General features: G+C 72.6%; 44 protein-coding genes (2 of these 44 cut by a window edge). 15 read left to right on the top strand and 29 right to left on the bottom strand.

Annotated elements, in window-relative coordinates; all coding sequences use genetic code 11:
* On the top strand, window positions 1–589 hold the 3' portion of the coding sequence (locus RT054_RS10340; protein ID WP_313023445.1) for a DUF2332 domain-containing protein. It extends 428 nt beyond the left edge of the window; only the last 589 of its 1017 coding nucleotides appear in the window; the start codon falls outside the window, past its left edge; the stop codon is at window positions 587–589.
* A 180-nt stretch (window positions 590–769) separates the two neighbouring features.
* Here RT054_RS10340 and RT054_RS10335 read toward each other — a convergent pair whose 3' ends face one another.
* Entirely contained in the window at window positions 770–1402 is a 633-nt protein-coding gene (locus RT054_RS10335) for a cation transporter (RefSeq protein ID WP_313023474.1), read from the bottom strand.
* A gap of 214 nt (window positions 1403–1616) precedes the next feature.
* On the opposite strand from RT054_RS10335, the gene RT054_RS10330 reads away from it, so the two are divergent.
* Window positions 1617–2162 (top strand): YceI family protein, encoded by a 546-nt coding sequence (locus tag RT054_RS10330; RefSeq protein WP_313023444.1) that lies wholly within the window; start codon window positions 1617–1619, stop codon window positions 2160–2162.
* A 101-nt stretch (window positions 2163–2263) separates the two neighbouring features.
* On the opposite strand, the gene RT054_RS10325 is transcribed toward RT054_RS10330, so the two are convergent.
* A complete protein-coding gene (locus tag RT054_RS10325) occupies window positions 2264–3235 on the bottom strand; it encodes an alpha/beta hydrolase (protein WP_313023442.1) in 972 nt (323 codons plus the stop codon).
* A 230-nt stretch (window positions 3236–3465) separates the two neighbouring features.
* Here RT054_RS10325 and RT054_RS10320 point away from each other — a divergent pair, with 230 nt between their 5' ends.
* Together RT054_RS10320 and RT054_RS10315 are read left to right on the top strand one after the other, a co-directional pair.
* A complete protein-coding gene (locus RT054_RS10320) occupies window positions 3466–6195 on the top strand; it encodes an AMP-binding protein (RefSeq protein ID WP_313023440.1) in 2730 nt (909 codons plus the stop codon).
* Window positions 6188–8041: a TIM barrel protein gene (locus RT054_RS10315; RefSeq protein ID WP_313023439.1), complete on the top strand. Its 1854-nt coding sequence runs from the start codon at window positions 6188–6190 to the stop codon at window positions 8039–8041. Before RT054_RS10320 ends, RT054_RS10315 begins: the two co-directional genes overlap by 8 nt.
* A gap of 29 nt (window positions 8042–8070) precedes the next feature.
* Here RT054_RS10315 and RT054_RS10310 read toward each other — a convergent pair whose 3' ends face one another.
* The 6 genes from RT054_RS10310 to RT054_RS10285 all read right to left on the bottom strand — a co-directional run bounded on the left by RT054_RS10310 (window position 8071) and on the right by RT054_RS10285 (window position 16879).
* A complete protein-coding gene (locus RT054_RS10310) occupies window positions 8071–9081 on the bottom strand; it encodes an alpha/beta hydrolase (protein WP_313023437.1) in 1011 nt (336 codons plus the stop codon).
* Between the two features lie 4 nt (window positions 9082–9085).
* A complete protein-coding gene (locus RT054_RS10305) occupies window positions 9086–11872 on the bottom strand; it encodes an AMP-binding protein (RefSeq protein WP_313023435.1) in 2787 nt (928 codons plus the stop codon).
* 101 nt (window positions 11873–11973) lie between these two features.
* Window positions 11974–14625, bottom strand: coding sequence for an ATP-dependent helicase HrpB (hrpB, locus tag RT054_RS10300; protein WP_313023433.1), 2652 nt, complete (start codon window positions 14623–14625; stop codon window positions 11974–11976).
* A gap of 596 nt (window positions 14626–15221) precedes the next feature.
* A complete protein-coding gene (locus RT054_RS10295; RefSeq protein WP_313023432.1) occupies window positions 15222–15386 on the bottom strand; it encodes a hypothetical protein in 165 nt (54 codons plus the stop codon).
* Window positions 15387–15563: 177 nt separating this feature from the next.
* The gene (locus RT054_RS10290; protein ID WP_396837267.1) at window positions 15564–16181 is read right to left on the bottom strand and encodes a DNA-3-methyladenine glycosylase I; all 618 of its coding nucleotides are present in this window, start codon (window positions 16179–16181) and stop codon (window positions 15564–15566) included.
* 83 nt (window positions 16182–16264) lie between these two features.
* A complete protein-coding gene (locus tag RT054_RS10285; protein ID WP_313023430.1) occupies window positions 16265–16879 on the bottom strand; it encodes an NlpC/P60 family protein in 615 nt (204 codons plus the stop codon).
* A gap of 543 nt (window positions 16880–17422) precedes the next feature.
* Here RT054_RS10285 and RT054_RS10280 point away from each other — a divergent pair.
* Window positions 17423–18679 (top strand): threonine/serine exporter family protein, encoded by a 1257-nt coding sequence (locus RT054_RS10280; RefSeq protein WP_313023429.1) that lies wholly within the window; start codon window positions 17423–17425, stop codon window positions 18677–18679.
* Window positions 18680–18739: 60 nt separating this feature from the next.
* Window positions 18740–19387: a CoA pyrophosphatase gene (locus RT054_RS10275; protein ID WP_313023428.1), complete on the top strand. Its 648-nt coding sequence runs from the start codon at window positions 18740–18742 to the stop codon at window positions 19385–19387.
* Here the strand turns inward: RT054_RS10275 and RT054_RS10270 are convergent.
* Window positions 19375–19980 (bottom strand): hypothetical protein, encoded by a 606-nt coding sequence (locus tag RT054_RS10270; protein WP_313023427.1) that lies wholly within the window; start codon window positions 19978–19980, stop codon window positions 19375–19377. The two genes, RT054_RS10275 and RT054_RS10270, sit on opposite strands and share 13 nt — an antisense overlap.
* 314 nt (window positions 19981–20294) lie before the next feature.
* Between RT054_RS10270 and ligD the strand changes: the two genes are divergently transcribed.
* Window positions 20295–21230, top strand: coding sequence for a non-homologous end-joining DNA ligase (gene ligD, locus RT054_RS10265; RefSeq protein WP_313023425.1), 936 nt, complete (start codon window positions 20295–20297; stop codon window positions 21228–21230).
* 52 nt (window positions 21231–21282) lie between these two features.
* On the opposite strand, the gene RT054_RS10260 is transcribed toward ligD, so the two are convergent.
* From RT054_RS10260 to RT054_RS10240, 5 genes are all read right to left on the bottom strand, one after another.
* Window positions 21283–22143 (bottom strand): TspO/MBR family protein, encoded by an 861-nt coding sequence (locus RT054_RS10260; RefSeq protein ID WP_313023424.1) that lies wholly within the window; start codon window positions 22141–22143, stop codon window positions 21283–21285.
* 157 nt (window positions 22144–22300) lie between these two features.
* Window positions 22301–23614, bottom strand: coding sequence for an anaerobic C4-dicarboxylate transporter (locus RT054_RS10255; RefSeq protein WP_312719131.1), 1314 nt, complete (start codon window positions 23612–23614; stop codon window positions 22301–22303).
* On the bottom strand, window positions 23611–25059 hold the full coding sequence (gene aspA, locus RT054_RS10250) for an aspartate ammonia-lyase (protein ID WP_313023423.1): 1449 nt from the start codon (window positions 25057–25059) through the stop codon (window positions 23611–23613). Before aspA ends, RT054_RS10255 begins: the two co-directional genes overlap by 4 nt.
* Window positions 25060–25562: 503 nt before the next feature.
* Window positions 25563–26600, bottom strand: a complete 1038-nt coding sequence (locus tag RT054_RS10245) for an NAD(P)-dependent alcohol dehydrogenase (RefSeq protein ID WP_313023421.1) — start codon at window positions 26598–26600, stop codon at window positions 25563–25565.
* Window positions 26601–26837: 237 nt separating this feature from the next.
* Window positions 26838–28445: a catalase gene (locus RT054_RS10240; RefSeq protein ID WP_396837266.1), complete on the bottom strand. Its 1608-nt coding sequence runs from the start codon at window positions 28443–28445 to the stop codon at window positions 26838–26840.
* A gap of 280 nt (window positions 28446–28725) precedes the next feature.
* Here RT054_RS10240 and RT054_RS10235 point away from each other — a divergent pair, with 280 nt between their 5' ends.
* Window positions 28726–29415: a maleylpyruvate isomerase family mycothiol-dependent enzyme gene (locus RT054_RS10235; RefSeq protein ID WP_313023471.1), complete on the top strand. Its 690-nt coding sequence runs from the start codon at window positions 28726–28728 to the stop codon at window positions 29413–29415.
* 96 nt (window positions 29416–29511) lie between these two features.
* Here the strand turns inward: RT054_RS10235 and RT054_RS10230 are convergent, their stop codons facing one another.
* The 7 genes from RT054_RS10230 to RT054_RS10200 all read right to left on the bottom strand — a co-directional run bounded on the left by RT054_RS10230 (window position 29512) and on the right by RT054_RS10200 (window position 38528).
* The gene (locus tag RT054_RS10230; RefSeq protein WP_312719136.1) at window positions 29512–30885 is read right to left on the bottom strand and encodes an MFS transporter; all 1374 of its coding nucleotides are present in this window, start codon (window positions 30883–30885) and stop codon (window positions 29512–29514) included.
* 197 nt (window positions 30886–31082) lie between these two features.
* Window positions 31083–31781: a GntR family transcriptional regulator gene (locus RT054_RS10225; RefSeq protein WP_313023418.1), complete on the bottom strand. Its 699-nt coding sequence runs from the start codon at window positions 31779–31781 to the stop codon at window positions 31083–31085.
* 25 nt (window positions 31782–31806) lie between these two features.
* Window positions 31807–33153 (bottom strand): M20/M25/M40 family metallo-hydrolase, encoded by a 1347-nt coding sequence (locus RT054_RS10220; RefSeq protein WP_313023417.1) that lies wholly within the window; start codon window positions 33151–33153, stop codon window positions 31807–31809.
* A gap of 11 nt (window positions 33154–33164) precedes the next feature.
* On the bottom strand, window positions 33165–34427 hold the full coding sequence (locus RT054_RS10215) for a PLP-dependent aminotransferase family protein (protein ID WP_313023470.1): 1263 nt from the start codon (window positions 34425–34427) through the stop codon (window positions 33165–33167).
* A 38-nt stretch (window positions 34428–34465) separates the two neighbouring features.
* Window positions 34466–35647 carry a M24 family metallopeptidase gene (locus RT054_RS10210; protein ID WP_313023416.1) on the bottom strand — a complete coding sequence of 394 codons (1182 nt, stop codon included), beginning with the start codon at window positions 35645–35647 and terminating at the stop codon, window positions 34466–34468.
* A gap of 76 nt (window positions 35648–35723) precedes the next feature.
* Entirely contained in the window at window positions 35724–37199 is a 1476-nt protein-coding gene (locus RT054_RS10205) for an NAD-dependent succinate-semialdehyde dehydrogenase (protein WP_313023415.1), read from the bottom strand.
* Window positions 37200–37268: 69 nt separating this feature from the next.
* Entirely contained in the window at window positions 37269–38528 is a 1260-nt protein-coding gene (locus RT054_RS10200; RefSeq protein WP_313023414.1) for an aminotransferase class III-fold pyridoxal phosphate-dependent enzyme, read from the bottom strand.
* A 146-nt stretch (window positions 38529–38674) separates the two neighbouring features.
* On the opposite strand from RT054_RS10200, the gene RT054_RS10195 reads away from it, so the two are divergent.
* Complete coding sequence (locus tag RT054_RS10195; protein ID WP_396837271.1) at window positions 38675–39625, top strand: D-2-hydroxyacid dehydrogenase; 951 nt, start codon at window positions 38675–38677, stop codon at window positions 39623–39625.
* A gap of 115 nt (window positions 39626–39740) precedes the next feature.
* On the opposite strand, the gene efeB is transcribed toward RT054_RS10195, so the two are convergent.
* Genes efeB through efeU form a run of 3 tightly spaced genes read right to left on the bottom strand, consistent with a single transcriptional unit; the run spans window position 39741 to window position 43206 of the window.
* On the bottom strand, window positions 39741–41048 hold the full coding sequence (gene efeB, locus RT054_RS10190; RefSeq protein WP_313023412.1) for an iron uptake transporter deferrochelatase/peroxidase subunit: 1308 nt from the start codon (window positions 41046–41048) through the stop codon (window positions 39741–39743).
* The gene (gene efeO / locus RT054_RS10185) at window positions 41048–42223 is read right to left on the bottom strand and encodes an iron uptake system protein EfeO (RefSeq protein WP_313023411.1); all 1176 of its coding nucleotides are present in this window, start codon (window positions 42221–42223) and stop codon (window positions 41048–41050) included. Before efeO ends, efeB begins: the two co-directional genes overlap by 1 nt.
* Window positions 42220–43206: an iron uptake transporter permease EfeU gene (gene efeU, locus RT054_RS10180; protein ID WP_312719151.1), complete on the bottom strand. Its 987-nt coding sequence runs from the start codon at window positions 43204–43206 to the stop codon at window positions 42220–42222. Before efeU ends, efeO begins: the two co-directional genes overlap by 4 nt.
* Window positions 43207–43465: 259 nt before the next feature.
* On the opposite strand from efeU, the gene RT054_RS10175 reads away from it, so the two are divergent.
* Window positions 43466–44056 carry a GtrA family protein gene (locus RT054_RS10175; RefSeq protein WP_312719152.1) on the top strand — a complete coding sequence of 197 codons (591 nt, stop codon included), beginning with the start codon at window positions 43466–43468 and terminating at the stop codon, window positions 44054–44056.
* A gap of 70 nt (window positions 44057–44126) precedes the next feature.
* Here RT054_RS10175 and RT054_RS10170 read toward each other — a convergent pair whose 3' ends face one another.
* The gene (locus tag RT054_RS10170) at window positions 44127–44714 is read right to left on the bottom strand and encodes a hemerythrin domain-containing protein (RefSeq protein ID WP_312719153.1); all 588 of its coding nucleotides are present in this window, start codon (window positions 44712–44714) and stop codon (window positions 44127–44129) included.
* Between the two features lie 103 nt (window positions 44715–44817).
* Here RT054_RS10170 and RT054_RS10165 point away from each other — a divergent pair, with 103 nt between their 5' ends.
* Complete coding sequence (locus tag RT054_RS10165) at window positions 44818–45798, top strand: DMT family transporter (RefSeq protein WP_313023410.1); 981 nt, start codon at window positions 44818–44820, stop codon at window positions 45796–45798.
* Here the strand turns inward: RT054_RS10165 and RT054_RS10160 are convergent.
* Window positions 45786–47075 carry an alpha-amylase family protein gene (locus tag RT054_RS10160; protein WP_313023409.1) on the bottom strand — a complete coding sequence of 430 codons (1290 nt, stop codon included), beginning with the start codon at window positions 47073–47075 and terminating at the stop codon, window positions 45786–45788. The genes RT054_RS10165 and RT054_RS10160 overlap by 13 nt on opposite strands.
* A 175-nt stretch (window positions 47076–47250) precedes the next feature.
* Here RT054_RS10160 and RT054_RS10155 point away from each other — a divergent pair, with 175 nt between their 5' ends.
* The 4 genes from RT054_RS10155 (at window position 47251) to RT054_RS10140 (ending at window position 52989) form a co-directional block, all read left to right on the top strand.
* Window positions 47251–48831, top strand: coding sequence for a DUF2254 domain-containing protein (locus tag RT054_RS10155; protein ID WP_313023408.1), 1581 nt, complete (start codon window positions 47251–47253; stop codon window positions 48829–48831).
* Window positions 48828–49739, top strand: coding sequence for a mechanosensitive ion channel domain-containing protein (locus tag RT054_RS10150; protein WP_313023407.1), 912 nt, complete (start codon window positions 48828–48830; stop codon window positions 49737–49739). The genes RT054_RS10155 and RT054_RS10150 overlap by 4 nt, the downstream gene beginning before the upstream one ends.
* 11 nt (window positions 49740–49750) lie before the next feature.
* Window positions 49751–50851, top strand: coding sequence for a hypothetical protein (locus RT054_RS10145; protein WP_313023406.1), 1101 nt, complete (start codon window positions 49751–49753; stop codon window positions 50849–50851).
* Between the two features lie 185 nt (window positions 50852–51036).
* Window positions 51037–52989 carry a PhoX family phosphatase gene (locus RT054_RS10140; protein ID WP_313023405.1) on the top strand — a complete coding sequence of 651 codons (1953 nt, stop codon included), beginning with the start codon at window positions 51037–51039 and terminating at the stop codon, window positions 52987–52989.
* Window positions 52990–53126: 137 nt separating this feature from the next.
* On the opposite strand, the gene RT054_RS10135 is transcribed toward RT054_RS10140, so the two are convergent.
* The 3 genes in view from RT054_RS10135 to RT054_RS10125 are tightly spaced (each overlapping or abutting the next) and all read right to left on the bottom strand, a layout consistent with a single transcriptional unit that may run on beyond the window.
* A complete protein-coding gene (locus tag RT054_RS10135) occupies window positions 53127–54131 on the bottom strand; it encodes an NAD-dependent epimerase/dehydratase family protein (RefSeq protein ID WP_313023404.1) in 1005 nt (334 codons plus the stop codon).
* Window positions 54128–56938, bottom strand: coding sequence for an alpha/beta fold hydrolase (locus tag RT054_RS10130; RefSeq protein ID WP_313023403.1), 2811 nt, complete (start codon window positions 56936–56938; stop codon window positions 54128–54130). The genes RT054_RS10135 and RT054_RS10130 overlap by 4 nt, the downstream gene beginning before the upstream one ends.
* A protein-coding gene (locus RT054_RS10125; RefSeq protein WP_312722361.1) for a 3-oxoacyl-ACP synthase III crosses the window boundary here: on the bottom strand, window positions 56935–57671 show its 3' portion. Its footprint extends 286 nt past the window's final position; 737 of the gene's 1023 nt are visible here — the last part of the coding sequence; its start codon lies off the right edge, out of view; it ends in the stop codon at window positions 56935–56937. The genes RT054_RS10130 and RT054_RS10125 overlap by 4 nt, the downstream gene beginning before the upstream one ends.

The following is a 57671-nucleotide window of genomic DNA, read 5'->3' as shown; positions in this document are numbered from 1 at the left end:
CTACCTGCAGGGACCCGACCGGCGGGCCGTCACATGGACACCCACCGACGCCCCCGTCCGCACCCTCACCTGCCGGGCCCGAGGCCCGTTCCGAGTGCCCCACAGCGACCTGCCCGTGGCGTGGCGTGGCGGTCTCGACCTCGCCCCCGTCGACCCCGCCGACGCGGACGCGAGCGCCTGGCTCGAGACCCTCGTCTGGCCCGAACAGGACGCCCGCCGGGAGGCCCTGCGGACCGCCCTTCAGGTCGTGCGCGACGACCCGCCCGCTCTCCGGACCGGCGACATCCTCGACGATCTCGACGACGTCGTCGACGAGGCCTCGGGGTTCGGCGAGGTCGTCGTCTTCCACACCGCCGTCGTCGCCTACCTCGACCCCCCGGACCGAGAGCGCTTCGCGGCCGCGATGGCCGACCGCGTCGCGGCAGGCCTCTGCCGGTGGGTGAGCAACGAGGGCAAGACCGTGCTGCCCGGCATCACGGCGACGGGTCCGGACATCCCCGCCGACCACCCGACCTTCGTCCTCGGGCTCGACGGTCGGGCTCTCGCGTGGACCCACGGCCATGGTCGGTCGCTCACCTGGCTCGGCTGACCTCCGCGGTCCACGACACCGGGCGAGGCGGACCTCGGCTCGCTGCGCCCTCAGCTCGACTCGCCCGTCCTCATCTCTCCGTGATCGTCCCCGACTCGATCCGGTGCTCCCCACCGTGTTCGGCGAGAACACTCGAGGACGCACGCACTCCGGGCATGTCGACTCGACGAGACGCCCGGCTCACCGCTGTTCCGACATCTCCTCGAGCACCTCGAACGGCGACTCGACGTCACCACGCCAGGCTTCGAGTCCCTCACGGACGGCGACGACCGCGACGACGAGGGCGGCGGCGGAATCGGCCCACCACCATCCGACGGCACCGTCGAGGGCGAGGCCGACGAACACGGCCCCGGAGAGGTAGACGCAGAGGATGAGCTGCTTGGCGTCGGCCTGAACGCTCACCGACCCCAGCTCGCGCCCCGTGCGGATCTCCCACCACGCGAGGACCGGCATGACGACGATGCTCAGCGCGGTGATCGCGAGTCCGAGGGCACTGTGCCTCGGACCCTCCCCACCGAGGAGTGCCAGGACGGCGTCGACGGTCACGTACGCCGCGAGCGCGAAGAACGCGAGAGCGATCGCGCGGACGGTCGGCCGCTCCCACCGCTCGGGGTCCTCGCGGGTGAACTGCCAGGCGATCGCCGCCGCCGAGAGCACCTCGACGACGGAGTCGAGTCCGAAGCCGATGAGCGCCGCCGAGGAGGCCGCGACCCCCGCCCACATCGACACGACGGCCTCGACGACGTTGTAGGCGATCGTGAACCCGACGATGAACCGCACCCGGCGATGCAGCATGGAACGACGCCCGGACATCGAGGTCGTGCTCACGGTGTGACTCCCCTCCCGTCGCTCGATGCCGTGCACCGAGACCCTGCCAGGACGACGCGACCCTACCGGCGGCGGCCGCTCGGAGGTCCGACGGCCCGGGGTGGGCCCGGCGTCACGCCACCGCCGGTGGTGGTTGACGCATCACCCACGCCACACTATGCTTGTAGATGACGCATCACCTACCGTGAAGGAGAACCCCATGACGACCCTCACCGACCTCCAGGGCACCTACACCATCGACCCGGCGCACTCGCGGCTCGGGTTCGTCGCGCGGCACGCGATGGTCACCAAGGTCCGGGGCAGCTTCACCGAGTTCGAGGGCGCCGCGCGCACCGAGACCGGTCTCGAGAACGCCGCGATCGAACTCACCGCCCAGGTGGCGAGCATCGACACCCGCAACGCCGACCGCGACGGACACCTGCGCACCAACGACTTCTTCGACGCGGAGCGGTTCCCCACGATCGAGTTCCGCTCCACCGACGTCACCGCGGCCGACGACGACACGCTCCGCGTCACCGGTGACCTCACCCTCAAGGGCGTGACCAAGCCCGTGACGATCGACTTCGAGTACGGCGGCCAGGCCCAGGACCCGTACGGCAACGAGCGCATCGGCTTCGACGGCGCCACGACGATCGACCGCTCCGACTTCGGCATCACCTTCAATGCCGCACTCGAGACCGGCGGGGTGCTCGTGAGCGACAAGATCCGCCTCGAGTTCGAGGTCTCGGCGGTCAAGAACGCCTGAGCCCGCACCCGCACGGCCGGCCCGACGGTGCGGCCCCGGGACACGAGACGCCGCCCCCTGATCCAGGATCGGGGGGCGGCGTCTCGCTGCGTGGCGTGGGGTCAGCCCTTGTCGTCCGGGCGCAACGGGATGACGGGGGCGATCGGTGACGCCGGGGTCGTCGGGACGTGCGCGTCGAGCCAGGCACGCACGTCGCCGAGGACGACGTCGTAGTCGGGGCCGGCGATGAGGTCGTGACGCGCGCCCGTGTAGAGGCGGGTCGTCACGTCGCGCAGGCCCGCTCGCCGGTACATCGCCGCGGTGTCGCTGACCCCGGTGCCCTGGCCGCCGACGGGGTCCTGGTCCCCCGAGGCGAGGAGGACGGGCAGGTCGGCGCGGATGCGGGCGGCGTTCGACCGGTCGGTGACGCGGCCGGTGCCGGTGAGCAGATCGACGAAGAAGGCGTTGCTGCAGACGAACCCGCAACGTGGGTCCGCCACGTAGCCGTCGACCGCGTCGGGGTCGACGGAGAGCCAGTCGAAGCGGGTGCGCCCCTCGAACGGCGCGTTGAACGAGCCGAAGGTCAGGCGGTCCATGATCGTGCTGGGTCGGCGCGGGCCCAGCACCCGGGTGAGCAGCCGCGCCAGCGCGAGGCCGCCGCGGCGCTGGACCGTGCCCGGGTCGGCGGCGGTGCCGAGCAGGACGAGCCCGTCGATGGCCTCGGAATGGTCGATCGCCAGGCTGCGCGCGACGACCGACCCCATGCTGTGCCCGAGGAGCACGTAGGGGATGCCGGGATGCTCGGCCCGCGCCTGCGCCCCGACGGCGAGGGTGTCGGAGAGCAGCAGGTCCCACCCGCCGGAGTCGGCGATGTGCCCGAGCGGGGTGCCGGTGGTGTCGCCGTGGCCACGGTGGTCGTGGGAGACGGCCACCCACCCGGACGCAGCGAGGTCCCCCGCCAAGCGGTCGTAGCGGCGGCCGTGTTCGGCCATGCCGTGCAAGATGTGGACGATGCCGCGCGCCTCACCCGTGGGGGCGACCGTGCGGACGGCGATGGACGTACCGTCGGAGACGGTCAGCCGGGACTCGATCATCACGCTCCTCCCGCCACGCCCACGGCGTGGCGATGCCCTGGTTCCTCGCCCGATCATCGCACCGGGAGGACCGGGGCGCCGGGCGAGGGGTCCGGGCTCCTCCCCCGGCGCCCCGCTCGAGCACATCGGCGCCGGGCCCCGCGAGCCCCCGGCCGCATCTTGGACACGTGGACCGATGACGCCTCGCGCCGGGCATGTCACGATGTCCGACGAGGGATTGGGGGATCCAGGTGGACAGCACGACGATGCGCCCTGCCGTGGGGACGATGGCGACGGACGGCCTTCGGGCTCTGGGTGAGGACGACATCGCGGCGGGGGTACTGCCGCGACTGGCGCACGTGGTCTCGGCGCGGCCCGACCACGTCGCCGTCGACGACGGCGAGAGCTGCGTGAGCTTCCGCGAGTTGGCCTCGCGCGCCGCCCAGGTCCGCCTCGACGTCGAGGCACGACTCGGTGCGGCCACGGCTCCCGTCGGCCGCCCCGGCCCCACGACCGCCACGACCACGGCCCGCGGCACGAACGGCGCAGGCGCCACCAACGGCGCGGCTGTCACGGACAGCCCGGCCCCGGTGGCCGTCCTGGGTGCGCACGACGCGGCGAGCGTCATCGCGATCGTCGGCGTCCTCGCCACGGGTCGGCCCGTCGTCGCCCTCGACGACCGCACGCCCGTGCCCTGGCAGAAGCGCCTCCTCGCCCAGATCGGCGCACAGCTCGTCGTCACGTCCGCCGCTCGGGACGGCGCCGTCGAGACTGCGACGACGATCGTGGGCCGCGACCGCGTCGTCGCGACCGATCCCCCCGGCTCCGCCACTCCCGCCGGCCTCGCCGCTCCCGCCGCCCCCGCCACTGCCGGCGCCGGCGACATCGTCGGGGCTGTCGGCCCCGAGACGCTGTGGCGCGACCCGCCGCCCGCCGAGACGCCCGCGGTCATCGCGTTCACCTCCGGGACGACCGGCGCGTCCAAGCCGGTCGTCGGCAGCCACCGCCTGCTCGTCCGCGACGCGTGGAACTCCGCCGTCGCGACGTGCTGCTACGACGACCGCGACGTCGTCCTCCACACGCTGCCCCTGCCGTTCCACGCCGGTCTCACCACGGCGATCCACACCCTGCTCATCGGGTGCGGGATGCGGCTGGTGGACGTGCGGGCCCTCGGCGTCGCGCCGTTGCCCGGCATCGTCGCCGACAGCGGCGCCACGCTGCTCGTCACGAGCCCCGCGATCCTCCGCGGCCTCGCGGCCAGTGATCCCGACCGCGACCTTCTCGCCGGTCTCACCGGCCTCACCGTCGCCGGTGAGGCCGTGTACGGCCGCGACATCGAGGCGGCGAGGTCGATCGTCGGCCCGCACTGCGTCGTCCGAAACCGGTACGGCGCCTCGGAGGTCGGCCTCATCGCCGAACACGTCGTCGTCGACGTCCCCACCGGCCGGCTGCCCGTGGGCCGCGGCGTGGGCTGGAGCCGCGTGGACGTCGTCCGCGAGGACGGACGTTCCGCCGACGTCGGCGAGCGGGGCACGATCACGGTCACCGCCCCCGACATCGCGCTCGGCTACCTCGGCCGTCCGGGGGATCCGTCGTTCGCCGACAACGGTGACGGCACCCGCACCTTCATCACGAGCGACCTCGGCCGTCGGCTTCCCGACGGCACGATCGACCTCACCGGCCGCAGCGACGACACCCTCTCGGTGCGCGGCTACCTCGTCGACCCCGGAGAGGTCGAGGCCGTCGTCCTCACGTTGCCGGGGGTGCGGGAGTGCGTCGTGTCGGGTCATGAATCCGGCTCCGGGACGAGGCTTCTCGCGTACGTCGTCGGCGAGGCCGCGAGCGACCCCGCGGCCGTCCGCGCCCGGCTGCGTGAGCGTCTGCCCGGCTACATGGTGCCCGCGGAGGTCGTCGCGCTCTCGGCGCTGCCGCGCACCGACCGCGGCAAGATCGACCGCCGTTCGCTGCCGTTGCCGGCCTCGGGCGACCGGGGGCACGAACCCCTCTCCCACTGGGAGCAACTCGTCGCCGACGCCTGGACGACGGTCCTCGACGCCGTCGACCTTCGGCCGGACGCCGACTTCTTCGCCCTCGGCGGTGACTCCCTCGCGGCCGAGGAGCTCATGACCCGACTGCGGGACGACCTCGGGGTCGCGGGCGAGCGGGCCACGAGCCGCACGCTCGCGGAGACCCCCACGCTGCGGGAGTTCGCGGCCGCCGTCGAGCCGAGGGCCCAGCGCGGCGGGGCGGGACGGGTGCCGTTGCACGCCGCGGGGACCCGCCCCCCGTTGTTCGTCGTCGCCGGTGCCGGCGGCCTCGGCCGGACCCTCGGTTCCCTCGCGCGCCGCCTCGGCGCGGACCAGCCCGTCCATGCCCTTCAGTCGCCCTCGTTGGAGGGGCGGGCCCTCCCGGAGGTCTCGATCGCCGCGAGCGCCCGCCGCCACCTCGAGGCCGCCCGTCAGGTCACCGACGGGCCGCTGTTCCTCGCCGGGCACGGCTTCGGCGGCCTCGTCGCCCTCGAGATGGCCCGGCTCGCCGAGGAATCCGGTCAGCCGGTGCCGTTCCTCGCGCTCCTCGACACGACGCCCCCGGCGCAGATGCGTCCGGACTCCCGCTCGCGGTGGCGCCGCGCGAAGGCCGACCTCGGGTTGATCGCTGCGTCGCTGCGCGACACGACCGGTGGCGCCGAGGCCTGGCGCTGGCAGCTCAAGGCCGACGCGATGGCCGCGGAGTACGTGCCGACGGTGCGCACCGGCCGCACCCTCGTGCTCACGGCCTCCGACGGCCCGGCGCCCGCGGGACAGGAGGCGTGGTCGCAGTACCTCACCCACATGATCCACCGGCACGTGCCCGGCGGTCCGCTGACGATGCTCCGGCCTCCGCACGTCGACGCCGTCGCCTCGCACCTGCGCACCTGCCTCGACGACGCCCTCGCCGCCGACACCGGCGTCCGCGCCGGGGGGAGCGCCGTCCATGCGTAAGTCGATCGCGACGGTCTCCCTCTCCGGCTCCCTGCCCGAGAAACTCGCGGCGATCGCCGCGGCCCGCTTCGACGGCGTCGAGATCTTCGACAACGACCTCATCGCGAGCGACCTCGACCCCACCGAGGTCGCCTCCCGCTGCGCCGACCTCGGCCTGAGCATCGATCTCTTCCAGCCCCTGCGGGACATCGAGGGGCTCGAGTCGGCCGCGTTCACCCAGGCGCTCCGGCGTCTGCGGCACAAGTTCGACGTGATGGGTCGCCTCGGGACGGACATCGCCCTCGCGTGCTCGAACGTGCGCCCCGACGCCTCGGCCGACCTCGACCTCGTCGCCGAACAGCTCCACGCCGTCGGCGACCTCGCGGCCGAGTACGGCGTGCGGATCGCGTACGAAGCCCTCGCGTGGGGGCGGCACATCAACCGCGTCGGGGAGTCGTGGGAGGCCGTGCGCCGCGCCGATCACCCGAACATCGTCCTCGCCGTCGACACCTTCCACGTGCTCTCCCGTGGCGACGACGCGACCGCCCTCGCCGGGGTGCCGGGCTCGCGCATCGGCTTCCTCCAGATCGCCGACGCCCCCCGTCTCGACATGAACGTCCTCTCATGGTCGCGCCATCACCGCTGCTTCCCCGGTCAGGGCGATCTCGACGTGCCGGGTCTCGTCGGTGCCGTCGTCGACGCCGGGTACCGAGGACCGTTGTCGTTGGAGGTCTTCTCCGACGTCGTGCGGGTCGCGGACCCCCGGATGAACGCGCTCGACGGAATGCGCTCACTGCTCCACCTCGAGGAGGCCCTGCGCGCGCGCCGCGACGCCCAGGCCGCGCCCGGCCCCGCACGGGCGGTGGTGCACCTGTTCGATCCGCCCCCCGTGCCCGACCGGGTCGACGCCGAGTTCGTCGAGTTCGCCGTCGGCCCCGAGGATCACGCGGACGAGGACCCGTCGACCAGCGTGACTGCGCTTCTCGCGGGCCTCGGGTTCGCCCACGTCGCGACGCACGCCACCCGCGCCGTGCAGTGGTGGCGCAACGGCGAGGTCAACGTCTGCGTGACCACCCAACCCGTCCCCGGTCGCCCCCGGCCCCGGCCGTTCGTCAGCGCGTTGGCGCTGCGGGTCGCGGAGGTGCGGGACGTCGCCACCCGCGCCGACGCGTTGTTGTGGCCGAGCGTCGCCTACCGTCGCGGTCCCTTCACCGCCGCGCTGCCGGGGGTCGACACCCCGAGCGGACTCCACGTGTTCCTCAGCGGCCCCGAAGGCGCGGAGGACGACTGGCGCGCGGGCTATCCCGGCACACCGGAGGACCACGCCCACGGCGACTGGCTCGCCATCGACCACGTCGGCGCCACGGTGCCCGCCGCGCTGTATCCGGCCGAGCAGTCCTTCTACCGATCGGTGTTCGGCCTCGTCGGCGGAACCGAGAGCGAGTTCATGCAGCCGAGCGGTCGGCTGCAGAGTCGGCCGTTCCGGTCGGCCACCGGGGACCTGCGCGTCGTCCTCGCCGTCTCGGACGCCGCCGATCCCTCCCGCGTCGGTCAGCTCGCGTTCGCCTGTCCCGACGTCGCGGCGGTCGTCACCCGCGGCCGTGCCGCCGGGGTGGCCTTCCTCCCGATCCCGGCGAACTACTACGACGACCTGCAGGCCCGCTTCGACCTCGACGACGCGTTCGTCGCCCACCTGCGCGCCCACGACCTCATGTACGACGAGGACGAGACGGGCCACCTCATCCACGCCTACACCCAGGTGCTCAACGGCCAGTTCTACGTCGAACTGCTCCAGCGCGAGGGGCGGTACGCGGGCTTCGGCGCGCCCAACACCCACGTTCGGCTCGCGGCCCAGGCCCGCCTCTGAGCGCCGAGCCGGTCGGCCTCCGCCGCGGGTCAGCGCTCGACGCGGAGATGCTCGTCGAGGAACGCGACGACTTGGGCGGTCACCCGCGGTGAGGTGTGGAACGTCGGCCCGCCGTGCGGGGCGTCGAGGGTGACGTACCGGGCGGGGACGCCGAATCCCCGCAGGAGCCGGTACAGCCGGGCCGACTGCAGGGCGGGAACGAGACAGTCGCGAGTGCCGTGCAGGAGGAACGTCGGCGGCGAGGTCACGCCGACATAGGTCATGGGGTTGGCGCGGCGCACGATCGCGGCATCACGGCGCGACTCGGGATCGACCCCCACGAGCCGCCCCTCCGGGGACGCCGCACCCGTCTGCCCGCGGGGGCATCGGGACTCCCGACGGTCGGGGACGACCCGGGAGAGGTCGGAGACGCCGTAGTAGCTCACGACCGCCGAGACCGCGCTGCTCACGCCGGTGACGCCGAGGTCGCCCTCGAGTTCCGGATCGTGGATCACGCCGGTGTACCCGACGAGGTCGGCGAGATGACCGCCCGCCGACTCCCCGGCGACGGCGAACCGCGTGGGGTCGAGATGCAGGTCGTCCGCTCGGGCCCGGAGGTAGCGCACGGCGGCCTTGACGTCGTGGAGCTGCGCGGGGAACCGGGCGACCTGACTGAACCGGTACTCGACCGACGCGACGGCGTAGCCGTGGTGGAGGAGGACGTCGCGGAACACGTCGGTGTGCTCGCCGCTGCCCCCGCGCACGACGGCCTTGGACCCGTGGGTCCAGGCTCCACCGTGGATGAACACGACGAGGGGGCGAGGGGTCGTGCTCCCTCCCGGCACGAACACGTCGAGGCGGTGCGCGGGATCGCCGTCGGGGGCGTACGGGAGGTCGAGGCTCACGAGGGGCGGCCTGGCAGGTGCGGACGCCCGGGCCGCGGCGGCGGTGCGCTCGGGCAGCGGATCACCGGGGGCAAGGAGACCCGCCGTCGCGGTGAGGGCGGCGACCGCGGCGACCGCGGCGAGGCGGGCCGGGCGCCGCAGTCTCGGCGGGGCCATCGCCTCAGGCTACCGTCGATGCCGACGTCGGCCGTCGACCCTCCTGGTCACGCGTGGCGTCGCCGGGTCCACCCCCACCGGATCCGGGGGTGGTGCCGGCAGAGGTGTCGTGGGAGGGCTGCGGGAGGGACCCTTCGCGCCCCTCCGGCCGATCCGACCCGCCCTCCGCCTCGCCGTCGTGAGCGGCGTCGTCGTGGGTGGCGCGGGCGTGCGCGGCGCCGGGCGCCGCCTCGGGATCCGACGGCGGCAGCGGCCCGCCGGCGTCGAGCGCGTCGACCACACCGGTGATGAGCCCGGCGAGGCTCTCGGCGTAGGGGTCGCGCATCATCGTGATGTGGTCGCCCGGGGTGAGCTGCCGCGTCCACCCGCCGCACAGATGCGGACCCCAGGAGGCCCGGGCGTCCCGGTCCTCGCTGTCGGCGACGACGACGACGGCGCGGCCTCCGTACGGCGTCGTGCGGTACCACTTCGAGAGGATCCGCGACTGCTCGTGGAACCGCCAGTACTGCCCGAGGCCGGGGGTCGGGACGAGACCCGTGACGGCGAGCCCGGCGATGTCCCGCAGCCTGCGGAACAGCGTGCGGTTCGGCGGTGCGTCCGGGATGAGCGAGGGGTCGGGCGGGAAGGAGTCGAGGATGAGGAGGATCTCGACCTCCTCCCCCTCCGAGCGGAGTCGGTGGGCCATCTCGAGGGCGATGAGGCCGCCGAACGAGTGCCCGCCGAGGCGGTAGGGCCCGTGGGCCTGGATGCGCCGCAGGTCGCGGAGGTTGCGGCGGGCGATCGCGCGCACCGACCAGTCGGGGACGGCCTTGTGCTCGAGGCCGTGGGCGTGGAACGCGTACACGGGCTGGTCGGCCGGCAGGTGGCGGACGACGGGCACGAAGCCCAGGCCCAGGCCGCCACCACCGGCGACGAGGAACAGGGGGCGCCGCGTCGCGCCCGCGGCGCCCTCGTGGGGGCCGGGACGCAGGACGGTGACGATCTGCTGACGACGGTCCGGCGCACGCTTGAGGCGTCGCGCGTACTCGGCGACGGTGGGTGCCTGGACGAGCAGGGCGGAGGTGACGTCCTCGGGGTCGATGCCGAGATCGGCGACGACGGAGGCCGTGAGCTCCTCCGCGGCGAGGGAGTCGCCGCCGAGGGAGAAGAAGTCGGCGTCGCGGCCGACCTCCTCGAGGCCGAGGACCCGGGCCCACACCTGCGCGACGAGGCGTTCCCACTCCGAGCGCACCGGCGCACCGACGTCGGCGGGCGGTGCCTCGGGAAGCGCAGCCCGGTCGAGCTTGCCACGTTCGGTACGGGGCAGCGCGTCGAGGAAGACGACGGCCTCGGGCACGAGGTGGGAGGGCAAGCGGTCGCGCAGCGCCGCGCGGATGTGGGCGGCCGAGGGGCGGTCGGCGCGCGAGACGACGTAGGAGACGAGGCGGTAGCGGTCCCCGGTGTCGGTCTTCACGCCCACGGTGAGCGCCTCGGCCACGTCGGGGAGGGCGAACAGGGCGGCGTCGACCTCGCCGGGCTCGACCATGTATCCGCGGATCTTGACGGAGTGGTCGCGGCGCCCGAAGAGCCGCAGGCCGTCGTCATCGACCTCACCGACATCGCTCGTGCGGTAGGTGCGGCGGCCGTCGGGCTCGTCGGAGAACGCGAGCGCGGTGGCCTCGGGGTTGTCGAGGTATCCCTCGGCGACGACGTCGCGCGTCACCGTGACGATGCCGGCCCGCCCCGGCGGCAGCGGGGTGCCGTCCTCGGCGAGGCAGCGGATCTCGGTCTCGCCCACCGGCCGTCCGACCGGCAGCGGACCCGAGAGCGGCGGGTGGTCGGCGTCGACGACGTACTCGGCGATGAGACCGGTCTCGGAGCTGCCGTACCGGTTGCGCAGGACGCAGGTGGGCGGCAGGAGCGGACGGATCTGCTGGACGTCGCGGCCGTGGGCGGGTTCGCCCGCGATCGAGACCGTCGTGAGCGTCGCGAGCTGTGCCGGCGTGGGCCCGGACCCGATGAACGCCCGGAGGATCGCCGGGGAGGTGTGCATGATCGTCGCACCCACCTGCTCGATCCACGGCGCGAGACCGGCGATACCGCGGGCGCGGGTGTCGAACAGCCGCATCGTCGAGCCGACGAGCAGACCGGCGACGGTGACCATGAGGCCCGCGTGGAACGCCATCGGCAGGGTGTGGGCGATGACGTCGTCGGCGTCGTAGCAGTCGGTGGCGGCCGAGTTGCGCCACGCGTCGGAGACGAGCATCCGCCCGCTGTTGACGACGACCTTCGGCACACCGGTGGAGCCGGAGGTGAAGGCGAGGATCGCTCCCGCGGACGGAGACGGCGGGTCCGCGAACAGGCTCTCCCGCGCGGCGGGGACCACGGCCTCGGGTCCGAGCACCGGACGGCCGAGCTCCGCGGCGACCTCGCCGAGGTCCCCGGCGGCGAGGACGGCGCGGACGCCGACGCGGTCACACATCTGGCGAAGGCGCGGCGCGGGCGTGCGGTGGTCGAGCACGAGAAGGGGCCGCCCCGAGGCGAGGACCCCGAGGATCGCGGCCACGGCCGTGCACCGGTGGGGGTGCAGGACGGCGACCGCCTCCCCCGGCGCGGTCCGGTCGAGCACGGCCGCGCGGACCGCGGCGGCCTCGTCGGCCAACCGCCCGAACGTGTAGGCGCCGTCGGCGTCGACGACGGCCGGCTCGTCCTGGAGTGCGTCGAGGACGCGGGCGAAGCGGTCGAGGACCCCCGTGGTCGCGTCCTCGGCCGTGAGCGGTGCGAGGCGGGCAGACCTCTGTGTATGCGTCATGTTCGTTACCCCCGGATGGGAACATAACGCCGCCGACAACCCACGCGCCAGCAATGACGAATCCAAGCGGACGCCCGTCCAAGACGCCGCAGAATTCCATGTCACGAAGGTCGTTGCGGCCAAGGATGTTTCGGATATCGCCCCCTCATCTCCGCCCGCACCCCCGCGTAAGGCCCCCGCCAGAACGAGGCGAGGTCGTCGGTGACCGCGAGGGGTCGGCGGGCCGGGGACAGCAGGTGGAAGAGCACGGGGACGCGACCGCCGGCGAGGCGCGGCGTCTCGGTCGCCCCGAAGCACGACTGGAGCCGCACGGCGACGACGGGCCGCCCCTGCGGGTCGTCGACGTCGGGGTAATCGATGCGGGCGCGGGAGCCGTCGGCGACGACGAGTCTTTCCGGGGCGAGGGCGTCGAACTCGGACGCCTCGGGCCACGGGAGAAGGGCCTGCAGCGCCGACGACAGATCGAGGTCGGTGAGCCGGGTCGCGGTGAGGTCGAACCAGTCGTCGAGACGAGCGAGGAGGGCGGCGTCGGTGACAGCCGGCCACGGATCGCCGACATGGGTGTGGCAGAACGCCATCCGTCGCCGCAGGGCGGTCGCCGCGGGCGTCCAGGGCAGCGGCCCGAGCCCGTTCTCGGACAGCGCCTCACGCCAGGCCCTCGCCGTCGCCTCGGGCGAGGCACCCGTCGGGGTCACCGACAGCTCGACGGCACCGAGGGCGCGGACCCGGCGAGCCGTGATCCGTCCGCCCTCCAGCGCGCACTGCTCCTCCTCGTGGAGCAGGGGTGCGGCCGCGGCGAGCGCGGCGTCCTCGGTGAGGGGGGCCGCGGCGCGGATCACGGCACCCGTTCCCTCCGCGGCGCGGCCGCTCGCGCGGGAGACGTCCGCGATCGCGAGCCACTCCTGTCCGGCGAGGGCGCTCCCGGGCGGGAGCGCGGCACGCGTGCCCGCGGCGAGCAGGTAGGACGCGCCCCGGCGGCGCGCCACCCACTCGGGCCGGGCCAGGGCGACGACGCACCCGACGGCGGCGGCCTGCGTCGCGCCGCCGTCCGCGCGGGTCGAGTCATCCGGAGCGGGGGCCCGACCCCCGGACGTGACCGACCGGTCCGACGCGGCGGCGCCCGCCCCGCGGGAACGGACACGCGAGGGCGAGACGCCGGAGGTCCCGGTCGTCGCACCACCCGAGGTCGTCGGCACGGGGCGGCACAACCGCGCGGTCTCACGCCGCCAGCGGTCGGCGCCGCGGTGACGACCGTTCCGCAGATCGGCGAGGAGGCGGGTGAGATCGGCGCCCTCGGGGCGGTGGTCGTCGGCGAGCATCGCGACGACGTCGGCCGCGGTGGCGGCGCCGACGACCGGAGCCCCGTCGAGCAGCGCCCGCGCCCACCGCGGGTCGGCGGGGACGGCGGCGAGTCGCCGTCCGAGCTCGGTCGCGCGGCCGGCCCCGTCGAGCGCACCGAGATCGGTGAGCACCTCCACGGCGTCGGCGAGCGCGACCGCAGGGAGAGGATCGGGCAGGGCGAGCCCCTCCCCACCCGGCGCGCCCCAGACCGCAAGGGTCAGTGCCGCGGCGGTGAGATCGGAGCTCAGCACCTCCGGGGTGACGTACGCGGGCATCGAGGCCCACGTCCGCTCGTCGTAGCAGCGCACGACCAGGCCCGGCCCCTCACGCGCCGCCCGACCGGCGCGCTGCGTCGCCGCCGACCGGGAACACCGCACGGTGACGAGGCCGGTCATGCCGCGCGCGGCGTCGCGTCGGGGCTCCCGGGAGAGTCCGGCGTCGACGACGAGACCGACCCCCGGCACCGTGAGACTCGACTCGGCGACCGCCGTCGTCACGACGACCCGCGCCGGGCCCCCCGCCCGCCCGCCGGTCGTGACCCGCTCCTGCTCGGTCAGCGACAGGCCGCCGTGGAGGGAGAGGACGTCGGCCTCGGGCAGTCGCGCCGCGAGCGCGCCCGCGACCCGCTCGATCTCCCTCACCCCTGGCAGGAAGACGAGGGTGTCACGCCGCACGCCCGCGGCATCGGGTCCGTGACCGGCGAGATCGTGGGCACCCGCTGCGCTCCCGGGTGAGGCGGCGTGGCGCCGGTGGGCCTCGGCGGTGGTGTCGGTGACGTGGTCGAGGAACGCCGGGGTGAGGCCCCTCGCGTCCGCGAAGGGCCCCGGTGGGGGGACCCACCGCACCGTGAGGGGATGCAGGACTCCGTCGGCGTGGACGACCTCGGCGCCGAGGAGATCGGCGAACCGGGCGGTCTCGAGCGTCGCGGACATCGCGACGAGGGCGAGGTCCTCGCGCAGGTCGTGCACCTCGACGAGCATCCCGAGAAGGAGGTCGGTCTCGAGGCCGCGTTCGTGGACCTCGTCGAGGACGACCGCCCCGACTCCCGGCAGGTCGGGCTCGGCGAGGAGCCGCCTCAGGAGCACCCCGGGGGTGACGACCTCGACCCGTGTGCGCGGGCTCACCTCGTGGCGGCCCCGCACGGTGAGGCCGACGAGATCCCCCACGCGGGTACCGGTGAGACCGGCGAGACGTCGGGCCGCCGCCCCCGCGGCGATCCGACGAGGCTGGGTGAGAAGGACACGACCGGGGACCTCGTTCGCGACGGCCGGCGGCACGAGGGTGGTCTTGCCCGTGCCCGGCGGCGCCTCGACGAGGACCGAGCCCGACGTCAGGGCGCGAGCGAGGTCGGACAGGGCGCCGGCGAACGGCAGACCCTCACCGAGGCGCGCGAGATCGAAGGCGTCCACCACGGGCGCAAGGCTATCGAGGCATCCCTCGTCCTCTCGGGCGCACGCCGTCGGGGGCACCGCACGCGGCGCACCCGCACCGCCGACGCGCCCCGGCGACGGGTCGGCGACGGGTCGGCGACGGTCGATGTGACAACAACAGCGGAGTCGAGCCCGCCCGAGGTCAAGCCCTCGCGTCGCTCGAGCCCCTCACCTGCGCCGTGACCGGACGGGCCGGAACGTGCCCCCCATCGACTCCGCTGTTGTTGCCACATCACACCGCGCGGCCTCCCGCCCGGGCAGCCATCACCGAGGTCGCGGAAGCGGTCCCCCACCCTCGCGGGCGACGCCGGGGACGCGCTCGACGGAGATCACCGCCCGAGCCCGACGACACGTCCCGACCGCGACCCTCCGTCACCGGCGCCCCCGCCACGCGGCCCGGCCAGACGCCCCGGCGAGGCGGCCCGCGCCACCGGCGGACCCCGCCGTCGATCCACCGTGACGCAGGCACGGCGCCGACGCGTGCCCGCACGCGAAGGACCCCACGACCCGGTCCCCTGCCGGATCGTGGGGTCCTCCCCCCTGAGTCCTGTCGAACGGCACCCGGTGGCGCCGCGTCGTCAGTGCGAACGGGGCCCCCAGTCGAGTCCCCGGCGGAGCACGAGCCGCTGCCGATCGGCGGCCACGGGCAGACCCGGGCAGGCCACGGTGGGCCTGGGGGTGTCCGTGGCCGCGCCGGCGGCCTGGGTGGAGGCCTGGGTGGCGTGGTGCGTCGCGGTGTCCATCGTTCCTTCTCCAGTCTCCGCCGACCCTGGTCTCGAGGCGGCGGTGTTCTCCCCTGCGGGAGATCCCCGTGATCTCCCGTCTGCCCCCTCATCGACCGGGTGGACGCGCGTCTGAGTCGGACGTCCATCTTTTTTCGTCGTTCTCCGATGTTCGCCCGCCGACGACGCCCCGTCGCCTCAGCCCCAGATGCCGGAGCTGCCGCGCCGGTGCGACCCCAGCAGGTGGGTGTCGAGGATGCCAACGGCCTCCATGAGGGCGTACATCGTCGTGGGCCCGACGTGCGCGAACCCCCGGGCCTTGAGGGCGCGGGCGAGAGCCTCGGACTCGGGTGAGCGAGTGGGGATGTCCGCCAGGGACTGCGGTTCGGGGGTGGTGGCGGGGCGGAAACCCCACAGGAACGCGGGGAGCCCGCCGATCTCGCGGAGGTCGCGGGTCGCGGCGGCGTTGCGGATCGTCGCCTCGATCTTGCGGCGGTTGCGGATGATCCCCGGGTCTGCCAGGAGCCGCTCCACGTCGGTCTCACCGAAATGGGCGACCGCGTCGGGATCGAACCCCGCGAACGCCCGGCGGAACGCCTCGCGCTTGCGCAGGATCGTCGCCCACGACAGCCCCGACTGGAACGCCTCGAGGCTGAGGCGCTCGAACAGTCCGCGCTCGTCGCGGACCGGCATACCCCACTCGCTGTCGTAGTAGTCGCGCAGCATCGGGTCCTGCGCCGCCCACCGTGGTCGCGCCAGCCCGTCGTCGCCGACGACGAGATCTCCGTGCCCCTCGACCACGGCCTCACCTCCCATGCGAACGCCCCGGCCACCGACATCATGCCGGTGGCCGGGGCGGGACGTGGCACCGGTCGCTCACGGTGCCGGGGCGGTGGGGCTCAGCGCACCTTGCCGTAGCTGGCGCCGCGCCAGACCTTCGTGACCTGGACGGGCTTGCCGGAGCGCGGGGAGTGGATCATGCGGCCCTTGCCGAGGTAGATGCCGACGTGGTGGGCGTTGCGACCGCCGAAGAACACGAGGTCGCCCGGCGCGGGACGCGAGGTGCGCTTGGTCGCGGCGTACTGGGAACGGGCCGTGCGCGGCAGCGACTTGCCGGCCTTGTTGTAGACGTACCGGGTGTAGCCGGAGCAGTCGAAGCCGCGGGGCGTGGTGCCGCCCCAGCGGTACATCGTTCCCTTCTGGGTGTGGCTGATGAGCGCGGCACGACGGTGCGGGGCCATCTTGGCGCGCTTGCTCAGCGTGGAGAGGTGCCGGGCGTTGCGGTCCTTCTGACGCCAGCTCACCTTGGCGGACTGACGGGAGTAGACGTTCGCCTTGCGCACGGCCTGGGTGCGGGCGGCGACGAGCGAGTTGCGCGAGGGGTGCGCGGCCGAGGTGGCCTGCGCGGTGCTGACGGCGGTGGTGGGGGCGGCCTGTGCCTGAACGGGACTCACGGTGGCGAGAGCAGGCACGGCGATGGCGGCGGCGGAGGCCGCGACGAGGAAACGCTTCATGTGAGGGGAGATGTCCGGAGTCGCCTGCGGAAGGTCCGTCTGTCGGGCTGGAGGGGTCCGGTCCTCCGCGCGTGCGCTTCGCCCCGAGCCGCCGGTGGCGGCGATGTGACGGGTTCCGTTCCCGCCCTTGGCCGTCGGTCCCTTCTCGTGTGTGACCCCAGGGGTTGGGTCGACTGATTCGATGGTGGCCGACTCGAGGGCGGGATTCGGCGCGAGCGGCCACCGGCGTGCACCCGTGTACTTCGTCCAGATCACGCGGGCGTTACGGATTTATCACGTTTTATCCGGGTGATGTCCATCGTCACGGGTCATACGTCCGTCCCGTAGTCACTTTCGTCTCGCCGATTGGAATTCGCTCTGGCGGAAGGGGACTCGGGGTGGGGCAGCCACTCTCGCGCACCGTCGCCGCCATCGGGCGGACTCGCCCCGACGCCGAGACGGTGCGGGCCGACGATGGGTGAGGATGGACACTGGGCGCGACCGGTCGGGGCTCGCGGAACGACGCCAGAGGAGCGACCGGCCCGAGACACGAGAACGAGGCACATGAGCGACATCGACGAGACCCGCCGACTGCTCGCCTACCTGTCCGCCGCGGCGGTGGCCGGGGGACAGCCGGTCCACGAGGTCGAGGCCGACACCCGGCGCATCGCCCGCAGCCTAGGCCACGACAACCTCCAGATCTCCGCCTCCCCCACCGGCATCGTCCTCGCCCTCGACAGCGGCTTCCCCGCGACGTTCGAGTCGGTCAACGGGCCGCTCCGTCTCGACCAGAGCGCCGACACCGCGGCGATCCGCGCCGATGTCCTCAGCGGCGCGACAGGACCGGGTGAGGCCCTGGCGCGCCTGTCCCGCCTCCGATCGACCCCGCACCGCTACCCCCGTGGTGGCCTCGAGATCGGAATGCTCTGCGTCGCCACCGGCATCGCGCTCATCCTCCAACCCCTCTGGCCCAGTGTCGTGTTCGCGGCCCTCGCCGGCCAGGTCACCGCCCAGTTCATCCGCTTCTCGGGGCGCTGGCGGAGCCTCGCGACCCTCACCCCGTTCCTCGTCGCGTTCCTCATCGGCCTCGCCGCCTTCGCCGCCGCGCAGGCCGGCTGGCTCAGCGGCCCCCTGCGCAGCCTGCTGCCCCCCATCGCCGTCCTCCTGCCCGGCGCCCTCGTCGTCACGGGACTGTCCGAGCTCGCGGCCGGCGCGATGACCGCGGGCACGTCACGCCTCGCCTACGGATCGGCGCAACTGCTCCTCTTCGCCCTCGGGGTCGCCGGCGCGGCGTGGCTGCTGCGGGTGCCCTCCAGCGCCCTCGACAACCGCATCGTCAACGAGATCGGTCCGTGGAGCCCGATCGTCGGTCTGCTGCTGCTCACCGCGGGGATCAGCCTCATGGAGTCGGTGCCACCGCGGCTCGTGCCGTGGGTCGCGCTCATCCTCTCCCTCACCCTGTCGTTCCAGGTCCTCGGCCAATCCCTCGTCGGGTCGCCGTGGTTCGGCGCCCTTCTGGGGTCGACGGCTGCGAGCCTCGGCGCCGCCCTCGTCGAGATCTATCGCCCCGCCCTGCCCCGCCTCGTGATGTTCCTCCCGAGCTTCTGGCTGCTCGTCCCGGGATCCCTCGGTCTCGTGTCCGTGACCCAGCTCGGCCTCGAACCCTCGCTCGCCGGCGACACGATCGCCCAGTCCGCGAGCGTCGTGTGCGCCATCGCCCTGGGATTGTTCGTCGGGACCTCCGCGGCACGGGTCGTCGGGGTGACGCGCGCGCGACGTCTCGAACTCCGCGATCGGCGGCGGGCGCGCCGGTCGCGCTGAACCGCGCGATCAGGCAGCCTGACAGGGCCGACCGCCGCAGGTCACGAGGAAGGAGGCGACGTGGACACACCGCCGGAGTGGTTGGGCCGGGTACGCCCCGCCCTCGACGAGGCGCTCCCCGACTGGTTCGCCCGGTTCGTCCCCCCGCCGAACCCGCAGCGGCGCTCGGCCGTCCTCATGACGTTCGCCGAGGGCGCGCACGGCAGCGACGTCATCCTCACCGAACGCGCCTCCACGCTGCGCTCCCACGCCGCGCAGGTGAGTTTCCCCGGCGGGCATGTCGACCCGGGCGACGACGGGCCGGTCGGCGCCGCGCTGCGGGAGGCGGAGGAGGAGGTCGGCCTCGTCCCGGCCTCGGTCGAGGTCGTCGACGAACTGCCGGCGCTGTTCATGCACCCGAGCCAGAACGCCGTGACGCCCGTCCTCGCCTGGTGGCGCGAACCGCATCCCATCGGGGTCGTCGACGCGGGTGAGGTCGCGAGGGTCGTCCGGGCCGACGTCGACCACCTCCTCGACCCCGCGAACAGGTTCACGGTGCGTCTCGACACCTACTCCGGCCCGGGTTTCGAGGTCGACGGGCTCTTCGTGTGGGGATTCACCGCGACGCTGCTCAGCGAGGTGTTCAGGCTCGGCGGCATCGCCCGCCCGTGGGACGCCGGGCACGAACGTCCGCTCCCCCACCACCTCCTGCGCACCTATCTTCGCTGAGCGCCGGGGTGCCACATCTGGGGTTGGGGCGGACAACCCGAAGGGGTGGGCGCCTCGCCGATGCGCCGGAAACCCTTCCGGTGGTAGAGCCGTGCGCTGTCGGGCGTCGAGGCCTCGCAGTAGGAGGGCGTCGCGCCGGCCCGGGCCAGGGCGTGGTCGAGGAGCGCGCCGCCGACGCCGTTGCCCGGCCGAGCGGCGCCCATCGAGTAGAGATACCAGTGCCGCTCGCGTGGGTGGACCCGGTCGGTACGCCAGTCGTACAACGTCGCCGGCGCCATCCGCCACCCGAGGCGGGGCACGAGGTCGGCGAGCACCCACACCGTCTCACGGGGGGTGAACGCCACGGCCCCCGGCCCGGACCACGCCGCGACCCCGACGACCTCCCCGTCGCTGAGAGCCAGGTCGACCACGCCACGCGGCAGGTAGTGGTGTCGCAGCAGGCTCGTGAAGACGGTCCGCAACGCCCGCCGCGGATCCCTCGGCCGAGCGAGCGCCGCGACCGACACCTCGTCGGTCGAGAACGCCTGGGACAGCACCGCGGCCGCGGCACCCAGGTCCTCCGGTCGCGCCCGTCGCACCTCGATGTCACTCACACTCCCGTCATCGGCCGCCGAGCGCCGATCCTTCGGCTTCTCGGTCGATCGACACGGAACCGGGTCCTCACCAGGTGCCCCGCGCCCCAACGTCCCTCGCCGTCGCACCCGTCGCGGGTGGGGCTGTCGTGGACCGACCGACATGTCGCGGGCGGGGACGTCATGGGTCCCGCACGCCCGTGGCCCCACCGAGTACCGGTGAGGCGCCGGGAGCAGGCCTCGCGTTTCCTCGCGCACCGCGGGCGTGTCGCCGCTACCGTCGGTCCAAGGCAGGGACGGCCGAACAGATCGAGGTCGGCGGGCGCACGGTGCGGTTGAGCAGCCCCGACCGCACGTACTTCCCCGACCTCGGGCTCACCAAGCGCGACGTCCTGGGCTACTACCTCGCCGTCGGCGAGGGGATCGTCCGCGCGCTGCGCGAGCGTCCGTGCATGCTGCATCGCTACCCGAAGGGCATCGAGGGCGACAAGGTCCATCAGAAGCGGCTGCCCTCCGGGGCACCCGACTGGGTCGAGACCGTCCGCGTCCACTTCCCCCGCTTCGGGCGGACGGCCGACGAACTCTGCGTCACCGAGCTCGCGCACGTCGCGTGGGCGGTGCAGATGTCGACGATCGAGTTCCATCCGTGGAACAGCCGCCGGGCCGACGTCGAGACGCCCGACGAGTGGCGCATCGACCTCGACCCCGGCGACGACTGCGACTGGACACGGGTGCAGCGGGTCGCGCACGTGAGCCGCGAGGTCCTCGACGAGCTCGGCGCGATCGGGTACCCGAAGACCTCGGGCGGTCGCGGCCTGCACGTCTACGTGCGCCTTCGGCCCGAGCACGGCTTCACCGACGTCCGCCGCGCCGCCCTCGCCTTCGCGCGGGAGGTCGAGCGGCGCGCGCCGCAGGACGTGACGACGACGTGGTGGCGCAAGGACCGTGACCCGGCCGCCGTGTTCGTCGACTACAACCAGAACGCCCGCGACCATACGATCGCCGCGGCCTACTCGATCCGCGGCAACCCCCGGGCCACGGTGTCGGCGCCCCTCACCTGGGACGAGATCGACGAGTGCGAGCCGGACGACTTCACCGTCCTCACGATGCCCGCGCGCTTCGCCGAGCTCGGCGACCTCCACGCCGCGATCGACGACACGCCCTACGACCTGCGGCCGCTGGTGGAGTGGGCCGAGCGCGACGACGCCCCCGGCCTCCCCACCCCCGAGAAGGCAGATGGGATGGCCGCTCAGGTACCGCCGGGGCAGTAGCTGAGCGGCCATCCCATCTGCCTTCTCGGTTGTCGGCGGACCGGGCTGGGGCTCAGGGTCGGGAGGTGACCGGCGCACCCTTTCTGCCGTCGGGGCGGAGCCCGTCCGGGTGGCGATCGATGCCGCGCCCCGCGGCCCACGTCGACCCGAGGACGACGAGCGCGCCCAGGCCGGCGGCGATCGCGGCCGGGAGGGAGTGCGGGTCGGAGGCGGTTCGTCCCACCGCGATCCACGCGAGCCCCCAGGCGAGGGCGAGGGCGATCCCCCATCGGCCCGGCCCGGCACCCCCGCGCGCCCATCTCGCGAGGCCGACGCCCACGAGAGCGGCCACGGCGAGGACGGCGACCGCGAGGACGTCGGCGAGGAGTCCGGTCGGGCGCCATCCGTGGGCGCCGAGTGCCGCGGCGACGTTCGCGCAGGTCGCCACCGTCACCCACCCGAGGTAGAGGCCGAGCGTGCCGTCGGTGATCACCGCGTCGGGGGTGCCCGAGGGGGCGTGTCGCAGGAGGCGCCCGTTCGTGGCGACGAGCACGGCGAGGAGGGCGATGATCACCCCGACGCTCACGGCGATGAGGTTCACCTGGGTGACGAGCAGCCACGCCGCGTTGAGGAGCATCGAGGCCGCGACGAGCCACCCGATGGCGCGGTGCCGGGGTGAGGTCGCCTGACTCGGCAGCCATTGCCACACCGTGTACGCGAGCAGGCCGAGGTAGATCACCGACCAGATCGAGAACGCCGGGCCGGCGGGGGCGAGGTGCGTCGCCTCGGCCGAGAGCGACCCACCGGAGGACTCGGCCACCCGGGTCCCGATGACGCCCGTGCCGACGAGCGTGCCGAACACGCACGCCACCTCGGAGACCGTCACCCCCACCTGGCGGATGCGGTCGGCGGTGGTCGGTCGGTCGGCGATCACGGTGTCCTCCACAGGGGTCGGAGTTCCATCATCGCCCGGATCGCCGCCGAGCCCGACTCCACCGATGGTGATTCTCGCGCGGAGCCGTCCTGATCGGCACTCCTCGCGCTTCGATGTCACTCTCCCCGCGTCTCCTCCGCGGAGAGTGCGACGGCCGCTAGATGATCACCGCCCCGAAGAGGAACCCCAGCGCGACGGCGAAGGCGACGGCGAGCACACCCGGCACCAGGAAGGGATGGTTGAAGACCGCCTTGCCGATGCGCGTACTGCCGGTGTCGTCCATCTCGACCGCGGCGAGCAGGGTCGGGTAGGTCGGAAGGACGAACAGGGCCGACACGGCGGGGAACGCCGCCACGGCGGCGGCGGGTGCCACCCCGAGGGCGAGGGCCGTCGGCATGAGCGCCCGGGTCGTCGCCGCCTGCGAGTACAGCAACGCCGCGGCGAAGAACAGCACGACGGCGAGCAGCCACGGGTACCCGGTGAGCAGGTCGCCCGCGGCGCCCTTGATCGCGTCGGTGTGCGCCTGGACGAACGTCGTGCCCAGCCAGGCGACACCGAGCACGCAGATCGAGGCGCTCATCCCCGACTTGAACGTCGACGCCGACAGGATCTCGCTGGGAGCGACCCGCGCCCACATCACGATCACCGTGGCGATCGTCAGCATGAACGCGATGATCGCCTGGTCACGGCCCATCACCGGCTCGTCGATGAGGCCGACGCGGTCGGAGATCGCCGTCGCGTACGCCATGACGGCGAGCAGGCCCACGAGGAAGACGAGCACCGACGCCCGCGCGTGCGGCGCCAGCTCACGTTCCTGCCGACCCCGCAGCGTGACGACGCCGCGCGCGAGGCGGTCCTGATAGACCGGGTCGGCCGAGAGCGCACTGTGGGGGTTGGCCCGGTCGACGAGGGTCATCACGCCGGCGGTGAGCATGCAGGCGATGAACGTCGACGGGATCGCGACCCCGAGGAGCTGCAGGTATCCCACGCCGAGGGGTTCGAGCTGCGAGGAGAAGAACACGACGGCCGCCGAGATCGGCGAGGCGGTGATCGCGATCTGCGAGGCCACCACCGCCACCGACAACGGCCTCGAGGGCCGCATGTCGTTCTCCTTCGCGACCTCGGTGATGACCGGCATCGTCGAGAACGCCGTGTGCCCGGTGCCCGCCATGAGGGTCATGAGATAGGTGATCGCGGGCGCGAGGAACGTCAGGTGCTTGGGGTTGCGACGCAGCACCCGTTCGGCCAGATCGACGAGGTAGTCCATGCCGCCGGCCACCTGCATCGCCGCGATCGAACAGATCACGGCCATGATGATGGAGATGACGTCGAGTGGCATGTCTCCCGGACTGACGCCCAGCACGGCCAGCACCAGGACGCCGAGGCCGCCGGCGAAACCGATCGCGATACCGCCCAGGCGCGCGCCGAGGAAGATCGCCGCGAGGACGACGAGCAGGTGGACCCAGATCATCGTGCGGCCTTCGGGTCGGGCGGGACCTCGTCAGCGGCCGTCGTGAGCGTGGCGGGGTTCATGAGGTTCTCCACCGCGAGCACCCGGTCGAGCAACTCGGCGTCCATGAGGCCGCGTTCGAGGACGATGTCGCGCACGCCCCGGCCCGTGGCCGCCGCCTCCTTGCCCACGGAGTCGCCCGCCTCGTGCCCGATGTAGTCGTTGAGGTAGGTGACGATGCCGATCGAGTTCGTCACGTAGGCCAGGCAGACCGCGGGGTTGGCGGTGACGCCCTCGACGCACTTGCCCTGCAGGGTCAGGCATGCGTTGGTGAGCAGGGTGATCGACTCGAACAGTGCCTGGGCGATGACCGGTTCCATGACGTTGAGCTGCAGTTGCCCTGCCTCGGCCGCGATCCCGAGGGTGACGTCGTTCCCCATGACCTTGAAGCAGACCTGGTTGACGACCTCGGGGATCACCGGGTTGACCTTGGCGGGCATGATCGAGGAGCCGGCCTGCATCTCGGGGAGGTTGATCTCGCCGAGTCCGGCGCGCGGGCCGGAGGACAGCAGCCGCAGGTCGTTGCAGATCTTCGACAGCTTCACCGAGATGCGCTTGAGAGCGGCGTGGGTCATCACGTAGGCACCGCAGTCGCTCGTCGCCTCGATGAGGTTGGGCGCGGGGATGCACGGCCGACCACTCACCCGGGCGAGGTTGGCGACGGCGAGCGGCGCGTAACCCGCGGGCGTGTTGAGCCCGGTCCCGATCGCCGTGGCCCCGAGGTTCACCTCGAGGAGCAGGCTGCGCGCGGTCTCGAGGTGGCGCAGCTCCTCCCCCAACGTCACCCCGAAGGCCGTGAACTCCTGCCCGAGGGTCATCGGCACGGCGTCCTGCAACTGGGTACGGCCCATCTTGAGGACCGTGGCGAACTCGTCGCCCTTGCGCTGGAACGCGGCCTGCAGCCGGGTGAGCGCGACGGCCAACTCGTCGAGCATCGCATCGACGGCGAGGCGGAATCCCGAGGGGTAGGCGTCGTTGGTGGACTGGCTTCGGTTGACGTGGTCGTTGGGGTTGACCGTGTCGTAGGACCCGAGCGGCTCCCCGAGGTGTTCGAGGGCCAGGTTGGCGACGACCTCGTTCGTGTTCATGTTGAGCGACGTGCCCGCGCCGCCCTGGAAGACGTCGATGGGGAACTGGTCCATGCACCGGCCCTCGGTCAACACCTGGTCACAGGCCCACACGATGGCGTCGGCGATGGGTGCGTCGAGGACGCCGAGCGACTTGTTCGTCAGGGCCGCGGCCTTCTTGACCATGACCATCCCCCGCACCATCGCCGGGACGTCGTTGACGGTGCGACCCGAGATCGCGAAGTTCTCGATCGCCCGCACCGTGTGGACCCCGTAGTACGCGTCGGCGGGCACCGCCTTGCGGCCCAGCAGATCGGATTCCCAACGAACGTCACTCATGACAGCCTCCCTCAGCTCCCGCGAACGTCATGGCGGGCGGGGGGCGCCCACCTTCCTCAACCGTAGGCACGAACCGCGCTCGATGTAGCCGATTCGACAGAGGTGAGGACGTGCGGCGCGATCGCGGCTCCCAGAGGGCGGGTGCCCACGATCGCGGTGGCGCGGGTGACCCGCGGGAGGGTCGGGAATCGTCGTCCCGCCGCACGAGGTCACCGACCCGCCGGACGTCGCCGCGCCGCCGGCAGCGACGTCGCCGCCGCCGGCGGAGGCCGGACTCGTCGAGACACCGGGGGACCTCACACCGGCCTCGCACCCGGGGACATCGGCCGGTTCTCACGCCGAACGGCCTGACTCCCTCGCAGGAGTCAGGCCGTTCACGACACCCGTCGCGACACCCGGTGGGCGCCCGCGTGGACAGTCCCGCCGGGGTCCGCAGACCGCGGAGAGACAGGACTCCCGAGGGAGTCCGGGCCCCCGCCGGAGAGGGCCTCGACAGCCGTCCGTCAGAGGGTCGCGGTGTCGATGACGAAGCGGTAGCGCACGTCGGAGGCGACGACGCGCTCGTAGGCCTCGTTCACCTGGTCGGCCGAGATGACCTCGACCTTGGCGCCGATCCCGTGCTCGCCGCAGAAGTCGAGCATCTCCTGGGTCTCGGCGATGGAGCCGATGGCCGAGCCCGCGAGGGTCTTGCGGCCGCCGATGAGGGCGAAGGCCGGGACCTGCATCGGCTTGCTCGGGGCGCCGACCTGCACGAGGGCGCCGTCGGTGCGCAGGAGCGAGAGGTACCGGACGACGTCGAGATCCGCCGACACCGTGTTGACGATGAGGTCGAAGTGGCCGCGCAGGTCCTCGAACGTCGACTCGTCCGAGGTCGCGTAGTAGTGGTCGGCGCCGAGGGCCTCGCCGTCCTCCTTCTTCTTGAGCGACTGCGAGAGGACGCTGACCTCGGCGCCCATCGCGTGGGCGATCTGGACGGCCATGTGCCCGAGACCGCCGAGGCCGATGACGCCGACGCGCTTGCCCGGGCCGGCGTTCCAGTGACGCAGCGGCGAGTAGGTCGTGACCCCCGCGCACAGCAGCGGCGCGGCCTCGTCGAGAGGCAGGTTCTCGGGGATGTGGAGGACGTAGCGGGCGTCGGCGACGATCTGCTCGCTGTAGCCACCCGCGGTGGGCTCACCGTCGCGTCCCACGGCGTTGTACGTGCCGATCGAGCCGTTGAGGCAGTAGTTGTCGAGCCCGGCCTTGCAGTTCTCGCACTCACGGCAGGAGTCGACGAAACACCCGATGCCGGCGTGATCGCCGACCGCGAAGCTCGTGACGTTCTCGCCGACCTCCTCGATGACACCGGCGATCTCGTGCCCGACCACGATCGGGTACGAGACCGTGCCCCACTCGGAGCGGACGGTGTGGATGTCGGAGTGGCAGATGCCCGCGAACTTGATGGCGATGCGGACCTCGTCGGGACCCACGTCGCGACGCTCGATGGTGGTGCGCTCGAGGGGCCTGTCGGGGGCGACGGCGGCAATGGCCTTGACCTGCATGGTTGTTCCTTTCAGGGAGGGACGGAACGGACCGGGGACCACCTTCCTCCCGGAAACCTGTCGTGCGCAACATATCGTCACGTCTTGCGCACCGGGGAATAAGGACGCAGGGTGCGCGGCTGGACCAGCGGTCGGCGCGGGGCGAACGTGAAGGCCCCGCCGACCCACACGGGGACCGACGGGGCCCTGCGACGTCGGGGCTCTCGAGCGGCGACCGGCTCAGCCGACGCGGCGGCCTCAGCCGGCGTGCGTGTCGTCCTCGCGGATGGCCTTGCGCTCCTTGGCCTTGGCCTTGTCGGGGTCGTTGCCCGGACCACCGTCGGCCTGACCCCTGCGGACCTCGGCCTCGATGCGCTCACCGATCTCGGCATCGACGTTCTTCCAGTACCAGAACGCGCGCTCGAGCACGGGGTCGGTGACGTCCTGCAGGAGGGCACCGGCGACGGTGACGACGAACCGGTCACGGGCGGAATCGTCCATGACGTCACGGACGAGGGCTCCGGCCTGGCCGAAGTCGTCGTCGTCGGCCCGGAGGATCTGGGAGCAGCGGACCATCTCGCCGTCGGCCTCCCAGCCGGTCTCGTCGCGGGCGTCCTCGTCGGAGTACGGACGCCCCGTCGAGTTCGCGGCGTACGTCGCCTGGGCGCCGCTGTGGTGGTACCGCATGGGCCCGTCGAACGTGTAGACGTTGAGCTTCTCCATGAGCTCGGGCAGCGGCTGATTGACCGGGATCTGGTCGTGGTTGACGCCCAGGCGGGCGCGGTGGGCGTCGGCGTAGGCGAAGACGCGCGAGAGGAGCATGCGGTCGGGGCTGAAGCCGATGCCGGGAACGATGTTGCTCGGGGCGAAGCCCGCCTGGTCGATCTGCGCGAAGAAGTTCTCCGGGTTCTCGTTGAGCGTCATCCGCCCGACCGGGATGAGGGGGTAGTCCTCGTGCGGCCAGATCTTCGTGAGGTCGAAGGGGTTGTACCGGTAGGTCTTCGCGTCCTCGTACGGCATGACCTGGATCGACAGCTTCCAGCTCGGGTACTCCCCGCGATCGATGGCCTCGAAGAGGTCGCGGCGGTGGAAGTCGGCGTCCTCACCGGCGATGGCCTCGGCGTCGGGGCCGGACCAGTTCTCCACGCCCTGCTCGCTGTGGAAGTGGAACTTGACCCAGAACTGCTCACCGGAGGCGTTGACGAACGAGTACGTGTGGCTGCCGTAGCCGTTCATGAACCGCCAGCTGCGCGGCAGTCCACGGTCGCCCATGAGGTAGGTGACCTGGTGGGCCGTCTCGGGGTTCATGGTCCAGAAGTCCCACTGCATGTTCTGGTCGCGCAGGCCGCGGTCGGGCAGACGCTTCTGGCTGCGGATGAAGTGCGGGAACTTCATGGGGTCGCGCACGAAGAAGACCGGCGTGTTGTTGCCGACGAGGTCCCAGTTGCCCTCGGTCGTGTAGAACTTCAGCGAGAATCCGCGAACGTCACGCCACGTGTCGGGCGAGCCCGCCTCACCGGCGACGGTCGAGAAGCGCGCGAGCATCCGCGTCTTCGTGCCGGGCTGGAACACCGCGGCCTTGGTGTACCGGCTGATGTCCTCGGTGATCTCCAGGACACCGAACGCGCCGGAGCCCTTGGCGTGCGGCTTGCGGTCGGGGATGTTCTCGCGGTTGAAGTGCGCGAGCGTGTTCACGAGGTGGTGGTCGTGCAGGAGGATCGGCCCGTCGGGACCCAACGTGAGGCTGTGCCGGTCGCTGGGCGTGGGGGCGCCGTTGAGCAGCATCGACCCGGAGGTGTCGGCACCGTCCGTGGCGGGTGGGGTCGGTTCCGTCGAGGGCACCTGAGACGAGGTCGTGTCGGTCATCACTCGTTCCTTCCGGCGGGTTGAGGGGCTGGTCCCCCCTATCCTGCTCCGCTTCGGGCCGGGCGACCACCCCACTCCGCCGCGATCCCTCCGAACGGTTGCGAGGCGTCGTGCGACTCGCGTCGCCGAGCACGTCCGTCGCCGCCCGCCCACCCTCGGGCTCCACCCACCCCGCCCACCCCGATCGCGAGCCCGGACGCGCCCCCACGGCCCGTCGTCGGGGCAGACTGGTCTCATCGCTCCTCACTCGACACCGACCCGGGAGGACGTCGTGAACGTCATGAAGGCCGGCAACGTCATCAAGGCCAGGAACGTCGTCAAGGCCGGCAACGTCATCAGGGCCGGGAACGTCATCAAGGCCGGGACCGTCGACGTCGACCGGCGTGACCGTCAGAAGGACCGGCTGTGCGACGCCCTGGAGTCGGTCGAGCCCACGGCCCCCACCCTGTGCGAGGGGTGGGACGCCCACGACCTCGCCGTGCATCTGTGGGTTCTCAAACATGACGCGGTGTCCTGGCCGGGCGCCTTCCTGCCTCCCCTCGCGGCCGTCGCGACGCGACGCGCCCGTGACATCCGGGCCCGCTGGCGCTACGACGAGTTCGTGCGGCGCCTGCGCGCGGACGCGGGCTCGATCGCCTGCATGCCGGGCGACTCCCTCGAGGGCCACCGGCACGCGCTCGGGGAGTATTTCGTCCACACCCTCGACGTCACCCGCGCCAACGACCTCCCCGAGGCCACCCCCGACGCCGACCTGCAGGACGCCCTGTGGAAGCGGGTCCAGGTGGCCGCCCCCATGCTGCGGTGGCGCTCGACCCCCGGCCTGATCCTGCGGCGTCCGGACGGGGCGTCCGTGCGGGTGGGCCGCCCGGCATGGCGCCCGGGCCCCGTGGTCACGGGCGAACCCGGCGAACTCATGTGCTGGGTCTACGGACGCGAGCGCGCCGCCGACGTCACGGTCGTGGTCGGCTGAGCCACGCTCGAGAGGGCGGTCGCCCGACGCGGCCCGCACGGGATCACGGCACCGACGGCGGCGGCCCGCCCGCAGGCGGACGGCCCCAGCGCGGCCTCACCGCACGGCGGAGAGCCGCTCCTGTTCGGCGAAGGCCTCGGCCGTGCCGGGCACCTGGGTGCCGCGGAGCGACATGCCCTTGGTCTCGATCATGAAGAACCAGCAGATCAGACCGATGACGCAGGCCCCGATCGTGTAGTACGCGGGCCACAGCGGGTCACCGGTCCGCGTGATCAGCGCCTCGTTGACGAGGCCCGCCGTGCCGCCGAAGAGCGAGGTGGAGATGTTGTAGCCGAGGGCCAGGCCGGCGTAGCGCACGTGGGTGGGGAACATCGCCGGGAACGTCGCCGAGATCGTCGCGAGCTGCGGGGTGTAGAGCAGCCCGAGCACGGTGAAGGCGATGACCGCCCCGGCGAAGGACGTGCCCATGAGCTGGTACATCGGGTAGGCGAGCAGGATCGTGCCGACGAGGGACGCCAGCCACACGGGCTTACGACCCACACGATCGGAGAATCCACCGACGATCGGCAGCAGCATCATCATGATGAGCTGGCCGACGATCGGGACGATGAGGGCGTGCTCGGCGGAGAGGTCGATGACACTCTGCAGGTAGGTCGGGGTGTACGACAGCAACGTGTAGTTGACGACGTTGACCGCGATGACGAGACCACCGAGGACGAGCAGCGGCCGCCAGTGGTGGACGACGAGTTCCTTGAGGGTCTCCCGACCGCTCGCGGTGTTCTCGGTCTCGGCCAACTCCTGGAAGATGGGGGTGTCCTCCATCTTGGAGCGCAGGTAGAGCCCGATGAGGCCCAGCGGTCCGGCGACGAGGAACGGCACCCGCCAGCCCCAGTCGTGCATCTGCTGATCGTTGGTGAGCGCGATCATCAGCAGCATGAGCAGCGCTCCGGCGTTGAACCCGGCGAGGGTGCCCACCTCGAGGAAGCTGCCGAAGAAGCCGCGGCGCCGGTCGGGGGCGTACTCGGCCATAAACGTCGCCGCCCCGCCGTACTCGCCGCCGGTGGAGAAGCCCTGGATGATCCGGAGGGTGTAGAGCAGCACCGGCGCCCAGATGCCGATCATCGTGTAGCTGGGCAGCAGGCCGATGCAGAAGGTCGCCGACGCCATGATGATGATCGTCGTCGCCAGCACCCTCTTGCGGCCGATCCGGTCGCCGAGCGGACCCCAGAACAGTCCGCCGATGGGGCGCATGAGGAACGACACCGCGAAGCCGAGCAGAGTGAAGATCATCGCCTGGGTGGCGTGCTCGGGAAAGAGCGCCGCCGCGATGTACGTGGTTCCGTAGGCGTAGATGCCGTAGTCGAACCATTCGACGGCGTTGCCGACGGCCGAGGCCGCGATCGCGCGCCGAAGGAGCGACGGGGGGACGTCCGCCGCGGGCGGGATCGCGTGAGGCGGGGCGCTGGTCATGGACACCTCCGGGGTGGCACTCCGTTGTCGATTGTTGACAATCGGAGGCTAGTCCCCTCGGTTGCCGGTGAACAGGGGGTCGGGGCGGGTAATTCGCTCGCCCCGCCATCGTCCCCCGCACCGCCTCGTCGAGGAGGACGGATCAGGTGGCGGCGGCCAGGCGCGTCGAGACCCCCGACTCGGCCCGCTCGGCCCGCTCAGGCCTCGGCGGGCACGACGGCGAGGACCCGACGCAGCCCGTCCTCCATGTGCTCGGCGAGCAGCCGGGTGGCCTCGCCGACGTCGCCGTCGAGGAGGGCCGTCGCGATACCGGCGTGCTCGGCGACACGGGTCTCGATGTCGTCGTAGGTCGCCTGCATGCGGGTCAGGCACATGCGCACCTGCGTGAGCAGGGTCCGGTGCATGGAGATGAGCCGGGGGCTCTCGCTGAGATCGACGAGCGTGCGATGGAACTGCATGTCGAGCGCGGAGACCTCGGGCCCGTCGGGGGAACCGGCATGGGCCCGCATGACCTCGACGATCGTCATGAGCTCGGTCGCGCGGGCGTTCCGACCGGTCGCGATGAGGTGCTCGACGGCCGCACGCTCGACGGCACCGCGGGCGAGGTACATGTCACGGACGGCCGGCTCGTCGAGATCCATGACGAACAGGCCGCGGTTGCGGTGGGCGATGAGCAGCCCCTCCTGCGTGAGTCGCTGCATCGCCTCCCGCAGGGGCCCGCGGCTCACCCCGAGGCTCGCCGCGAGTGAGGTCTCCAGCAGCTGCTGGCCGGGCGCGAAGCGTCCCTCGGCCACCGCCTCACGCAACTCCTGCGCGATGAGGGCGGGGGTGGAATCCCGCACGATCGGCGACAGGGCGGGCATCGTCGCCCGGGTGCTCTTCGGCGCGATCGTCATCACCTCCTGGGTCGACCTCGTGAGTCTAGGTGGCCGCCGTGCCCGCCGTGCCCGCCGGCGTGGAGGTCGCCGGGCCGACGAGCCGCCAGGCGAGCGCGGCGTACCAGCGGGCTGCGGCGACCAGCTCGGCCACCCCGACGGATTCGTCGACCTGGTGCGCCTGATCGTTGAGCCCGCCCGGCCCCGCGACGACCGTCGGGATGCCGAGATCGCGGGCGACGAAGCCGCCGTCGCAGGCCGCGGTCCACCCACCGACGGGCGCGTCCATCCCGACCGCCGACGCGGCCGCGCGCACGGCCCGGACGAACTCGTGGTCCTCGGGCGTGCGGAAGCCCGGCATCTCCATCGTCACCGTGACCTCGACGCCGATGCCGTCCCCGGTGATCCCGGCCGCGTCGATGCGTCGACGGAGGTCCTCGGCGATCGCGTGCGGGTCCTCCTCCGGCAGGAGGCGGCGGTCGATCCACAGGTGCGCGTCGGCGGCGACGGTCGAGGTGCCGCGGCCCCCGGCGATCCGACCGACGTTCCACGTCGCCGGGCCGAGCAGCGGGTCGGCGTGCGCGGCGAGGCGGTCGTGGTCGTCCCGGACGAGCGCGAGGAGACGGCTCGCCGCGTCGATGGCGTTGCGGCCGTCGGCGGGGCGACCGGAATGGGCGGGGACGCCGGTGACCTCGATCTCGAGGTAACTGTCACCGCGGCAGCCGACGACGAGGCCGAGGTCGGTGGGTTCGGCGACGACGCAGCCGAGGTAGGCCCCGGCCAGACCGGCGCCCGTCGTGTCGGCGACGAGGTGCCGGATCCCGAGGCCGAGGTCCTCCTCGTCGACGGTGCAGGCGAGGGTGACCGGCCCGGCGAGTGTCCCCGCCCTCGCCGCCGCACCCGCCTCACGCACCGCACTCATCGCGGCGACGACCGCGGCGAGTCCGCCCTTCATGTCGGTCGCGCCCCGTCCGTGGATGCGCCCGTCGGCGAGCTCACCGCCGAACGGCTCACGGCGCCAGCCCGGCCCGGCGGGCACGACGTCGGAGTGGCCGAGGAACAACAGCCCGGGTGCGGCCGTCTTCGCCGACGGCAGCGACGTGCCCGAGGTGCCCGAGGTGTCCGACAACGGCGGGCGCAGCGTCGCGACGAGGTTGGACCTGCCCTCGGCCACCGGGGTCGTGCGCACCTCGAGACCCCGCTCACGGCAGGCCTGTTCGAGGACGGCGACGGTGGCCTCCTCGGTGCCTCCCGGGTTCTCCCCCGCCGCCCGGACGAGGGCGCGGGCGAGGGCGACGACATCCTCCTCGCGCACGAGCGCGGCGACGTCGAGTCCCGCCGCGTCGAGGTCGGTCGTCCCGCCACCGGGCCTCACCGGCGACGCCTCCGTCACCCGCGGCTCCGTCACCGCGACACCTCCGCCCGGGCCAGGTCGAGCGCCCGGGCGAGGCGGACGATGCCCTCCTCGGTGCGTTCGGGGGTGGTCGAGGCGAAGCAGAGGCGGAACGCGTCGGCGAACCGCTGCGAGGGGGAGAGCGCCGTGCCGGGGATGAAGGCGACCCCCTCGGCGAGCGCGATCTCGAAGAGGCGGCGGGTGTCGATCGCGGCGTCCTCGCCCTGGAGCGTGACCCAGAGGAAGAAGCCGCCCTCGGGGTCGGTGGTGCCCACCCGGTCGCCGAGGTGGCGCGCGATCGAGTCCCGCATCGCCTCCTTGTGGCGACGGTACTGCGCCCGTAGGCCCGCGAGGTGGGCGTCGAGCCCGCCGCGGCGGAGGAACTCGGCGACGACGTGCTGGTTGGGCACGTTGGTGCAGGTGTCCATCGCCTGTTTCGCGTTGATGAGCAGGGGGCGCAGGCGGGCGTCGGCCTGCACCCACCCGACCCGCAGGCCGGGGGCGAGGATCTTGCTGAAGGTCCGCACCGAGAAGAGCAGCGGATCATCCCCCATGAGGGCGGGGAAGCCGGGCACGTCCTCCCCGGCGAAGCGCAACAGGCCGTAGGGGTCGTCGTCGACGATGACGCTGCCCCAGCGGCGGGCGAGCTCGACGAGGCGGCGGCGGCGCTCCTCCGCGAGCGTCGTGCCGGAGGGGTTCTGGAAGTTGGGGATCGTGTAGAGGGCCTTGGGTGTGCGACCCGCCCGGGCCACGAGAGCTTCGAGCTGATCGACGTCGAGGCCGTCGGTGTCGACGGGCACCTCGAGCAGGTCGGCGCCGTAGCTGAGCGCCGTGCCCGATCCGTTCGTGTACGTCGGCGATTCGACGACGACGAGGTCGCCGGGGTCGACGAACAGCTTGAACGCGAGGTCGAGGCCCTGCATGCCGCCGCTCGTGATGACCGTGCGGTCGCCGTCGACGGGCTCGCGCGTGTGCCTCGCATACTCGACGAGCGCGTCGAGCAACCCCGGTTCGCCCTCGGTGGCGCCGTAGGTGAACGACGAGGCGTCGTACACCTCTCCCGCGATGTCGCGGAACTCCTCCCACGGCGTGGCCTCCGCGGCCGGGGCGCCCATGGCGAAACGCACGATGTCGTGGCGCTGCGCGGCGAGCAGCGAGGTCGAGGAGTCGATTACCGAGCCGACGAGCCCGTCGGCGCGCGACGCGAGCGGGAGGCGGCCCTGCGCCGGGTCGCCGGCGACGCCCTCGGTCGGCGGGTGGGCGAGGCCGGAGATGGTCGTGAGCACGGGATCCTCCTGAGCGTCGTGGGCGGTCAGCGGCGGATGAGGCCGCGGGGGAAGGAGGTGAAGGTCTCGACACCGGTCGCGGTGATGCGCACCGACTCGGAGACCTCGTAACCGAACCCGTCCATCCACATGCCGCAGATGAGGTGGAAGGTCTGGTTCTCCTCGAGGTCGTTCTCGTCCTCGCTGCGGATGCTCACGGTGCGTTCGCCCCAGTCGGGCGGGTAACCGATCCCGATGGAGTACCCGAGCCGGCTGGGCTTCTCGAGCCCGTACTCGGCGAGCTTCCAGTTCCACGCGTGGGCGAGGGCGGAGACGGCGACGCCCGGGGCCGCGGCCGAGAGCACGGCGTCGAGCCCGGCGGCGACCGCCTCCTCGAGTCGGAGGAGATCGTCGCTCGGCTGCCCGAGGGTGACGGTGCGGGCGAGGGGAACGTGGTAGCGCCGGTGGGCCCCGGCGAGCTCGACGACGACCGCGTCGCCCGGCGCGAACGTGCGGTCGGTCCAGGTCAGATGGGGGGTATCGGCGGATTCGGCGGTCGGCAGCAGCGGCACGATCGCCGGGTAGTCGCCCCAGGCGGGACCGTCGCCGAGGGCCTGCGCGGCGGCGATGCGGGCGGCGACGACGTTCTGGGCGACGCCGACCTCGATGGCCTCGATCGCGGCGTCCATCGCCGCGGTCGTCACCCGCGCCGCGGCGCGCATGAGCTGCACCTCGGCCTCGGACTTCACGAGCCGCACCCAGTTGACGAGTTCGAAGCTGTCGACGATCTTCCACTCCGGCACCCCGTGTTCGAGGGCGCGGTAACCCTTGGGCGAGGTGAAGTGCGAGTCCATCTCCATGCCGACGACGCCCCTGGAGGCGGGCACGACCTGCCAGCGGCGGCGCAACGCGAACGCGACCCAGTCGAAGGGGTGCAGGTGGGGGCGGTGGACGTACCGCTCGGGGTAGCCGATGATCTGCTCCGGCGGAAGCCACGAGGTGCGGTGGGCGCCGTTGGCGTCCATCTCTCGCGCGAAGAGCAGCAGGTCACCCTCGATCGGGACGAAGAGCATCTGCGGGGTGTAGAACGACCAGGCGTTGTAGCCGCACAGGTAGTAGATGTTCGCCGGGTCGGTGACGATGAGCGCCGCCATCCCCTGCAACTCCATGCGGGCCCGCACGCGCGCGAGCCGGGTGTCGTACTCCTCACGGGTGATGTCGAGCGTCATGCGTCCCTCCTCATCGGGTCCGTCGGATGTCTCTCCGCCGCGCGACTCGCCGCCCTGTGCCTCGGCCAGGCGGGCCTCACCCACGGGGCATCGCGAGGTACTTCGTCTCGAGGAACTCCTCGATGCCGACGCGGCCGCCCTCGCGCCCGAGGCCGGACTCCTTCACGCCGCCGAACGGCGCGGCCGGGTTGGAGACGAGGCCGGTGTTGAGGCCCAGCATGCCGACCTCGAGGCGGTCGGAGAGGCGGAAGCCGCGGTCGACGTCCTGGGTGAAGACGTACCCGACGAGTCCCCACGGGGTGTCGTTCGCGAGCCGGAGGGCCTCCTCCTCGGTGTCGAACGGGATGACCGGGGCGACCGGCCCGAAGATCTCCTCACCCATGAGGTCGGAATCGGGCGAGACGTCGGCGAGCACGGTCGGCGGGTAGAAGTACCCGGGCCCCGCGGGCACCTCGCCGCCGCAGAGCACCCGCGCGCCCCGGTCGAGAGCGTCGGTGACGAGGTCGGTGACCTTGGTGCGGGCCTTCTCCTCCACGAGCGGCCCGACCTGGGTGCCCTCGGCCATGCCGTCGCCGACGACCAGGGCCGACATCCGCTCGGCGAGGCGGCGGGAGAACTCCTCGGCCACGCCACGCTGCACGAACAGGCGGTTGGCGGCGGTGCACGCCTCCCCCATGTTGCGCATCTTCGCGACCATCGCCCCCTCGACGGCCGTGTCGAGGTCGGCGTCGTCGAAGACGAGGAACGGCGCGTTGCCCCCGAGTTCCATCGAGGACCGCATGACGTGCCGGGCCGCCTGCTCCAGGAGCCGCACGCCGACCGCGGTCGACCCGGTGAAGGAGACCTTGCGCGCGAGACCACTGTCCATCCACGGTTCGACGACCGAGCCCGCGTCGCTCGTACAGACGACGTTGAGGACACCGGCGGGCAGCCCGGCCTCGGCGAGGATCTCGACGAGGGCGAACGAGCTGAGCGGCGTGAGGTGCGCGGGCTTGAAGACCATCGTGCAGCCCGCGGCGATCGCCGGGCCGATCTTGCGGGTGCCCATCGCGAGGGGGAAGTTCCACGGCGTGACGAGCACGCACGGCCCGACCGGTTCCTTCGTCACGATGATCCGGGTCCTCCCGTCGCCGCTCGTCGTCGCGTCGCCGCCGATGCGCACGGCCTCCTCGGAGAACCACCGGAGGAACTCGGCCGCGTAGGCGACCTCGCCCTTGGCCTCGGCGAACGGCTTGCCCATCTCGGTCGTCATGATCGTCGCGAGGTCGTCCTGACGGGCCATGACGAGCTCGTAGGCGCGGCGGAGGATCTCGCTGCGCTCCCGGGGTGGCGTGCGACCCCAGCTCTCCTGCGCGCGGGCGGCGACCTCGATCGCACGGCGGGCGTCGGCTGCGCCGCCGTCGGCGATCGCGGCGATCACCTGCCCGGTGGCAGGGTTGACGACGTCGGTCGTCGCCCCGGAGGCCGCGGGCCCCCACGCGCCGTCGATGAACAGGCCGGTGGGGACGGCGGCGACGGCCGCGGGAATCGTCGGGCTGGTGGGGGTCGTCATCGCGTGTCCCTTCGTGACGTCGGGCGCCGGGCGTGGTGGATCGGTGGGGCAGGAGTGGGGGGCCGTCGCTCAGGCGGCGGCGACGACCTCGGCGACGGCGGCGGCGAACCGCTGCACGCCCGTGTCGATCTCGTCGTGGGTGACGACGAGCGCGGGGATGAGCCGGACGACGTTGCCGAGGGGGCCGCACGTGAGGGTGAGCAGCCCGTGACCCGTCGTCGCCTGCTGGACGGCGGCGGCGGTGCTGGCGTCGGCGCTGCCGTCGGGGGCGGTGAACTCGATGCCCATCATGAGGCCGTGACCGCGCACGTCGCCGATGACGGGGTGGGCGGCCTGCACCTCACGGATGCCCGCGAGCAACTGCTCGCCGCGCTGCCGGGCGTTCTCGACGAGGTTCTCCTCGCGGATGACGTCGAGGGTCGCGCACCCGGCCGCCGCGGCGACGGCGTTGCCGCCGTACGTGCCTCCTTGCGAGCCGGGCCAACCCTTGCTCATGAGCTCGGTGGAGGCGGCCATCGCGCTGATCGGGAACCCCGAGGCGAGGCCCTTGGCGGTGAGGAGCACGTCGGGGGTGATGCTCGAATGCTCGTGCCCCCAGAACCGGCCCGTGCGCCCGCAACCGGCCTGGACCTCGTCGACGACGAGGACGATCCCGTGGCGGTCCGCGCGCTCGCGCAGCCCCTCGAGGAACGCCGGCGGCGTCGGGATGTACCCGCCGTCCCCGAGCGCCGGTTCGATGAGGAAGGCCGCCGTGTCGGCGGGACTCGTGCGGGTGGCGAGCAGGTAGTCGAGCTCCCGGAGGCAGAACTCGACGGCCGTCTCGACGTCGCAGCCGTAGCGGTAGGCGTAGGGGAACGGTGCCATGTGGACCCCCGCCATGAGCGGGGAGAACCCGGCGGAGAACTTCGTGCCCGCCGTCGTCATCGTCGCGGCGGCGACGGTGCGGCCGTGGAATCCACCCTGGAAGACGACGACGTTGGGTCGTCCCGTCGCCATGCGTGACAACCGCAAGGACGCCTCGACGGCCTCGGAGCCGGAGTTCGCGTAGAACACCGAGTCCAGCCCGGCGGGCAGCACCTCGCCGAGTTTCTCGGTGAGCTCCAGCAGGGGCGGGTGCAGCACGGTCGTGTACTGGGCATGGATGACCCTGCCGACCTGCGCGCGGGCGGCCTCGACGACGCGCGGATGGCAGTGGCCGGTACTCGTCACGCCGATGCCGGTCGTGAAGTCGAGGTACTCCTCGCCGTCGGTGCCGTGGATCCAGCTGCCGCTCGCGTGGTCGACGACGACGGGGGTCGCTTGCTTCAACAACGGGCTGAGGGAGGTCATGTCCCGATCCTCGCGACCGCTTCTGCAGATTGTCAACAATCTGCGGGTATGCCTACAGTGCGAGGGTGAGCAGTGCAGATCGGACCCCCACGCCCGAGACCGCCCCCACGGCGACCGCGAGCGCCGACGATCGGCGCCGCGTCGTCATCCTCACCGCCGAGGGCACACCGGCGCCGACGAACCTTGCCACCCTGCGCGAGCTGGCCGAGGTCACGGAGACGGAGGCCGCCGGCCTCGCCGACGCCCTGCCCGGCGCCGAGGTGCTCTTCATCTGGGACTTCTTCTCGGGAGCCCTCGCCGACGCGTGGCCGGCGGCCGACTCCCTGCGCTGGGTCCACGTCGCGGCCGCGGGCGTCGACGCGATCCTCTTCGATGAGCTGAGGACCTCCGACGTCGTCGTCACCAACGCCCGCGGCGTGTTCGACGCGCCGATCGCCGAGTTCGTCGCCGCCTCCGTCCTCGCCCACGACAAGCTCCTCCACGAGAGCAAGGCACAGCAGCGCGCGGGCGCCTGGCAGCACCGGGAGCCGCGTCGCACCGCCGGGTCGCGGGCGCTCGTCGTCGGGACCGGTGGCATCGGTCGGGCCTGCGCGCGACTGCTGCGCGCGCTCGGCATGGAGGTCCGTGGCGCGGGACGCGTCGCGCGGGAGGACGACGCGGATTTCGGCACCGTGGTCGTCTCCGACGACCTGGTCGCGCACGTCGGCGACGTCGACCACCTCATCCTCGCCGCCCCGCTCACCGACCGGACGCGGGGCCTCGTCGGACGTGAGGTCCTCGCGGCCCTGCCCTCCCACGCCCATCTCGTCAACGTCGGGCGCGGGGCGCTCGTCGACGAACCGGCGCTCGTCGACGCCCTGCGCGCGGGTGCACTCGCCGCGGCGAGCCTCGACGTCTTCGCCGTCGAACCCCTCCCCGCCGACCACCCGTTCTGGTCGATGCCGACCGTCCACGTCTCGGCCCACATGTCCGGCGACGTCGTCGGCTGGCGCGACGCCCTCGCCGGGCAGTTCGCCGACAATCTCCGCCGCCACCTCGCCGGCGAGCCCCTGGCGAACCCGGTCGACAAGACCTCGGGCTACGTGCCGGGGAGCTGACTCTCCACCGTCGGCGCAGGATCGCCGCGAAGGACGCAGGCGAGGATGCGGTGAGGTGGCCGCCATCGCGACCCTCGGCTCACATCCTTGCCTTCATCCCTTGCCTGCTCGCGCGTCAGGCGAAGAGCCCCTGCCCGACGAACTCCCCCGGGGCTGCGCCGGGCGGCACGGCGAACAGGCCGGAGCCGCGGTGTTGGAGGTACTCCATCATGAGGTCGCTCTTCGCCATCCGGGTCTGCATCGGGATGTACTGCCGCGCGGGGTCGCGCACGAACGCGATGAAGAAGAGCCCGGCGTCCATCCGCCCGAGATCGTCGTTGCCGTCGGTGTAGTTGTAGCCGCGGCGCAGGATCCGCACCCCGCCGTTGCGGCTCGGGTGGGCGAGCGCCACGTGGGAGTCGGGGTGGATGAGCGGCTCGCCGCCCCGGCCGGTGAGGGTGAAGTCCGGCGCGGTGAACTCCGCCCCGCCCGACAGGGGCGCCCCGGCCGGGCGATCGCGACCGGTGATCCGCTCCTGCTCGCGCATCGAGGACCGGTCCCACGTCTCGAGGTTCATCGCGATGCGGCGGGCGACGAGATAGGAGCCGCCCGAGAGCCAGTCGGCGCGGGGGTCGTCCCCGGGCGCGACCCACAGGTGACGGTCGAGCTCGGCGGGCTCCTCGGCCTTGAGGTTGGCCGTGCCGTCCTTGAACCCGAAGAGGTTGCGGGGCGTGGCCTGGCTGGTCGAGGTCGACGACGTCCGCCCGTACCCGAGTTGGCTCCAGCGCAGGGCCGCCGTCCCGAACGCGATCCTCGCGAGGTTGCGCACGGCGTGGACCGCGACCTGAGGATCGTCGGCGCACGCCTGCACGCAGAGATCCCCGTCGCTGCGGGCCGCGTCGAGGTTGTCGGCCGGGAAGTGCGGCAGGCGCCGCAGCAGCGCCGGACGACGGGCGGCCAGACCGAATCGGTCTGCGCCCGAGGCGTCCTCGAAGAGGGTGGGCCCGAAGCCGACGGTGATCGTCAGCCGGGAGGGCGGCAGCCCCTCGGCCTCGCCGGTGTCGTTCGGCGGCGAGTCGTACGACGTCGGATCCCCGCCGACCGGACGCCCCGCGGTCATCGCCGCCGCGGCGGCCGTCCACGCGGTGAGCAGCGCGACGACGTCGTCCCGCGAGGTCGTCGTCAGGTCGAAGGCGGCGAAATGGAGTCGGTCCTGCGCCGGGGTGACGATGCCCGCCTGGTGCGCACCGTGGAACGGGTACGCCTCGGGCGGGGAGTCCGGCGTGGGCCCCGGGGGGCCCGCCTCCGGTGCGGCGGCGACGAATCCGGCGGTCCCCGCCGCGAGCCCGGCGCCGGCCAGGCCCGCGAGGAGTCCCCGCCGACTCACCCCGTCGCGAGTGCTCGCGTCCCGGCGACGACTCCCCTCGCCTGCGTCCCTCGTCATCACACCACCGCGGCGGTGAGCTTGCTCAACGGCTCGCTCAGCGCGTTGACGGCGTCGGACAGCTCCTTGACCTGCGCCTTGGTCAGCTCGTCGTAGGCGACGAACCCGTCGCCCTCGCGATGCCGGTCGAGCAGCTTCTGCAGCGAGGACATCCGCAGCTGGATCTGGGAGTCGAGCGCGGGGTCCTTCTTCTTCAGGATCGGGCGCAGCCCCTCCCAGGCGACCCGGGCACCGTCGACGTTGGCCTGGAAGTCCCACAGGTCGGTGTGGCTCCAGACCTCCTCCTCACCGGTGACCTTGCCGGTCGCGACCTCGTCGAGCAGGGACTTCGCGCCGTTGCCGATCTGGTCGGTCGTGAACGTCATCGTGCGGGTGCGGGAGTACAGCTCGTCGGTGTCCTCGACGAGCTGGTCGCCCATCGCCGCCCGCTGGGCCTTCGTCAGCGGCGTGTGGCCCGTCTTCGGCGGCCACAGGTCCTTCTCAATGACGTGCCAGCCGGTCCACGTCTGCCCCGGTTCGAGGTCGGCCTCGCGCAGGTCCATCTTGGGGTCGAGGTCACCGAAGCTCTCGGCGACCGGCTCGATCCGCTCCCAGTGGACGCGGGCCGGTGCGTAGAGCGCCCGCGCCTCCTCGTCCTTGCCCGCCTTGTAGAGCGCGACGAACTGCTCGGTCTTCTCCTTGAGCTGCTCGGTCTGATCCTTGACGTACGCGGCGTACTGGGTGTTCGCGGTGGTGACGAGTTCGGCGTCGGCGCCCGTGGCGCTCATGTCCTGACCGGAGTCGGTGACGGTGAACGGCGAGCGGATCCCCTCCCCGACCATCCCCGGCTTGCACGCGGTGACGTAGGAGCCCGGGACCGCACGCACGACGAGGTCACGGGTGAGGCCGGGGCCGATGTTCTCGACCTCGCCGACGATGCGCAGGCCGTCCTCGGCGAGCAGGTAGAACTCGTTGACCTTCGAGCCGTTGTTCGTCACCGAGAACACGAGGTTGCCCGAGGGCGCCTCGTTCGCCGAGACGCCGCACTCGCTGTCGGTGGCGACGACCTGCAGCGGGCCCCCGTTCGTCGCCGACGACGACGCGGTCGGGGAGTTGTCGGTGCACCCCGCGAGGACGGCGGAGGTGAGACCGACGACGCCGAGGCCGGCGACGAGGCGGTGGGTGCTGCGGTTCACGAACGAGCTCCTTCGGAGGCGATGGTGGTGGTGGATGCCGTGGGCGTGGTGGAGGCCCTGGGCGCGGCGTGCGCCGTGGATGGCGTGTGCGCCGAGGGCGCGACCGCGGTGTCGGTGGTCGTGATCGGGGTGGGCGCGACAGCGGGCGCCGTCGCGGGCCGCGGTGGGGCGGGGCGGCGGATCTGCCGGAGGAAGAGGGCGAAGACGGGCACGACGTAGGCGATCCACACACCGACCTCGAGCCTCGTCATCACGGGTGCGAGGTTGAGCGTGCCCTTGAGCAGTGCGGCGACCCACCCGTTGGGATCGAGGACGTGACTCACGTCGAAGGCGACGTCGTGCAACCCGGGGAGGATTCGCGCCTCCTGCAGGTCGTGGACGCCGTAGGAGAGGACGCCCGCCGCGATGAGGATGAGCAGTCCTCCCGTCCAGGCGAAGAACCGGCCGAGGTCGAGCCTGAGGACACCGCGGTGGACGAGGGTCGCAATGGCGACGGCGGTGAGGATCCCGAGGAGCCCACCGAGCAGCGGCGCGGTCGTCGAGGCGTCGTCGCGGGCGGCGGCCTGGGTCGCGGCCCACAGGAACAACGCGGTCTCGAGGCCCTCACGTCCGACCGCGAGCATCGCCATCACGACGAGCGCGCCGCGACCTCCCTGCGCGGCCCGGTCGACCGACCCCCGCAACTCCCCCGACAGGGTGCGGGCGGAACGGGCCATCCAGAAGATCATCCAGGTGACGAACCCGACGGCGACGATCGAGAGCGCGCCCCCGATCGCCTCCTGCGCCTCGAACGTCAGCCCCCTCGGGCCGAAGGTCAACACGGCGCCGAAGCCGAGGGAGATCGCGATCGCCGCCGCGACCCCCGTCCAGATGGCCGGCAACAGCCGACGTCGATCGGTCTTGACCAGGTAGGCGACGAGGATGACGACGACGAGCGACGCCTCGAGGCCCTCACGCAGGCCGATGAGGTAGTTGGCGAACACGGGCACTCGATTCGACGGGGTGGGAGGGAGGGCGGACGGCCGAACCACAGCCCGCCCATCCGCTTAGGTCGCCCTAACCAAGGGCCGCCTTACCTTACGCACACATGCCGCGCATCGTGCAAGGTGCACCCGACCCCGTCCAGCCCACATGGAGCCGGGGCCGGTAGCCTGCACGTCGATCCCCGGTCGCCGGAGGACGGCCGGGGCGGCGCACCCACGGACCGTCGCCCTCGACCGCCGCCCACCCCGAGGAGCTCCGATGCCCGCACACCGCCTGACCGTCGGTCACCTCGGCGAGATGGTGCGGTTCGCGCTCGTCGGCGGGTCGGGGTTCTTCGTCAACCTCATCGCCTTCGTCGTGATCCACAAGCTGCTCCCCGCCGACCCGCAGGACGTCCTCGTGCCGCTGTGGCCCACGGACTTCAACATCCGGTGGATCCACGCGTTCTCGTTCTTCTCGTTCGTCGTCGCCAACCTGTGGAACTTCGAACTCAACCGCGTCTGGACGTTCCGCGCGGGCGAGCGGACGAGCCGCACCCGGTTCACGCGCTTCTTCCTCGTCGGGTTGCTCGCCCAGCTCATCGGTTCGGTGATCCTCACCCTGCTGACGAACCCCTACTCGCCCCTCGTGCTCGACCCCGCGTTCTTCGACGGGTCCTCCGGTCTGCGCACGCAGAGCTACTGGGCGCAGCTCATCATGATCGTCTGCGTGACCCCGCTGTCGTTCCTGTTCAACCGGTTGTGGACCTTCGGGGACTCACGCGTGCGCTCGACCTCGGCCGTGCCCGCCGGGCGGCGGGCGGGGACGACGCGGGATGCCGCCTACGACCGCGCCGAGGACGTGGCCTGACCCTCACCACGCCGATCCCGGCGGGCCGGGGAACGGTGCGCCCGGCCACGAGGCGCGGCCGGACGCCACGTCATTCGGTCTCGCTCGCCCGCAGGGAGGTGTCGGGCAGTTCGGCGTTCGCGTCGTCGGCCCCGAGCGAACCGTCCTTCTCCGTCTCGACGTAGGTCTCGGGGTCGCGGTTCGTCGGCTCGATCCCCTCGGCCGCCGACAACGCCATGTCGCGGAGCATCTTGATCGCGAGTTCGTGCCGCAGCTCCAGGCTCGCCTGCTGACGGAAGTCGGCGAGGTCCTGCCGCTCCTCCTCCCCCATGTGCCTGCTGTTCGCGACGTTCGCGTCGACGACCGCCGTCCACCACTCCTTCGACCCGACGCTCGCCTTCTCGGCCCTGCTCACGGCGTCGCGGATGCTGTTGTGGTCGCCGATGGCGTCCTCGACCTCGTCGTCGACACCGCCGGCGTCGGCGCCGCCCGTGCCGAGGGCGAGCAGCTGGGGGTAGAAGTGCTTCTCCTCGGCGAGGGCATGGGTCTCGAGGAGGATCGCGAGTCGCCGCCAGATCGCCGCGAGCCCCTCGTGGTCGTCCCGCGGCCACTGCTCGAGGATCGCGAACTCGGTGCGCTGCTCGTCGTGCTGACGCTGGATGACGTCGCAGATGTCCATGGGTCTCCTCCTGGGGGCCGGCGCGGGGCCGGCGGTGGTCCGGTCGCTCAAGTCAGTCAGATCCGGCGCCTCCTCGCCAGTCGGCGACTCCTACGATGCGACCATGACCCCTCGGTTCCGCGGCAACCTGCTCCTGCTTCTCACCGCCGCGATCTGGGGATTCGCGTTCGTCGCGCAGCGCATGGGCGCCGACCACATGGGCGCCTACGCGTTCAACGCCTCCCGGTTCGCCCTCGGGTCGGTGTCGCTGTTGCCGGTCATCGTCGTCGTCAACCGGCTCCGTGCCAGGGGCACGCTCGCCGCCGCGCCCGGAGGAACGTCCCGCGAGCGCACGGTCGCGGCCCTGCGTCCCGCGATGATCGCCGGCAGCGTCCTGTTCGTCGCGTCCTCGTTGCAGCAGTACTCGCTCAACTGGACGACGGCGGGCAAGGCGGGCTTCATCACCGGCCTCTACATCGTGCTCGTGCCCATCCTCGGCATGTTCCTGCGGCACTCGACGACGGTGACGACCTGGCTCGGGGCGTTCCTCGCCGCCGGCGGTCTCTACGTGCTCTCCGTGCGGGAGGGGTTCACCCTCGCCCCCGGCGACGGGTTCGTCCTCGTGAGCGCGGTGTTCTGGGCGACGCACATCCTCCTCGTCGACCGGTACACGAGCCTGGACCCGCTGCGCTTCTCGGCCCTCCAGTTCGCCACGACCGCACTGCTCAGCCTCGGCGGGGCGCTGATCTTCGAGCGGCCCGAGCTCTTCGCGGGACTGCCCGACGCGCTCGCGCCGGTGTTCTACGGCGGCGCGTTGTCGGTCGGGGTCGCCTACACCCTGCAGGTCTTCGGGCAACGGGACGCCCGCCCGGCGGCGGCCGCGATCATCCTCTCCCTCGAGGCCGTGTTCGCGGCGATCGGCGGGATCCTCATCCTCGCCGAGCCGCTCACCTGGCGGGAGGCCACCGGCTTCGGACTCATGCTCGCGGGCATCCTCGTGAGCCAGTGGGCGGGGCCGGCGCCGACCTCCGGCCCCGCGGGTGCCGTCCCCGAACCGGTCGACGCCGACGGACACCCGATCCCGCCGGAGCCTCAGCCCCGGTAGGAGAACAACTCCTCGCCGCGGGCGCCGCGCACGAGCACCGCCGGCGGGGTGAGGCGGAGCTCGACGACGATCTCCTCCCCCGGCGAGCCATGGCGGGCGCGGGAGGCGTACACCAGCCGGTCGTTGGTGACCTCCCGCGTCGTCGTGACGGCGTCGACGAGCCAGGGGTGACGACGGCGCAGGCCCACGAGGCGCTGGTGGAGCTCGTACATCCACCCACCGAGACGCAACTGAGCCGGCGACTCCGGGAACACCGGACGCACCTGGTCGTCGCCGCTCCACCCCTCGGTCTTCTCCCCGGCGAAGGCGTACTCGTCGCCGTAGTAGACCGAGGGGATGCCCGCCACGGTGAACAGGATGCTCGCGGCGAGCACGGCGAGGCGCTCGTCACCGACCTTGGTCGCGATGCGGGTCGTGTCGTGATTGCCGACGAAGGTCTGCGGCACGAAGGTCTGCGTGAACTCCTCGTGGCGGGTCAGGGACCAGGCGAGTTCGTGGAAGTTCACGTCGAGCAGGCTGCTCCAGATCGCCTTCCACAGCTCGTACTGGGTGAGGGAGTCGATGGTGCTGCGCCGCACGATATCGACGTAGTCGCCGTGGATGACCTCCCCGAGGAACCAGGCCTGCGGGAAGGACTCGCGCACCCGGGGCAGGACGCGGGCCCAGAACTCCGGAGGCACGGCGTAGGCCGCGTCGAGGCGCCATCCGTCGACTCCGCGACCCAGCCAGTGGAGCATGACGTCGACGACGAGCTGCTCGACGGCAGGGGAGGAATGGTCGAGGGAGACGAGACCACCGTGGCCCTCGAACGTGTCGTACTCGGGCTCGACACCGGGGGCCCAGGCCTCCGGCCCGCCGGGCCAGGTGAGCCGGAACCAGTCCGCCTCCGGCGCCGACGGACCCTCGCCGAGGACCCGCCGGAACGCGGGGTGCTCCCGGCCCACGTGGTTGAAGACGCCGTCGAGGACGAGCCGGAGCCCGGCCTCCTTCGCGGCGGCGACGAGCGCGTCGACGTCGGCGTCGTCCCCGAGGCGCGGGTCGAGGCGGAGGTAGTCCACGGTGTCGTAGCCATGACTCGTGGAATCGAACATCGGCCCGAGGAGCAACCCCGAGCACCCCAGCTCGACCGCGTGCGGCACCCACGAGGTGAGGTGGGGCAGCCGGTGATCGACCTCCCGGGAGGTGACGTCTCGGATGGGTGCGCCGGTGAACCCGAGCGGATAGACGTGCCACCAGATCGCGTGATCGGTCCAACCGGGGCGGGATGTTCGATCCATGGAGGCAAGCATCGCAGGAGCGACCGCCCGCCGGAGCCCCGGGCACGAACCCGAGCTCGCCGGTCCCGCCCCGGGCGCACGAGCCGCGCACGTCCCGGTGTCCCGGCCACCCTCGAGCACGGGCGCGACCTGCGGGGATGACCCACCATGGGGACACCGACGAGAAGAGGACCAGATGACGCGCACCTCACACCCGGACCGAAGGAACGGCGACCACCGCGTCGACGCCCGCCGCGAGGACGACGACGGCTCCGGCCGCGGTGGCGGCGACGACGACCGTCCGTCGATCGAACGGCGTCGGGGGGATGTGAGAGCCGCTCGCCGGCCCAGCCTGTGGACGCGGATGTGGCGGCCGTTCTGGGCCGTCCCCGTCGCCGCGGTGCTCTTCGCGGCGATCGCCGGGGTCGTCGCTCCCCACGTCGAGCGCCTCATCCTCGAGCGGGTCGGCGACGTGGCGTGGTGGCTGTTCGGTGGCAGCGCGGACAGCGCGAGCGACATCCTCTCGACGATCGCGTCGGCGATGATCTCGGTGACGGGTCTCGTCTTCTCCATCACCCTCGTCGTGCTCCAGCTCGCCTCGAGTCAGTTCACGCCCCGTCTCGTCGGGGTGTTCCTCGCCAGCCGCATCGTCCAGGGCACGCTCGCGGTCTTCATGAGTTCGTTCGTCTACGCGCTCACCGTGCTGCGGTCGGTCCGCACCGAGGACGCCGCGACCGATGTCTTCGTCCCCCGGGTGTCCGTCACCCTCGCGCTGCTCCTCGTCCTCGCGAGCATGGGCGCCTTCCTCGCGTTCATCCACCACGTGACGAGTTCGATCCACGTCGGGACGATGATCTCGAGGGTCGGTGATCGGACCATGCGGGTCGTCGGCGACACCTACGCCGAGACCGACGTCCAGGGCGGTGGACCCACGTGGTCCCCCGCGCCCGGCACGCCGCGGCGCGCGATCTCCGTCGGCGATCGGCACGGCCGCGTCACCCACGTCGACCATGTCGGCCTGGCCGAGCTCGCGGCCGAGAGCGATGTCGTCGTCGTGCTCGACGTCCTCATCGGTGACTTCGTCCCCGACGGGGCCGTCATCGGTCACGTGTGGGGTCCGCTTCCCCGTGGGGGCGACGCCGACGCCGAGGGCGACGGACACGAGGGGCACCTCGAGGACGGCACGGGCAGCGAGGGCTCCCCCTACATCGCGGACACCGAGAACACCGGCCCGCACGAGGACGCCGCCCGCACCGACGACGATCCCGACGGGAGGGACGGACGCGACGACGGGGTCGACGACGGCTCCGACGACGAGGGCGACGACACCGCCGCCGAGGTCGGCGAGAAGGTCGCGAGGGCCGTGTCGCTCGGCACCGAGTCGGACCTCGACGACGTCGGCTTCGGGCTCCGCCAACTCATGGACATCGCCGAGCGGGCCCTCTCGCCGGGCATCAACGACCCGACGACCGCCATCCAGGCGATCAACGAGATGCACCGCGTCCTGCGCCTCCTCGTCCAGCGCCTCACCCCCAGCGCGTTCATCACCCACGACGGCGTGGTGAGGGTCGTCCACCGCCCCCGCACGGTCGAGGACTTCCTCCAGTTCGTCATCCCCGAGGTCGCCTTCCACGGCGCGCAGACCGCGCGGATCCCCTCGGCACTCGAGAGCGTCCTCACCGACCTCCGGGAGGTCGCCCTCCCCCGCTATCACGCCGTCATCGACCGCCTTCTCGAGGCGTTGCCGCCCGATCCGCTCAAGGAGGGCACGCCGTGAACACCCCCAACCCCAACCCCTTGGGGATGCCGCAGGTCACCGCCGAGAACGTCGTCTACGCCCTCATCGCGCTCACGATCGCCCTCGTGCTCGCCGTGGTCGTGCGGCACCTCGTCAAGGCGGTGCTGCGGTGGAGGGGCCGCGGCCCGAGTTCGGCGGAGGTGTTCGCCCGGCTCTCCTCGTGGGCGCTCGTGTTCGTCGGCATCGGCGCCGCGCTGACCGTCCTGTTCCCCAGCGTCCGACCCGTCGACATCCTCGGCGGCGTCGGCGTGGTCTCGATCGCGGCCGGTATCGCCTTCCAGACCGTCCTCGGCAACATGTTCGCGGGCATCGTCATCCTGGCCCACGACCGGTTCCGCGTGGGCGACCAGATCCAGGTCGAGGACCACCGGGGGCAGATCATGTCGATGCGCCTGTCCTCCACGACGATCCGTACGTTCGACGGTCGGTTGCTCGTCGTTCCCAACTCGGTGCTGCACTCCGAGATCGTCACGGTGCAGACCGGGTTCGAGGCAGTGCGATCCTCGGTCCCCCTCAGCCTCGACATCGAGGGGGACCCCACCGAGGCCTGCCGCGTCGCCGTCGAGGCGATGACCGGGCTCGGTGAGGTGATGGAGGACCCCGCCCCGCAGGCCCTCCTCGACGGCGTCGAGGCCGGCTCGGTGCGCCTCGAGTTGCGCTTCTGGTCCGGCGCGCGGCAGCTCGAGACTCGGGAGGCCCGACACGCCGTCATCCGGGCCGTCCTCACCGCCCTGCACGAGCACGACATCGCCCTCGGGTCCGACAGCATCACCCTCGAACCGGGCCCGGTGCTCACCGACCTCGTCCTCGACACGGCGCCCGGCGCCGCGTCGACCGGCATGACGCGCCGAGACCTCGCCGACCGCCGACGACGCGGTCGGATGTGACGATGGGGGTCATGATCGGCGCCGACGTCCTGGACGAGCTCTACGCGGCCGACCCCCCGGACTTCGTCGCCACCCGAAGTCGACTCGCCAAGGAGGCCCGCGAGGCCGGTGATCGGGAGAGCGCGGCGCGGATCGGGTCCCTGCGCAAGCCCGGGGTCGCCGCGTGGGCGGTCAACCGGCTCGTTCGCGACCGGCCCGTCGAGGTCGAGGCGCTCCTCGACGTCGGGAGGCGGATGCGCGAGGCGCAATCCCGACTCGACATGTCCCGGCTCAAGGAGCTGAGGGCCGATCGCGAGCGCGTCCTCGAGTCCTTCACCCGCGCCGCCCGGTTCGTCGCCGACTCCCACGGCCACCCCCTGAGCGTCGACGCGGCGGCCGGCGTGCGGTCGACGGCCGTCGCCGCCCTCGCCGACGAGGCCGCCGCCGACGCCGTCGCCGGTGGCATGCTCGTCCGCACCCTCGACTACGCCGGGTTCGGCGAGGTCGACGTCTCCGACGCCGTCGCCGAGCGGGTCGTGCAGGCCTCGCGCCCGGCCTCTCCCCGGGGGGAGGTCGAGCCACGGACCCACGACGACACCGACCGCGCCGACGACCCCACCGACGCCGCGCGCGGGGCGGAGGCCGCAGACACGGAGGCCGGGGAGGCGCGCAACGCGGAGGCCGAGGGCGCAGCGACATCCTCGGCGGTCCCGTCGTCGTCTTCGGCACCCTCGAGCCGAGGACCGTCGAGCCGGGCGACATCGCGGCCGGGGGCGTCGGGCCGGCAGACGTCGGACCGGAAGGTCGTGCAGGCCGAGGCGAGTCGGCGCCGACACCTCGCGCGATGCCGGGAGGAGCTCGACCGCACCGACCAGGAGCTCGCCCGGGCCTCGCTCGTCGAGGCCGAGGCACGGCGGTGCGCGGAGAAGGCGTCCCGACGGCGCGACGAACTGGCCCTCCTGCTGCAGACGGCCGAACAGGAGGCCGACGCCGCCGCCCGTGCCGCGACCGAGGCCACGGGTGAGCGTGAGGACGCCGCCCGTGCACACGCGCAGGCGCGTGCGGCCCTGGACGCGGCGGTCGCCGAGCCGTCCGTCGAGGGCACGCTCGGTGAGGCACCCGCCTCGCGCTGACGTCGGCGGCCACCCGGGCCGAGAGGGACGGTCGCCGGGCCACCGGCGCGTCACCTCGGCGCCACCGTCCGTTCGTCCGAACGGTCGTCCGGTGTCACCCCCGATCCGTAACGTCCGACCGCGAACGGGTGAATCGGGGCTACCCGCGCTCGTTTTCGCCGCACCCCCGACACCGTGAGGTCCTCATGAGCGAGCAACTCGACCGCGACGACATCGTCACCAACCCGAGCGGCAACCGGCACCTGCGCGACGTCGTCGCCGCCGACGTGTCCCGTCGCCACGTCCTGGGGGGATCGCTGGGAGTCGCCGCCGTCGCATTCCTCGCCGGCGCACCCGCCGCCCAGGCGTCGCCTCCCGCGGCCACCACGACCGACGTGGTCGCCGGCAAGGGTGGCCGTCGTCGTCCCCTCATGGGGTTCGCCGCGATCCCCGTCAGCACCGACGACGACGTCCATGTCCCCGAGGGCTACACCGCCGACGTCCTCATCCCGTGGGGGACACCGGTGCACTCCGACGGCCCGCGCTGGAAGAAGAACGCGTCGAACTCCAGCCGTGAGCAGGCCGTTCAGGTCGGCTACAACCACGACGGCCAGCACTTCTTCCCCTTCGACACCCGCGGCCGCATGAAGAGCCGGGGAGGTCGTCACGACGACCACGGCGCCGGCCTGCTCGTCCTCAACAACGAGTACACCGACCCCTCGCTCCTCACGACCGACGGCATGGAGAAGGTCACCCTCGAGAAGGTGCGCAAGCACCAGCACGCCGTCGGCGTCACGGTCATCGCCATCGAGCAGAAGAAGGACGGCGGCTGGACGCACACCGACTCCGCCTTCAACCGCCGCGTGCACGCCAACACCCCCGTGGTGTTCTCCGGTCCGGCGGCACGCGACCCCCGCCTCCAGGCGAAGACGCCCTCTCGAGGGACGATGGCCAACTGCGCGATGGGCGACACCCCGTGGGGCACGTACGTCACGTGCGAGGAGAACTGGGCCGACTACTTCGGCTCCGCCGACACCGCCCACACGCCCACCGAGGAGAAGAAGCGGTACGGCATCGAGCCCGGTGCCTCGTTCTACTCGTGGGAGAAGGCCGACGCCCGCTTCGACACCGACAAGGACCCCAACGAGCAGTACCGCTGGGGATGGTGCGTCGAGATCGACCCGTTCGACCCCGACCACACCCCCGTCAAGCGCACCGCGCTCGGTCGCGTCAAGCACGAGAACGCCCACTTCTCCACGAGCCGTGGCCGTGTCGTCGCCTACACCGGCGACGACCAGAACGGCGAGTACATCTACAAGTTCGTGAGCCGTCGGCCGTGGCGCGTCGCCCGCGGCATGGGCCGCTCGCCCCTCGACGAGGGCACGCTCTACGTCGCGAAGTTCCACGAGGACGGCACCGGCACGTGGCTGCCCCTCGTGTTCGGCCAGGGTCCGCTCACCGAGAAGAACGGCTGGAAGGACCAGGGTGACGTCCTCGTCCGCACCCGCCGCGCCGCCGACGCCGTCGGGGCCACCCCCATGGACCGCCCCGAGTGGATCAAGGAGAACCCCCTCACCGGTCAGCTGTACGTCACCCTGACGAACGGCACCTCCGGCCCCACCCCGGCCAACCCGCGCGAGAAGAACGTCTACGGCCACATCCTCCGGTGGACCGAACGGCACGATGACAAGACCGGCACGGAGTTCGACTGGGACATCTTCGTTCTCGCGGGCGACCCGACGAAGGACCCCGCCGTCGACATCAACGGCGACGCGTTCGGCTCCCCCGACGGTCTCTACTTCGACCCCGAGGGCCGGCTGTGGATCGCCACGGACGTCTCCAACAGCAAGCAGCTGCTCAAGGAGTACGAGAACCTCGGCAACAACGCGATGCTCTGCGCCGACCCCCGCACCCGCGAGATCCGCCGGTTCCTCACCGGCCCCAAGGGCGCCGAGATCACCGGCATCACCGGCACCGCCGACCGCCGCAACCTGTTCGTCAACATCCAGCACCCCGGCGAGGCGACCAAGGCGATCGGTGAGCCCACCCCGGCCGCGCCGCAGGCCGTGTCCTCCTGGCCCGACCACGACCCGGCCGGTCGTCCCCGTTCGGCCACGGTCGTCATCCGGCGCAAGGACGGCGGCATCGTCGGCACCTGACCCGACCGACCACCCCCACCACCCCGCCCTCCGGTCCGGCAGGAAACCCCGATGACGTCATCCGGTCTCGGGTCCGCCGGTCGGGGGGTGGGGGAGGCGGGTGCGGATGACGGGGTCCCCGGGTCAGGATCCCCGGTTCAGGCGTGGGCGGCGGCGAGGCGGCGGAAGCCCTCGTCCAGGCTCACGCGGGGGGTCCAGCCGAGGGCCTCGCGGGTGCGGCGCTGGTCGAACCAGTGCGCGGTCGTGAGTTGCTCGACGAGGAAGCGCGTGAGGGGTGGGTCGGCCCCGTCGACGGTGCCGATCCGCTCCCGCACCGCGGTCACCGCGTCGACGGCGCTACCGGCGACGTAGGCGAGGCGCGTCGGGATGCGCGTGGGTGCGGGGTCGGCGCCGCCGGCGCGGGCCCAGGCGGCGAAGACCTCCGACACCGGCCGGGGCTCGCCGTTCGTCACGACGAAGGACTCCCCCCGCACGTCCGTGCACCGATCGACAGCGGCGACGAACGCGTCCACGGCGTTGTCGACGTAGGTGGTGTCGACGAGAGCGGCGCCCGAGCCGATGACCGGCAACCGCCCCTCCTGCGCCCGCCGGATGACGCGGGCGACGAGCTGGGTGTCCCCGGGCCCCCACACGAGGTGCGGACGCACGGCGCAGACCGCCGGGCCCACCCCGTCACGGGCGTTGCGGGCGTCGGCGGCGAGGGCGATGCGTTCGGAGAGGGCCTTGCTGCGGGCGTAGTCGCCGCGGGCCCGCTCGGGGTCGGCGGGGCCGGCGCCCTCGCCGACGATCGAGTCACCCGCGTGCGCGACCGACGGGCTGGAGGTGTGGACGAAGCGCGGCACGTCGTGGCGCCGCGCCGCGTCGAGGATCGTGCGGGTGCCGACGACGTTGACGCGGACGTAGTCCTCCCAGCGGCCGAGGACGTTGACCTTGGCGGCGAGGTGGACGACGGCGTCCTGGCCGGCCGTGGCGCGGGAGAGCACCTCGGGGTCGACGAGGTCTCCGAGGACCTCCCGGAGGCCGAGGTCGGTGAGGCCGCTCGGGCGGCGCTGCAACACCGTGACGTCGTCGCCGCGAGCGGCGAGCGCGCGGGCCACGCCGCCGCCGAGCATGCCCGAGGCGCCGGTGACGAGGACCTTCATCGCTCGATCCTTCCGCTGAGGATCTCGGCGGCCCAGTCGGCGAGCTCGGCGCGGTCGATCTTGCTCTGGTGGCGGATGTCGACGGGCATCGAGGTCCGCACGAGCACGGCCGCGACCGGGAGGTCCGTCGACTCGCGCACGGCCGAGGCGAGGTCGTCGTCGGCGAGGACCCGGGGTGCGCTGCGGGCCGCGGCGACGTGGCTCGCGAGGGATCGCAACGCACCGAGCCGGAGGACGCCGCCGGGACCCGTCGCCCCGGCGGTTGCGCCGGCGGTCACCCCGTCCGCGGACTCCTCGCCGCCGGTCGCCTCACCCTCGAGCGTGACGACGACGACGATCTGCTGGACGCCCACGGGACCGACACCGACGACGGCGGCCGAGGCCACCTGCGGCAGCGCCTCGACGCGCTGTTCGAGCCCGACCGGGGTGACCGGACCCTGCGGGGTGTGGACGACGTGGACGCGGCGCCCCTCCACCCACAGGCGTCCGTCGGCGTCGAGGTGCCCGACGTCGCCCGTGCGGTGCCACCCGAGCGGGTGACGCTCGGCGGCGTGGGTCGTCGCCCACAGCTGGTCGTAGCGGTCGAGCATGTGCGGGGCACGCACGCAGATCTCTCCGACGACCCCCGCGTCGCTCGTCAGCGGTCCATCCTCGCCGTCGTGGTCGGCCGGGAGCGGCGCGACGGCGAGGGAGACCCCGACGATCGGGCGGCCCACGCACACGCCCTCGTCGGGGCCCGTGAGCGACTCGATCTCCTCGAGGGTGATGTCGGAGACCGGGAGGCACTCGCTCATGCCGTACGGCGTGTGCATCTCCGCGCGGGGCATGAGGTCGTCGCGGAGCGCCCGCAGGAGGGAGGCCGGCACCGGGGCGCCGGCGGACATGAGGACCTCGATGCGTCCGAGCGCCTCGCGCTGGGCCGAGGTGACGTCGCCACCGTTGCGGAGCACGTTGCGCAGCGCGGCGGGTGAGGCGAACACCGTCGTGGCCTCGGCGATGCGGACCGCGTCGGCGAGGGCGGCGGCGGTGAGGGTCGCCGGCGCCGTCACCTTCATGTCGGGCGCGATGCCGGCGACGCCGAGCGCCGGGCCGTAGAGGGCGAACGGCGCGAACGCCGCGACGAGGCGGCCCCCGGGGCGCAGCCCGTAGATGTGCCCGAAGCCCCCCACCTGGGCCCGGATCTGGTCGACGGTGTAGACGACGCCCTTGCTCGGGCCGGTCGCGCCGGAGGTGTAGAGCACGGCGGCGTCGGAGTCCCCCGTGAGCACCTCGGGCATGACGGCCCCGGCGGCCTGCAGGGCACGCCCGCGCTCGCGGAGTTCGCCCATCGAGGAGTCGACGGACAGGGCGCATCGGACGCCGGTCGAGACGTCACCGGCGACGATCCGGCGACCGGGGACGCGCATGAGCGGCAGGGCAGGCAGTGCCTTGGGCATCGCGACGACGTGGTCGGTGCCGGCGCCGCGCAGGGCGCGCCCCATGCCGCCGATCCCGAGTCCGGCGTCGGCGACGACGATGACCGCGCCCGCACGCCAGCAGGCGTAGACGGCGGTGGACAGGTCGATCCCGGGCTCGACGAGAAGGCCGACCCGGTCACCGGGGCGCACCCCGGCGTCGCGGAGGCCGAGCGCGACGTGCTCGACGGCCTCCTCGAGCTCGCCGAAGGTCACCGACGACGTCGTCTCCCCGTCGTGGATCTCGGCGACGCACAACGCGCCGGGCTTCTCCCGGGCCATGCGGGTGAGTCCGGCCCAGGGCCGGACCGAGGTGCCCACGGCGAGGTCACTGCCGGTCGGCCGGGGCGCGGCGGCGGGGTCGTCGGCATGCGGGACCTCGCCGTCCACCCGAGCGGTGATCCACGTGGCGATGTCGGCGGCGGCCCGCGGGGCGTCCTCGACGACGAGGTGGGACGCGCCCTCGTAGCGGTGGACGTCGGCGTGCGGGAGGCGACGCCGCAGGTCACGAAGGTGCTCCTCGGAGAACACCGGGTCCTTGGGTCCGCGCAGGAGCAGCGCCGGCACGGGGTCGACCTCCTGCCCGAGTGCCACGAGACCGGCGGCGAGACCCGCCATCGTCGCGCGGGTGGGGTCGCCCTCCTCGGTGGGGATGTCGGCGACGAACTGGCCGACGAACTCCCGCTCGGCGCGGGAGCCGTACGGCGCCGCATAGGCGTCACGCACCCGCCGCGGCGGGCGGGGGCTGCTGATCGCCGTCGTGCCGCGCACGAACGCCGGGGTGTCGACCGTTCCCGCGCGCAGCGTCGGCGCGGTGATCGCGAAGCGCAGGGCGAGGGGCAGCCCCTCGTCGAAGTCGTGCCAGACCGTCGTGTTCGCGAGGACGAGGCCTGCGAGCTGCGCACGGTGTTCGAGGGCCCAGCCGGTCGCGACCATGCCGCCCCAGTCGTGGCCGGCGGCGACCACCCGGGGCCCGAGGTCGAGGACCTCGGTGAGTCCGGCGAGATCGGTGATGCGCTGCTGCAGGGTCCGCGGCGAGGACAGCGACCCCCGCGGATGGTCGGAGAACCCCATGCCGAGCTGGTCGACGGCGACGACGCGCCACCCGGCGGGCGGTTCGGCGAGGAGGCGTCGCCACAGGTAGGACCACGTGGGGTTGCCGTGGACGCAGAGCAGCACGCCGTGGACGTCGGAGGCGTCGCGGTCGGCGTGCGTGTCGAGCAGGTGCCAGGTGCGCTCGACGCCGTCGGCGTCGACGGCGTCGACGAGCCGTGACCAGGCGGCGTCGAGCCCGGGGAAGGAGACGAGACGCTCCCGGAGGGCGCGGGCCCGATCGACGTCGGTCGCGATCACCAGGCGACCTCGGTGAAGGAGGTGTTGAGGCCGGAGCCGATGCCCATGAGCAGGACCCGGTCGCCCTTCGCGATCGAGTCCTGGGTCATCCCGAGGGTGAACGGCAGGGCGACCGGCCCGATGTTGCCGTAGCTGTCGATCGTGAGGGGGAACCGCTCCATCGGCAGATCGAGGGTCTTGCACAACCCCGCGATGTGCGTCGTGGAGGTCTGATGGGCGACGTACCAGTCCATGTCGTCCCAGTCCCACTCCTGCTTGGCGTCGTTCCACGCGTCGGTGGCGAGGGAGAGCCCCTCGACGAAGAGCGCCCGGCTGTCGGTGCGCATCCCGTCCATGCCACCGATGCACAACTCGTGGTGCTCGGTGCCGGCGCGGGTGATACCGCCGATGACGCGGTGCCCCTCGGGGTGGGCGTCGGTGCGGCCGAGGACGAGCCCGACCGCCCCGCTGCCGAGCGTCATCGTCGCGAAGGCGTCCTTGACGTCCTGCTTGGTGGCGCCGCCCGCACAGAGCCGCTCGATGGAGGATTCCTGCATCTGCCGCGCCCCCTCGGAGGCGACGATGAGCGCGTAGTCGATCTGTCCCGCGTCGATCATCGTGCCGACGAGTTGGAGGCTGTTGACGACCCCGAGGCAGGCGTTGGTGACGTCGAAGGCGACGCACGAGCGGGGCAACCCCAACTCGGCGTGCACCTTGGCGGAGATGCCCGGCTCGAGGTGGGGACGCGTGACGG

Source organism: Mobilicoccus sp., assembly GCF_032060985.1.
Lineage (GTDB): Bacteria > Actinomycetota > Actinomycetes > Actinomycetales > Dermatophilaceae > Mobilicoccus.
Note: the sequence above shows the minus strand (reverse complement) of the source record. Positions and strands in the feature narration are given on the sequence as shown.

Coding starts and splice junctions, on each gene's coding strand:
- RT054_RS10225 (WP_313023418.1), bottom strand. CDS start 31,781: ATGACGATCGCGCCGAAGAGCACCCGGGCGACGATGCCCGCCCTGTCG.
- RT054_RS10235 (WP_313023471.1), top strand. CDS start 28,726: ATGAAGGCCGGCAACGTCATCAAGGCCAGGAACGTCGTCAAGGCCGGC.
- RT054_RS10290 (WP_396837267.1), bottom strand. CDS start 16,181: ATGGGAGGTGAGGCCGTGGTCGAGGGGCACGGAGATCTCGTCGTCGGC.
- efeB (WP_313023412.1), bottom strand. CDS start 41,048: ATGACGAGGGACGCAGGCGAGGGGAGTCGTCGCCGGGACGCGAGCACT.
- RT054_RS10175 (WP_312719152.1), top strand. CDS start 43,466: ATGCCCGCACACCGCCTGACCGTCGGTCACCTCGGCGAGATGGTGCGG.
- RT054_RS10315 (WP_313023439.1), top strand. CDS start 6,188: ATGCGTAAGTCGATCGCGACGGTCTCCCTCTCCGGCTCCCTGCCCGAG.
- RT054_RS10165 (WP_313023410.1), top strand. CDS start 44,818: ATGACCCCTCGGTTCCGCGGCAACCTGCTCCTGCTTCTCACCGCCGCG.
- RT054_RS10240 (WP_396837266.1), bottom strand. CDS start 28,445: ATGACCGACACGACCTCGTCTCAGGTGCCCTCGACGGAACCGACCCCA.
- RT054_RS10160 (WP_313023409.1), bottom strand. CDS start 47,075: ATGGATCGAACATCCCGCCCCGGTTGGACCGATCACGCGATCTGGTGG.
- RT054_RS10310 (WP_313023437.1), bottom strand. CDS start 9,081: ATGGCCCCGCCGAGACTGCGGCGCCCGGCCCGCCTCGCCGCGGTCGCC.
- RT054_RS10135 (WP_313023404.1), bottom strand. CDS start 54,131: ATGAAGGTCCTCGTCACCGGCGCCTCGGGCATGCTCGGCGGCGGCGTG.
- RT054_RS10335 (WP_313023474.1), bottom strand. CDS start 1,402: ATGTCCGGGCGTCGTTCCATGCTGCATCGCCGGGTGCGGTTCATCGTC.
- RT054_RS10140 (WP_313023405.1), top strand. CDS start 51,037: ATGAGCGAGCAACTCGACCGCGACGACATCGTCACCAACCCGAGCGGC.
- RT054_RS10205 (WP_313023415.1), bottom strand. CDS start 37,199: ATGACGACCCCCACCAGCCCGACGATTCCCGCGGCCGTCGCCGCCGTC.
- RT054_RS10330 (WP_313023444.1), top strand. CDS start 1,617: ATGACGACCCTCACCGACCTCCAGGGCACCTACACCATCGACCCGGCG.
- RT054_RS10170 (WP_312719153.1), bottom strand. CDS start 44,714: ATGGACATCTGCGACGTCATCCAGCGTCAGCACGACGAGCAGCGCACC.
- RT054_RS10145 (WP_313023406.1), top strand. CDS start 49,751: ATGATCGGCGCCGACGTCCTGGACGAGCTCTACGCGGCCGACCCCCCG.
- RT054_RS10230 (WP_312719136.1), bottom strand. CDS start 30,885: ATGACCAGCGCCCCGCCTCACGCGATCCCGCCCGCGGCGGACGTCCCC.
- RT054_RS10210 (WP_313023416.1), bottom strand. CDS start 35,647: ATGACGCTCGACATCACCCGTGAGGAGTACGACACCCGGCTCGCGCGC.
- RT054_RS10200 (WP_313023414.1), bottom strand. CDS start 38,528: ATGACCTCCCTCAGCCCGTTGTTGAAGCAAGCGACCCCCGTCGTCGTC.
- RT054_RS10280 (WP_313023429.1), top strand. CDS start 17,423: ATGAGCGACATCGACGAGACCCGCCGACTGCTCGCCTACCTGTCCGCC.
- RT054_RS10255 (WP_312719131.1), bottom strand. CDS start 23,614: ATGATCTGGGTCCACCTGCTCGTCGTCCTCGCGGCGATCTTCCTCGGC.
- RT054_RS10295 (WP_313023432.1), bottom strand. CDS start 15,386: ATGGACACCGCGACGCACCACGCCACCCAGGCCTCCACCCAGGCCGCC.
- RT054_RS10155 (WP_313023408.1), top strand. CDS start 47,251: ATGACGCGCACCTCACACCCGGACCGAAGGAACGGCGACCACCGCGTC.
- RT054_RS10305 (WP_313023435.1), bottom strand. CDS start 11,872: ATGACGCATACACAGAGGTCTGCCCGCCTCGCACCGCTCACGGCCGAG.
- RT054_RS10285 (WP_313023430.1), bottom strand. CDS start 16,879: ATGAAGCGTTTCCTCGTCGCGGCCTCCGCCGCCGCCATCGCCGTGCCT.
- RT054_RS10245 (WP_313023421.1), bottom strand. CDS start 26,600: ATGCAGGTCAAGGCCATTGCCGCCGTCGCCCCCGACAGGCCCCTCGAG.
- aspA (WP_313023423.1), bottom strand. CDS start 25,059: ATGAGTGACGTTCGTTGGGAATCCGATCTGCTGGGCCGCAAGGCGGTG.
- RT054_RS10325 (WP_313023442.1), bottom strand. CDS start 3,235: ATGATCGAGTCCCGGCTGACCGTCTCCGACGGTACGTCCATCGCCGTC.